General features: G+C 70.4%; 56 protein-coding genes (2 of these 56 only partly in view). 24 read left to right on the top strand and 32 right to left on the bottom strand.

Annotated features, from left to right (window positions below; genetic code table 11):
• The 3 genes in view from ABE488_RS03220 to ABE488_RS03230 are tightly spaced (at most 55 nt apart) and all read left to right on the top strand, a layout consistent with a single transcriptional unit that may run on beyond the window.
• Positions 1–1,032, top strand: the 3' portion of a protein-coding gene (locus ABE488_RS03220) for an alpha/beta hydrolase (RefSeq protein WP_346447148.1). Its footprint begins 114 nt before the window's first position; only the last 1,032 of its 1,146 coding nucleotides appear in the window; its start codon lies beyond the left edge, outside the window; it ends in the stop codon at positions 1,030–1,032.
• Positions 1,033–1,087: 55 nt separating this feature from the next.
• Complete coding sequence (locus ABE488_RS03225; RefSeq protein ID WP_346447149.1) at positions 1,088–1,657, top strand: hypothetical protein; 570 nt, start codon at positions 1,088–1,090, stop codon at positions 1,655–1,657.
• Positions 1,658–1,697: 40 nt separating this feature from the next.
• Positions 1,698–2,177 carry a GNAT family N-acetyltransferase gene (locus tag ABE488_RS03230; protein ID WP_346447150.1) on the top strand — a complete coding sequence of 160 codons (480 nt, stop codon included), beginning with the start codon at positions 1,698–1,700 and terminating at the stop codon, positions 2,175–2,177.
• Positions 2,178–2,395: 218 nt separating this feature from the next.
• Here ABE488_RS03230 and ABE488_RS03235 read toward each other — a convergent pair whose 3' ends face one another.
• From ABE488_RS03235 to ABE488_RS03280, 10 genes are all read right to left on the bottom strand, one after another.
• Positions 2,396–2,707 (bottom strand): hypothetical protein, encoded by a 312-nt coding sequence (locus ABE488_RS03235; protein ID WP_346447151.1) that lies wholly within the window; start codon positions 2,705–2,707, stop codon positions 2,396–2,398.
• The gene (locus ABE488_RS03240) at positions 2,704–3,036 is read right to left on the bottom strand and encodes a hypothetical protein (RefSeq protein ID WP_346444284.1); all 333 of its coding nucleotides are present in this window, start codon (positions 3,034–3,036) and stop codon (positions 2,704–2,706) included. The genes ABE488_RS03235 and ABE488_RS03240 overlap by 4 nt, the downstream gene beginning before the upstream one ends.
• A gap of 10 nt (positions 3,037–3,046) precedes the next feature.
• The gene (locus ABE488_RS03245) at positions 3,047–3,715 is read right to left on the bottom strand and encodes a hypothetical protein (protein WP_346447152.1); all 669 of its coding nucleotides are present in this window, start codon (positions 3,713–3,715) and stop codon (positions 3,047–3,049) included.
• A 40-nt stretch (positions 3,716–3,755) separates the two neighbouring features.
• Positions 3,756–3,920, bottom strand: coding sequence for a hypothetical protein (locus ABE488_RS03250; RefSeq protein WP_346447153.1), 165 nt, complete (start codon positions 3,918–3,920; stop codon positions 3,756–3,758).
• Positions 3,917–4,303 (bottom strand): hypothetical protein, encoded by a 387-nt coding sequence (locus ABE488_RS03255; RefSeq protein ID WP_346447154.1) that lies wholly within the window; start codon positions 4,301–4,303, stop codon positions 3,917–3,919. Before ABE488_RS03255 ends, ABE488_RS03250 begins: the two co-directional genes overlap by 4 nt.
• Positions 4,304–4,564: a hypothetical protein gene (locus ABE488_RS03260; protein WP_346447155.1), complete on the bottom strand. Its 261-nt coding sequence runs from the start codon at positions 4,562–4,564 to the stop codon at positions 4,304–4,306. It lies immediately after the preceding gene.
• Positions 4,565–4,683: 119 nt separating this feature from the next.
• The gene (locus tag ABE488_RS03265; RefSeq protein ID WP_346444278.1) at positions 4,684–5,313 is read right to left on the bottom strand and encodes a DUF2589 domain-containing protein; all 630 of its coding nucleotides are present in this window, start codon (positions 5,311–5,313) and stop codon (positions 4,684–4,686) included.
• Positions 5,314–5,334: 21 nt separating this feature from the next.
• Entirely contained in the window at positions 5,335–5,886 is a 552-nt protein-coding gene (locus tag ABE488_RS03270; RefSeq protein ID WP_346447156.1) for a DUF2589 domain-containing protein, read from the bottom strand.
• Positions 5,887–5,922: 36 nt separating this feature from the next.
• On the bottom strand, positions 5,923–6,471 hold the full coding sequence (locus ABE488_RS03275) for a glycosyl hydrolase 108 family protein (protein ID WP_346447157.1): 549 nt from the start codon (positions 6,469–6,471) through the stop codon (positions 5,923–5,925).
• 323 nt (positions 6,472–6,794) lie between these two features.
• Positions 6,795–7,469, bottom strand: coding sequence for a response regulator transcription factor (locus ABE488_RS03280; RefSeq protein WP_346444274.1), 675 nt, complete (start codon positions 7,467–7,469; stop codon positions 6,795–6,797).
• A 295-nt stretch (positions 7,470–7,764) separates the two neighbouring features.
• Between ABE488_RS03280 and ABE488_RS03285 the strand changes: the two genes are divergently transcribed.
• On the top strand, positions 7,765–8,328 hold the full coding sequence (locus ABE488_RS03285) for a winged helix-turn-helix domain-containing protein (protein WP_346447158.1): 564 nt from the start codon (positions 7,765–7,767) through the stop codon (positions 8,326–8,328).
• 44 nt (positions 8,329–8,372) lie between these two features.
• Here the strand turns inward: ABE488_RS03285 and ABE488_RS03290 are convergent, their stop codons facing one another.
• The 7 genes from ABE488_RS03290 to ABE488_RS03320 all read right to left on the bottom strand — a co-directional run bounded on the left by ABE488_RS03290 (position 8,373) and on the right by ABE488_RS03320 (position 18,097).
• A complete protein-coding gene (locus ABE488_RS03290) occupies positions 8,373–9,353 on the bottom strand; it encodes an NAD(P)H-quinone oxidoreductase (RefSeq protein ID WP_346447159.1) in 981 nt (326 codons plus the stop codon).
• Positions 9,354–9,476: 123 nt separating this feature from the next.
• On the bottom strand, positions 9,477–10,232 hold the full coding sequence (locus ABE488_RS03295) for a response regulator transcription factor (RefSeq protein WP_346447160.1): 756 nt from the start codon (positions 10,230–10,232) through the stop codon (positions 9,477–9,479).
• Positions 10,216–12,897, bottom strand: coding sequence for a sensor histidine kinase KdpD (locus ABE488_RS03300; protein WP_346447161.1), 2,682 nt, complete (start codon positions 12,895–12,897; stop codon positions 10,216–10,218). Before ABE488_RS03300 ends, ABE488_RS03295 begins: the two co-directional genes overlap by 17 nt.
• A 4-nt stretch (positions 12,898–12,901) precedes the next feature.
• Positions 12,902–13,507, bottom strand: coding sequence for a potassium-transporting ATPase subunit KdpC (gene kdpC, locus ABE488_RS03305; protein WP_346447162.1), 606 nt, complete (start codon positions 13,505–13,507; stop codon positions 12,902–12,904).
• A 10-nt stretch (positions 13,508–13,517) separates the two neighbouring features.
• Positions 13,518–15,587: a potassium-transporting ATPase subunit KdpB gene (gene kdpB / locus ABE488_RS03310; RefSeq protein ID WP_346447163.1), complete on the bottom strand. Its 2,070-nt coding sequence runs from the start codon at positions 15,585–15,587 to the stop codon at positions 13,518–13,520.
• Between the two features lie 4 nt (positions 15,588–15,591).
• Positions 15,592–17,361 (bottom strand): potassium-transporting ATPase subunit KdpA, encoded by a 1,770-nt coding sequence (locus tag ABE488_RS03315; protein WP_346447164.1) that lies wholly within the window; start codon positions 17,359–17,361, stop codon positions 15,592–15,594.
• 151 nt (positions 17,362–17,512) lie between these two features.
• Positions 17,513–18,097: a TorF family putative porin gene (locus tag ABE488_RS03320; RefSeq protein WP_346447165.1), complete on the bottom strand. Its 585-nt coding sequence runs from the start codon at positions 18,095–18,097 to the stop codon at positions 17,513–17,515.
• A gap of 196 nt (positions 18,098–18,293) precedes the next feature.
• Between ABE488_RS03320 and ABE488_RS03325 the strand changes: the two genes are divergently transcribed.
• The 9 genes from ABE488_RS03325 to cls all read left to right on the top strand — a co-directional run bounded on the left by ABE488_RS03325 (position 18,294) and on the right by cls (position 26,258).
• Complete coding sequence (locus ABE488_RS03325) at positions 18,294–18,776, top strand: H-NS histone family protein (RefSeq protein WP_346447166.1); 483 nt, start codon at positions 18,294–18,296, stop codon at positions 18,774–18,776.
• Positions 18,777–18,957: 181 nt separating this feature from the next.
• Positions 18,958–19,221, top strand: coding sequence for a helix-turn-helix transcriptional regulator (locus tag ABE488_RS03330; RefSeq protein WP_346444268.1), 264 nt, complete (start codon positions 18,958–18,960; stop codon positions 19,219–19,221).
• A 325-nt stretch (positions 19,222–19,546) separates the two neighbouring features.
• A complete protein-coding gene (locus ABE488_RS03335) occupies positions 19,547–20,260 on the top strand; it encodes a DUF3348 domain-containing protein (RefSeq protein ID WP_346447167.1) in 714 nt (237 codons plus the stop codon).
• Between the two features lie 13 nt (positions 20,261–20,273).
• Positions 20,274–22,625: a DUF802 domain-containing protein gene (locus ABE488_RS03340; protein WP_346447168.1), complete on the top strand. Its 2,352-nt coding sequence runs from the start codon at positions 20,274–20,276 to the stop codon at positions 22,623–22,625.
• Positions 22,622–23,260, top strand: a complete 639-nt coding sequence (locus tag ABE488_RS03345; protein WP_346444264.1) for an OmpA family protein — start codon at positions 22,622–22,624, stop codon at positions 23,258–23,260. The genes ABE488_RS03340 and ABE488_RS03345 overlap by 4 nt, the downstream gene beginning before the upstream one ends.
• Complete coding sequence (locus ABE488_RS03350) at positions 23,250–23,864, top strand: DUF2894 domain-containing protein (RefSeq protein WP_346447169.1); 615 nt, start codon at positions 23,250–23,252, stop codon at positions 23,862–23,864. Before ABE488_RS03345 ends, ABE488_RS03350 begins: the two co-directional genes overlap by 11 nt.
• Positions 23,865–24,178: 314 nt before the next feature.
• The gene (gene rpmB / locus ABE488_RS03355) at positions 24,179–24,415 is read left to right on the top strand and encodes a 50S ribosomal protein L28 (RefSeq protein WP_047137660.1); all 237 of its coding nucleotides are present in this window, start codon (positions 24,179–24,181) and stop codon (positions 24,413–24,415) included.
• Between the two features lie 13 nt (positions 24,416–24,428).
• The gene (rpmG, locus tag ABE488_RS03360) at positions 24,429–24,593 is read left to right on the top strand and encodes a 50S ribosomal protein L33 (protein WP_183424779.1); all 165 of its coding nucleotides are present in this window, start codon (positions 24,429–24,431) and stop codon (positions 24,591–24,593) included.
• A gap of 243 nt (positions 24,594–24,836) precedes the next feature.
• Complete coding sequence (gene cls, locus ABE488_RS03365; protein WP_346444262.1) at positions 24,837–26,258, top strand: cardiolipin synthase; 1,422 nt, start codon at positions 24,837–24,839, stop codon at positions 26,256–26,258.
• A 21-nt stretch (positions 26,259–26,279) separates the two neighbouring features.
• Here cls and ABE488_RS03370 read toward each other — a convergent pair whose 3' ends face one another.
• Entirely contained in the window at positions 26,280–26,822 is a 543-nt protein-coding gene (locus ABE488_RS03370; RefSeq protein ID WP_346444261.1) for a DUF924 family protein, read from the bottom strand.
• Between the two features lie 101 nt (positions 26,823–26,923).
• Between ABE488_RS03370 and ABE488_RS03375 the strand changes: the two genes are divergently transcribed.
• The gene (locus ABE488_RS03375) at positions 26,924–27,337 is read left to right on the top strand and encodes a hypothetical protein (RefSeq protein WP_346444260.1); all 414 of its coding nucleotides are present in this window, start codon (positions 26,924–26,926) and stop codon (positions 27,335–27,337) included.
• Positions 27,338–27,426: 89 nt separating this feature from the next.
• Here ABE488_RS03375 and ABE488_RS03380 read toward each other — a convergent pair whose 3' ends face one another.
• From ABE488_RS03380 to ABE488_RS03415, 8 genes are all read right to left on the bottom strand, one after another.
• Positions 27,427–28,077: an RES family NAD+ phosphorylase gene (locus ABE488_RS03380; RefSeq protein ID WP_346447170.1), complete on the bottom strand. Its 651-nt coding sequence runs from the start codon at positions 28,075–28,077 to the stop codon at positions 27,427–27,429.
• Between the two features lie 49 nt (positions 28,078–28,126).
• On the bottom strand, positions 28,127–28,528 hold the full coding sequence (locus tag ABE488_RS03385; protein ID WP_346444258.1) for an MbcA/ParS/Xre antitoxin family protein: 402 nt from the start codon (positions 28,526–28,528) through the stop codon (positions 28,127–28,129).
• A gap of 113 nt (positions 28,529–28,641) precedes the next feature.
• Positions 28,642–29,493 carry a TonB family protein gene (locus ABE488_RS03390; protein WP_346446063.1) on the bottom strand — a complete coding sequence of 284 codons (852 nt, stop codon included), beginning with the start codon at positions 29,491–29,493 and terminating at the stop codon, positions 28,642–28,644.
• A gap of 99 nt (positions 29,494–29,592) precedes the next feature.
• Positions 29,593–32,874 carry an ankyrin repeat domain-containing protein gene (locus ABE488_RS03395; protein ID WP_346447171.1) on the bottom strand — a complete coding sequence of 1,094 codons (3,282 nt, stop codon included), beginning with the start codon at positions 32,872–32,874 and terminating at the stop codon, positions 29,593–29,595.
• On the bottom strand, positions 32,867–33,139 hold the full coding sequence (locus ABE488_RS03400; protein ID WP_346444255.1) for a YcgL domain-containing protein: 273 nt from the start codon (positions 33,137–33,139) through the stop codon (positions 32,867–32,869). Before ABE488_RS03400 ends, ABE488_RS03395 begins: the two co-directional genes overlap by 8 nt.
• Before the next feature lie 76 nt (positions 33,140–33,215).
• The gene (cydB, locus tag ABE488_RS03405; protein WP_346444254.1) at positions 33,216–34,229 is read right to left on the bottom strand and encodes a cytochrome d ubiquinol oxidase subunit II; all 1,014 of its coding nucleotides are present in this window, start codon (positions 34,227–34,229) and stop codon (positions 33,216–33,218) included.
• Positions 34,229–35,626 carry a cytochrome ubiquinol oxidase subunit I gene (locus ABE488_RS03410; protein WP_346447172.1) on the bottom strand — a complete coding sequence of 466 codons (1,398 nt, stop codon included), beginning with the start codon at positions 35,624–35,626 and terminating at the stop codon, positions 34,229–34,231. Before ABE488_RS03410 ends, cydB begins: the two co-directional genes overlap by 1 nt.
• Positions 35,627–35,979: 353 nt before the next feature.
• Complete coding sequence (locus ABE488_RS03415) at positions 35,980–36,210, bottom strand: hypothetical protein (protein WP_346444252.1); 231 nt, start codon at positions 36,208–36,210, stop codon at positions 35,980–35,982.
• 212 nt (positions 36,211–36,422) lie between these two features.
• Here ABE488_RS03415 and ABE488_RS03420 point away from each other — a divergent pair, with 212 nt between their 5' ends.
• From ABE488_RS03420 to ABE488_RS03440, 5 genes are all read left to right on the top strand, one after another.
• The gene (locus tag ABE488_RS03420) at positions 36,423–36,668 is read left to right on the top strand and encodes a hypothetical protein (protein ID WP_346447173.1); all 246 of its coding nucleotides are present in this window, start codon (positions 36,423–36,425) and stop codon (positions 36,666–36,668) included.
• A gap of 106 nt (positions 36,669–36,774) precedes the next feature.
• The gene (locus ABE488_RS03425; protein ID WP_346447174.1) at positions 36,775–39,144 is read left to right on the top strand and encodes a S9 family peptidase; all 2,370 of its coding nucleotides are present in this window, start codon (positions 36,775–36,777) and stop codon (positions 39,142–39,144) included.
• Positions 39,141–39,629, top strand: coding sequence for a PH domain-containing protein (locus tag ABE488_RS03430; RefSeq protein ID WP_346447175.1), 489 nt, complete (start codon positions 39,141–39,143; stop codon positions 39,627–39,629). Before ABE488_RS03425 ends, ABE488_RS03430 begins: the two co-directional genes overlap by 4 nt.
• A 44-nt stretch (positions 39,630–39,673) precedes the next feature.
• Positions 39,674–40,588, top strand: coding sequence for an oxygen-dependent coproporphyrinogen oxidase (hemF, locus tag ABE488_RS03435; RefSeq protein ID WP_346444248.1), 915 nt, complete (start codon positions 39,674–39,676; stop codon positions 40,586–40,588).
• Positions 40,589–40,592: 4 nt separating this feature from the next.
• Positions 40,593–41,276 carry an RluA family pseudouridine synthase gene (locus tag ABE488_RS03440; protein ID WP_346447176.1) on the top strand — a complete coding sequence of 228 codons (684 nt, stop codon included), beginning with the start codon at positions 40,593–40,595 and terminating at the stop codon, positions 41,274–41,276.
• A 1,027-nt stretch (positions 41,277–42,303) separates the two neighbouring features.
• Here ABE488_RS03440 and polA read toward each other — a convergent pair.
• Complete coding sequence (polA, locus tag ABE488_RS03445) at positions 42,304–45,030, bottom strand: DNA polymerase I (protein WP_346447177.1); 2,727 nt, start codon at positions 45,028–45,030, stop codon at positions 42,304–42,306.
• A 223-nt stretch (positions 45,031–45,253) separates the two neighbouring features.
• Here polA and ABE488_RS03450 point away from each other — a divergent pair, with 223 nt between their 5' ends.
• The 4 genes from ABE488_RS03450 to ABE488_RS03465 all read left to right on the top strand — a co-directional run bounded on the left by ABE488_RS03450 (position 45,254) and on the right by ABE488_RS03465 (position 49,148).
• Complete coding sequence (locus ABE488_RS03450; protein WP_346447178.1) at positions 45,254–46,039, top strand: DUF3667 domain-containing protein; 786 nt, start codon at positions 45,254–45,256, stop codon at positions 46,037–46,039.
• Between the two features lie 32 nt (positions 46,040–46,071).
• Positions 46,072–47,736 (top strand): TPM domain-containing protein, encoded by a 1,665-nt coding sequence (locus tag ABE488_RS03455; protein ID WP_346444244.1) that lies wholly within the window; start codon positions 46,072–46,074, stop codon positions 47,734–47,736.
• A 70-nt stretch (positions 47,737–47,806) separates the two neighbouring features.
• On the top strand, positions 47,807–48,100 hold the full coding sequence (locus ABE488_RS03460; protein WP_346447179.1) for a DUF2782 domain-containing protein: 294 nt from the start codon (positions 47,807–47,809) through the stop codon (positions 48,098–48,100).
• A 7-nt stretch (positions 48,101–48,107) separates the two neighbouring features.
• Positions 48,108–49,148: an oxidoreductase gene (locus ABE488_RS03465; RefSeq protein ID WP_346447180.1), complete on the top strand. Its 1,041-nt coding sequence runs from the start codon at positions 48,108–48,110 to the stop codon at positions 49,146–49,148.
• A gap of 121 nt (positions 49,149–49,269) precedes the next feature.
• On the opposite strand, the gene ABE488_RS03470 is transcribed toward ABE488_RS03465, so the two are convergent.
• On the bottom strand, positions 49,270–51,339 hold the full coding sequence (locus tag ABE488_RS03470) for a S46 family peptidase (protein WP_346444241.1): 2,070 nt from the start codon (positions 51,337–51,339) through the stop codon (positions 49,270–49,272).
• A 184-nt stretch (positions 51,340–51,523) separates the two neighbouring features.
• Between ABE488_RS03470 and ABE488_RS03475 the strand changes: the two genes are divergently transcribed.
• Positions 51,524–51,769 carry a hypothetical protein gene (locus ABE488_RS03475; RefSeq protein ID WP_346444240.1) on the top strand — a complete coding sequence of 82 codons (246 nt, stop codon included), beginning with the start codon at positions 51,524–51,526 and terminating at the stop codon, positions 51,767–51,769.
• Between the two features lie 44 nt (positions 51,770–51,813).
• Here the strand turns inward: ABE488_RS03475 and ABE488_RS03480 are convergent, their stop codons facing one another.
• The 4 genes from ABE488_RS03480 to ABE488_RS03495 form a co-directional block, all read right to left on the bottom strand.
• Positions 51,814–52,260, bottom strand: a complete 447-nt coding sequence (locus tag ABE488_RS03480; RefSeq protein WP_346444239.1) for a universal stress protein — start codon at positions 52,258–52,260, stop codon at positions 51,814–51,816.
• A 102-nt stretch (positions 52,261–52,362) separates the two neighbouring features.
• Positions 52,363–54,543: a DNA helicase II gene (uvrD, locus tag ABE488_RS03485; protein ID WP_346444238.1), complete on the bottom strand. Its 2,181-nt coding sequence runs from the start codon at positions 54,541–54,543 to the stop codon at positions 52,363–52,365.
• 136 nt (positions 54,544–54,679) lie between these two features.
• On the bottom strand, positions 54,680–55,330 hold the full coding sequence (locus ABE488_RS03490; RefSeq protein ID WP_346444237.1) for a TIGR00645 family protein: 651 nt from the start codon (positions 55,328–55,330) through the stop codon (positions 54,680–54,682).
• Positions 55,331–55,710: 380 nt separating this feature from the next.
• A protein-coding gene (locus ABE488_RS03495) for a GH92 family glycosyl hydrolase (RefSeq protein WP_346447181.1) crosses the window boundary here: on the bottom strand, positions 55,711–56,078 show its 3' portion. It continues 1,981 nt past the right edge of the window; only the last 368 of its 2,349 coding nucleotides appear in the window; the start codon falls outside the window, past its right edge; it ends in the stop codon at positions 55,711–55,713.

Below are 56,078 nucleotides of genomic sequence, written 5' to 3' on the forward strand. Positions count from 1 at the left end.
ACACACGCACTCCAGTTCGATGCCGTATCCGGCGGCCCGTTGCCGCCGTACTGTCCCGCGCCGCCGCCGGCAGGCATGGACGCGCGCCAGTCCGCGGATTGGTGGCACGGCCTGGCGCCTCAGGAGCAGCAGGCCTACCAGACCTACCAGTCCGCCAGCTTGGGTGCGCTGGATGGTCTACCGGCGGAGGTCCGCCATGCGGCAAACCTCGACGTGCTGCGGGCGGATGCGGTCAACGGCACCGACCGGCAGAACGCCCAGGCCTTGCTGGACCGGATCGAGGGCAGTTGGCACGACCCGGATGCGGCGGACATCTATCTGCTCGGCTACACGCCGCCAGGGGCCGGCAATTCGCCGGACGCCCAGGTCGTCGCCAGCCTCGGCAATCCCGACACCGCGGACAACGTGGGCATCTATGTGCCCGGCACGGGCAGCGATCTTTCCAACATCGGCGGCTCGCTCGACCGTGTCGACGACTTGCGCGCGGAAGCGGACATGGTTCCGGGCGCAGGCGAGAACGCCACCATCGTCTGGCTCGGCTACGACGCGCCGGACACTGTCTGGAGCGCGCGCCGCGACGATTTTGCCGCGGACGGCGCGCAGGACTTGAGGTCCTTCACCGAAGGGCTGCGCACGTCCAGCCAGAGCCCGGGCGCGCGCGTGACCATCATCGGCCACTCCTACGGCTCGACCGTGATCGGCGACGCCGATGCGCTGGGAACCGGCGGCCTGGCGGTCGACGATGTCGTCGTCATGGGCAGCCCCGGACTCGGCGTGGGGAGCGTCGAGGACTTGCACGTCGACGACGCGCACTTCTGGTCGGGCATGGCCAACAACGACGAGATCAGGTTCACCCCCCGCTGGATCCATGGGCCCAATCCCGTGAACGCGGGCTACGGTGGCCAGCGGATCGACACCGGCGACGCCTCGGGGCATTCGCAGTACTGGAATCCAGGCGGCGAATCGCTACGCAACCAGGCGTACATCATGACCGGAAACCCCGGCATGGTCTCCACGGTGGCGCCCCGTTGACGCCTCGCGCCCGATCTTGCGCCGGCACGTTGCAAAGGCCAGCAACGACCCAGGCGTGACCCCACTGCGCGCGCACCTGCATGCTGGCGCCATCGCCAGCGTACTGCTCGCCGTGTCCGCCGGCACGGCTTGTCAGGCCGCATTCGACGGAGTACAGATGGACACCATGGAGACCAAGGACAGCCTGCAGGCGGCACGCGAGTTCGTGCCTCGGGTCGAAGCATTCCTGGAGACCCTGCCGATCGGCCGGGAGAAGTTCTCGGTACGGGTCAACCGCTGCGAAGGCACGGAAGGCGAACAGCGCAACGACCTCTACTACATCTGGGTGGGGCTGCAGGGCGTGGCCCATGCGCAAGATGCCGGTCGCATCCTCGACGACGTGCACGCTCGCTGGAACGCGGCCGGCTGGCCTGTCACGCGATACCGGCAGTTGCCCAACGGCGGCGTCAACGTCGCGGCCACCGACAGCGAGACCGGCGATGCCTATTCGCTGGATTCGGGCTTCGACAAGGGGCCGCAGTCGTACATCGTCGGTTTCTTCAATACACCCTGCTACCGCAGCGCTTCGGGCGACGTGCAGTTCGGCGAGATCCGCCAGCGCCTGGACACCGCGACGGCGCCGTAGCGGTCCGCGCGCCGGCCGCGACGCCGCCGCAGGCTGCAGGGTGGGACCGCAGGGCGCTATCATTGCGGACATGCCCCAGGCCATGCCCTTGCTACTGCGCGCCGCCCAGATCGAAGACATCGACGGCATCTTCGCGGTGCGCACGTCGGTGCGCGAGAACGCGCTGACGCTCGAGGAACTGGCCGAGCTGGGCATCACCCATGCCTCGGTCGCCCAGATGCTCGCGCAGGCGCCGTGCGCGTGGGTGGCATGCGAAGCGTCGACGATCGTGGCGTTCGCGATGATCGACGAGCAGGCGGGGTCGCTTTTCGCCGCCTTCGTGCTGCCGAGCCACGAAGGCCGCGGCATCGGCCGGGCGCTCGTCGCGCGCGCCGAGCAGGCGCTGTTCGCCCGCCATCCCGTCGCCTGGCTCGAGACGGCGCGCGAATCGCGCGCGGCAGGGTTCTACCGGCGCCTGGGATGGGGCGACGAGCGCGACGTGGGCGGCGGCGACATCCGGCTGCAGAAGCGGCGCGCCTGACGCAGCCCTCGGGACCGGGCGGCGATCCCGATCGCCCCCTCGCGACATGCGAAGCCATCGACCTGCCGGCCAGGCCGGTGTCGGCGTACTCGCCCGATGTCGGCGTGGGCTTGCCGGTATAGCCGGCCTGCAGCACGTCGCCGTCCCGGCCTTCGGTGCCCGGATCCTGTCCCAGGCCGCCAGCGGACGCCGCCAGATCGACCGCGCTGGACGCACCATCACGGCGATGGGCCGTCCGCACCCGCCCCCGGCCCATGCGCTGCCGGGTCGTGGGACGGTCGACGGTCGATACGCGTCCACTCGATCATCAGCAGCGCCATGCCGGCGTTGAGCACAAGTTCGCCCGGCCAGATCGCCGCGTAGCCGCTGGCTGTCAGCATCGCTTCGACCAGCCCGACCACGTCGACGATGGCACCGGCGGCGACCAGCGCGCAGCAGAGCTTGATCCCGCGTCCGTACACGGTCGCGGTCATCATCCACAGCGCCGCGGCCGCCAGCAGCGACGTGACGACCAGGTACGCAGGATTCATGGCGCGTCCTCCCGATCCCTGCCCACGACCCGCTCGACCAGGCGTTCGGCCATGCGATCGCCCCGGCGGTGCAGCAGCCGCTGCAGGATGGCGGTCGCCTGCAGGCCGAAACAGCCGACCAGAAACGCAATACCCGCCTGCAGATGCGCCCCGGCACCGGCGAAGAAGCGCTCGTTGAGCGCAGGTCCGACGAATACCGCCACCAGTGCCCCGCAAGTCACCCGCACCATCGCGCGATGCCGCGACGGCGTGTCGTCCAGGATCAGCGGCAGCAGCGCACCGCTGACGCCAGCGAGCACGATCCAGAGCTGGACCAGCATGCTGTTCATAGCCCCGCCCTCACTTCGGCACCAGGACGACGGCACCGCCGTTGCCGTCGCGCACGACGGGCAAGCCGCCAGACGTAGGCGCGAGCATGATCGTCCCGCCCACCAGCCGGTCGCACCGCCCGCCATTCGAATTGGCAGTGAACACGTGCCACTGCTGTCCGGGCTTGAGCGCTGCCAGCTCCAGGATGACCTGGCAGCCCCCCGCCCCATACTGGTACCACTTGCCGGACCGCTGGCCCAGCACAGCGGCGTCGAGCGCCAACTCGACCGCGCCCCCACGTGCCTCCCTGAGCATGAGCGTCTGCGCACCGGCCGCGGTCGTCGCATCGCCCGCCGGGTACAAGGTCAGCGACGCCGCGGACACGCCGCCCAGGCGCATCTCGCCGCCGTCCCGGGTCACGGTCAGCCTGCGGCCCAGCAGGCGATCGCAGGCCGCACCGCCGGCCACGGACAGGCCCACCACGTAGACGTCCGCATCGCGCTTGAGCGGCACGGTGCATGCGAGTGGCGCCCCCAAACGGAGATCGCCGCCACCGGCATCCAGTCTCAACCGAATCGCGTGCGGCATCGCCCCGTTCCAGTCGCTGCCCAGCCAGACACTGGGCTCGACTGCCTGGCCCGCGAATGCGGGCAGCATCGCGGCGAGCACCGCCGCCCATCGGATCCCCGACTTGCTCATCGTCCTGTCTCCCTGTTCGTCGGCCGCGGAATGCAGCCGATCACCCCCACGCCCACCACGTCGCCGTGGCCGCGGTCGCGGCCAGTGCCGCCGCGATCGCCGCGATCCAGGCGGTCGCGCGCCCGCGGCGCGCCATCGGCGGCAACCGCCGGGCGATGGACTGCGCCGCCTCGGGCGTCAACTCGAACTCGATGACGCGCTTCATGCCCCGGTCTCGTCGACCGGGCGACCCATCGGTAGCGGGTCGCCATCGAAGTAGATCCGCACGTCGTCGCACCCCTCGCCGTGCAACTCGATCCGGACCTGGTGGATCGCCGCCCGCTTGCGCCTGCGGCCCAGCAACCGCAGCGCGCGCACGGCGCCATCGGGATCGCGCCGCACAGTGCAGGCGAAATGCAGTTCGGCATGACCGAGACGATGCCGGCGCCAGGGTCGCAGGCGTTCGAGCGCAGCGCCGCCATGCGCGAGCCGCAGCAGCGCGTCGTGCCGACAACGCTGGAAGACTGCCTCCATGCGCACGCGCCCATCGAGCACGGCGCCACGGAAGGCCTCGACCAGCATGTCGAGCGGATAGCGCTGCGTCTTCACTCAGGTGCCCTCCATCCAGGCAGGCCTGCGCGGAAAACCCACGTGATAGCAGAGCCACTGCAGCACCACTTGGTGTTCACCGACCTGGAGGATGGTGAAGCTCTTCTCGAGCCCGATGATGCTGCCGCGCGGCGCATCGGTCAGGCAGCGGTTGAGCAGCGCACGCGCCGTCTCGACTTCCTCGTCGGTGCGCAGGCGCGTGGGGTTGTCGGTCCCCACGACGATGCGCTTGACGAACTTCACCTCGCTCAGGTCGAACATTGCGTGCTCTCGATTCGTGTTCGGTCGCCAAACACCGGAGCGCATCGCCGTCGGCGTCGCGCCTTCCATGCAGATCACTGCGAAAGCGCGCCCGCGCACGCGGCGCGGGCGCGATGCGATCAGGTCACCGGCACCGGCGCGCTGATCCTCCTCGGTGCACAGGCCGTCTGCAGGATGTCGAGCACACGCGCCAGTCCCTCGGGCAGGCCGTTGTCCTCGGCATGCACGTTGACGTGGTACTTGGCCGAGTTGTCCGACGACCGGGTGTTCTCCTTGTGGGTAGCGACCGAGCCCTGGATGCGGACCTTGGCGCTGAACACCCCCCAGCCGACCTGCATCGTTGCGTCCAGGGTCGCCGAGGCGTCGGTGCTCTCCTTGCTGGAGAACGAGGACTTCACCTCCATGTCGAAGGTGACGTCCACCGTGTTGATCGACAGGTTGGGCACCTTGACGATCGCCAGCAGCGGCACCTCCAGTTCCACTTCCTCTTCGTGGATGCCGGGGTTGGCCGGGTCGATGCTGTCCACCGGCCGCTTGAAGCGGAACGTGGCGGTGCGCGTGTCGCCGACGCCATGGGGGTCGTTCGCCGGATCGGCGGGCGGCAGAAAGCCGATGACCTTGATGAAGTCGGCGGTGGCCTGTGCGAGCCGTACCTGCGCGTCGCAGGCCGCGTTCAGCGGTCCGCCGATGAGATCGCCCATCGGCAACCCTTGGAACTGATCGGAAATGTTGACGAGTTCGTTTGCCATGTCAGTGCTCCTTGAAGTCCGCTAGACCGGAAGGTCGCCGTCCTCGGGCGGCCAGCTCTGGCCGACCGTGCGAAAGACGCCTTGGGTCTGCGCGAGATGGTTGATGAGTCTGGCGGCGCCGTCCGTCGGCTCGGAGCCCTCCACGCGCAGCACCACGTGGACGGATCCTTGTCCACCAGCGACCGCCGCGCCGGTGTCGACGTTGATACAGGGCCGGGGCCCGCTGCCGCGGCGCGTCCAGGCGCGCTCGGGCGGATCGTCGCGGGCAGGCGTCTGCTCTTCGCGCGCGGTCAATCCGCCCAGGTCGGCGTCGAAGGTGATCTCGACGTCCTTGATGCGCAGCACGTTGGTGGAGACCAGCGGCAGCAGCGGTGCCCGGTAGAGGTCCTCGTCGCCGGGCTGCGCGTCGGGATGCATCGACGGCAGCCGGATCACCACGCTCTTGGGCCGGTTGTCCTCGTCGAAGAACTCGCCCAGGTGCGCGGTCTGGTGCTGCTCGATCCGGTCCTGCGCCTCGATCACCGCGCCTGCGAGCGCTTCGATCAGGCTGTTGAGCGTCGTCTGTGTCGTCATGTTCGGAGTCCTCGTCGGCGGGCGCCGGGTGTGCGTTCAACCGGCCGCCGGATCGGCGGGAAAGGACTCGACCCGCGCCAGCCAGCCGCGCAGGAAGCGCTGCAGCGAGGGCCGTCGCGCGACCAGCGTGCGGTAGTAGTCGATGCGCCCCTTGCGATAGGCGAGATACACCGCGACCGGGTCCGCCGCCTGGAGCGCGGCAAGCGTGCCGCGGCCGAACGCCCCGTCCACCTGCAGCCGCGGCTGCGCCCCCAGATCGTTGAGCACGCGTTGCAGCAGCTTGATCGCGTTGGCGCCGGCGTTGACGTGGAAGTCGAACACGATCTCGGCCAGCGGCTGCAGCGCGATCGCGTCGCCATGCACCGTGTCCCAGTACAGTCGGCGATAGAGCACTGCAGCCTGCGCATCGGTCAGCGCACGCAACGCGTCCAGACTGGGCGCCACGCCCAGCAGGGCCTGCGCATGCCGGCGAAAGGTCGCGAAGGTGATCCCCTTGTTGGTCGCGCCGCCCGGGTCGGCCGGGTCGTTGACGTAACCGCCCTCCAAGCGCAGCAGATGGGGGAAGAAGCGTTCAAAGTCGGCCATGACATCCTCGTTGCGCAGCTGCGCTGTGCGGTGGATGCAGCCTCGCCGACGCCCTGCCCGGGGCCCATCGGCAGGATGCCGAGACCGCGACGCGCGCATGCCGACCTTGCATCACCTGCGCGCGCGAGCGTTCGGCGTTCGCGCCCGCGGCATCGGACCTGGCGCCGCCAAGGATCGGCATCGCACCGATGGTCAACGGTGCGACCGGCGACAACAGTGCCGTGCACGCGCCGTTGCGCGCGTCCGAACCCGGCACCCGCATGGCGACACACCTTCTGCCGCTTCCCTGCCCGCCAGCGCGCACGCGCACAACGCGCGTGCCGTCAGCGGGCGCCGTGCGCACCATCGGCGCCGGCCTCCTCCAGGCGACTGATCCCTTCGCGCAGCGCATAGCGGGTCAGGCCCGCGATGCCCACGACGCCGAGCTTGGCGAACACATGCTCGCGATGCGTTGCCACGGTCTTTTCGCTGATGTGCAGCCGCGCGGCGATCTGCCGCGTCGACCAGCCTTCGGCATAGAGTTGGGTGACCTCGCGCTCGCGTCCGGTCAACGGCGACGGCCCCAACGCGGCATCGCGGTTGCGGTAGGCATCGATGAATACCGCCTCCAATCCCGGACTGAGCACCATGCGGCCACCAGCCACGCCGCGCAGTGCGGCGAGCAGGACCTCGACCGGATCGCGCTTGAGCACATAGCCGCGCACACCGGCATCGAAGGCCTCCTTGACCGCGCTATGGCTGCCCGCGTGCGCCAGGCACAGCACGCGCGCCTGCGGCGTTCTCGCCAGCAGGCGGCGGGTCGCCTCGATGCCATTCATGCCCGACATCGCAGGCTCGACCACCGCGATGTCGAACGCCAGGCGCCGCGCGAGCCGCAGCATCTCCAGGCCGTCGCCGGCCACCCCTGCGATCTCGAGCTGTGGGTCGCCGGCGAGCAATGCGCGCACACCGTCGCGCACCATCGTCTGGCCGTCGGCCAGCAGGATGCGCAGCGTCATCGTGCACCTCCGCGCATCCCCTGGCCCGATCCCAACGCCTCGCGCTGTTGCGCGGTCACCTCGTTCCCATGCCGTCGCCGGATCATCGCTCCCTCCCTAGCGTCGATGACGCGGCGAGCGCCGCCTCCGGACCGAGCATCGCCAGTGCGCCGACCTAAGTCCTTCCGGAAAGCTTCCGGGCGGGCGGCTCGACGCGACAGCCATCGATGCGCGACTCGCGCCGATCGCAGGCGCGCGCGTTCCAACACGGACACGCGAAGACACCGGCATCTGTGCCGGCGCCACAGGAGGGCGAATGGCGAACAAGACCCCGGCGATCTTGGGCCGATTCCGGATGGGCGACTGGATCGTCGTTCCCGCAGAGGGCCGCCTGCTGCGCGCAGGCCATCACCGCCGCCTGGAACCCAGAACGATGACATTGCTGTGCGCGCTGGCTGCGAGCAACGGCGCGGTCCGCAGCGCCGACGCGTTACTCGATGCCTGTTGGCCCGGACAGGACCTGGGCGACAACGCGGTGCACAAGCACGTGGCGCTGCTGCGCGCCGCACTGGGCGACAGCGCCCAGGCCCCGCGCTACATCGACACATTGCACCGGCGCGGCTACCGACTGCTGGTCCCAGTGGCGCCGGTCATCGCACACGCCGGGATCGCCAGCGCGGATGCGGATGCCGCCGCACTGGTCGCGGGCACCCGTGCACTGGACGATATCCTCGACCCTGCGCCGCGGACACCGGACGCCGCCGTCGATGCCTTCGTCTTCGCGCGCCTGGCCCACGACAACCGTCGATTGCGCACGCTGTGCGCGGCATTGCTACGCCGGTGCCGCGCATCCGCGCAGCACTGGCCCCCGGCCAGCTGAGTCCACGGCGGCGCAGCGAACGACGTGCGGCTTCCTGTGCGCGCCTACGCGACCTCGAGCACCACCTTGCCGAAATGCGCGCCGGCCTCGAGGTAGGCGTGCGCGGCCGCGGCGTCGCCCAGCGGGAAGGTGCGGTCGACGACGGCGCGCACGCGCCCTTCGGCGATCCACGGCCACACCACCCGCTCGACCGCCTCGGCCAGGCGCGCCTTCTCGTCTGCACTGCGAGGACGCAGCGTCGAGCCGGTGAGGACCGCCTGCTTCTGCATCAACCGCATGACCGGCACGTCCAGCACCGCGCCGCCCAGCGCGGCGATGTAGACAATGCGGCCGCCGCGGTTGAGCGCACGCAGCGTCGCTTCGAACGTCGGTGCGCCGACCATGTCCAGCGCCACGTCGATGCCGCCGTGCGCACGCGCGAGCTCGGCGAAATCCTCGGTCCGCGTATCGACCGACACGTCGGCGCCCAGGGCGCGCGCATGCGCGGCCTTGTCCGCACCCCGGCTGCACGCAAGCACATGCGCGCCGGCCGCGCGCGCCATCTGGATCGCCGCCACACCAATGCCCGAGGTCGCGCCGTGCACCAGCAGCCATTCGCCCGCCCGCAAGGCGCCATGCTCGAACACGTTGGCGTAGACCGTGAACACCGTCTCGGGCAGCGCGGCGGCGTGAATCCAATCCAGCCCATCGGGCATCGGCAACACGTGCCGGGCATCGGCCACTGCGTGTGTCGCATAGCCGCCGCCGCCCAGTAGCGCGCAGACCCGGTCGCCCGGCCGCCATCGCCCTGCGCCGTGCACGATCTCGCCCGCCACCTCCAGGCCGAGCGTCTCCGGCGCACCGGGCGGCGGCGGGTAACTGCCGATGCGCTGGACGAGGTCCGGTCGGTTGACGCCCGCCGCACGCACCCGGATCAGCACCTGCCCCTCGCCCGGTACCGGCATGGGCAGCTCGACCGGATGCAGCGCATCCGCGTCACCCTTGCCATCGCGGATGGCGATGGCGGTCATGGTCGATTCCAGCATGGCGGTCCTCGGGTCGGGCTGTCGCGAAGCCCTGGAGGATACCGGCCCCCGCCTGACGAGCAGGTGCAGCCTGCGGGCCCTGCGCATGGCGGTCCGGCGCAGCCGGCCAGCCCGTCGAGGGCGCTATACCCCGCGGCGCTCGCCGGTGTTCGGAGCGCCCGCGTCGTCCACCGCAATGAAGCGCAACCCCACACCCGGCTCGGTCGCGATGTAGCGCGGCGCCGCCGCATCGTCGCCAAGCCTGGCGCGTAGCTTGCCCACCAGGATGCGCACGTAATGCGCATCCTCGGTGTGGCTGGGCCCCCAGATCTCGCGCAGCAGTTGCGGCTGGGTCAGCACGCGGCCGGCATTGCGCAGCAACAGCGACAGCAAGGCGTATTCCTTGCGCGACAGCGGCAGCGGCACGCCGTCCAGGCGCACCTCGCGGCGCGCCAGGTCGATATGCAGATGCCCGTCGTCGAACACCGGCGCTTCGTCCGGGCCATGCGCCTGTTGGCGCAGCAGCATGCGGATCCGTGCCATCAGTTCGGCGGTGCCGAACGGTTTGGTCACATAGTCGTTCGCGCCCGCATCGAGCGCGGCGACCTTGCCACCCTCGTCGTTGCGCACCGACAGCATCACGACCGGTACCTGCGACCAGCCGCGGATCTCGCGCAGCACCGCGTGCCCCTCCATGTCGGGCAGCCCGATGTCGAGCACCACCAGGTCGGCGCCGCTTTCGGCCAGCCGCGTCAGCGCCTGTCCGCCGTCTTCGGCCAGCGTGACGCGGTACCCCTGCGCACGCAGGCTGATGTCCAGGAACCGCCGAATCTGCGGCTCGTCGTCGACGACCAGGATGCGCGCCGGCATCGGCGCAGAAGACTCAGGCTTCGCCGGCATGGTCGGGCTCCGTGTCTGGCGGGCGCTGCAAGGGCAGCTCGATGCGGATCAGCGTGCCGGTGCCGTCGGGCCCGCGCAACGCCGAGACCGTACCGCCGTGCGCGCCCACCATGCCCTGGCAGATCGTCAGCCCAAGACCGGTGCCCTTGCAGCCGCGATCGCCTCGCTCGACGCTGTAGAACATGTCGAAGATGCGCGCGCGCTCCTCGTCGGGAATGCCGGGGCCGCGGTCGGCGACATCGATGCGCAGCACGTCCTGCGCGTCCGGCGCCGCACTGGGCAGCAGGCGCACGACCGCCGCGATCGCCTCGCCAGGGGGCGAAAAGCCGGCCGCGTTCTCCAACACGTTGAACAATGCTTGTTCGAGCAGGGCCGGATGCACCCACAGCGGCGGCAAGCCGGGCGCGAGGTCGAGCACGACACGGACGTCGGGACGATAGCGGCGCAGCCGCGCGACCGCCGAACCGACCAGCTCGTCGGCACCGATCCAGTCGCGGTTGAGCGACAAGCCATCGTGGCCCAGCCGGGTCATGTCGAGCAGGTTCTGGATGTAACGGTCCAGGCGCTCGCCCTCGAGCACGATGGTCTCCAGCAGCGCGCGCCGATCCCCCACATCCATCGCATCGCCATAGCTGGCCAGACTGCCGGCCGAGCCGATCATCGAGGCCAGGGGCGAGCGCAGGTCGTGCGACACCGAGGACAGCAGCGCGGCGCGCAAGCGCTCGGTCTCGCCGTCGACCCGCGCCCGCTCGAGCTCGCCAACCAGGCGCACCCGCGAGACGGCCTGGGCGATATCGTCGAGCATCGCCTGGGCGAGCCGGCGCTGCTCCAGCCCGGGCCGCGGAGCCTGCGCATCGAAACGCAATGCGGCGACGCCGTGGACCGTGTCGCCGTCGCGGACCGGCAGCAGCCACCAACGCAATGCCGACAACGTGTCGGTGTCGCGGCCCGCCGGCTCGCCGTGGCGACGCACCCAGTCCACCGCCGCCTGATCGAGCCCCTTGGGCAGGCCCGGGGTGGTCGAACGCTCGTCCAGTTGCAGCCACGCCTCCGCACGCAATCCGCGCACCAGCGCGTCGCGTCCGGCGGCCAGGACCTGGCCAAGGTCGGCCGCGCCGGCAAGCTCGCGCCCCAGCGTCTGCAGGCCGGTCGCATGCGCATTGGCAGCCTGCAGCGCCAGCACCTGTTGCCGCAGGCGGGAGGCCAGCCGCCCGGCCACCAGCGCCGCGATCAGGAACAGCGCCACGGTGACCACGCTGCGATGGGCGGCGATGGCGAAGGTGAAGCGCGGCTCGATGAAGAAGAAGTTGTAGCTGGCAAAGCTCAGCACGGCGGTCACCACCGCGGTCGACATGCGCGTGCGTGCAGCCACCAGCACGACCGCGAGCATGAACACCATCGACAGGTCTTCCAGGCCCAGCCAGCGCTGGGCTCCCCATCCCACCGCCACCGCGCCGAAGGTGACGCCGCCCGCCCACGCGACGCCCCGGCCTCGCGCGGTGCGATCGCCGCGGCGGACCCGGCGCGCTCGTGCCCGGGCGTCCGGCGTGCCGACGATCACCAGCTCGTAGCGCGCCCCACGCTGCAGCAGGCGCTGGGTAAGCGTGCGGTTGAACGCCCGCGCCACGGGCCGCTCGCGCGTTCGACCGAGCACAATCGACGACGCGCCGACGCCCTCGGCCTGGTCGAGTAATGCATCGGCGACGTCGTCGCCGTGCACGACATCGGTCCCAGCGCCCAGGCTGCGGGCCAGCGCAAACGCGCGGTCGAGCTCGAGCTGGCGCGTGGCATCGGGCGGCGCCCCGGACTGGACGGTGATCACCGTCCACGGCGCGTCGCGCCGCTCGGCGATGCGCCGCCCCGCGCGCACCAGGTACTCCGAGCTCCCCAACCCGTCGATCGCGACCAGAACCCGCCTTCGCAGCGGGTGCGCTGGATGCCCGCTGGCCGCCTGCGATTCGCGCAGGTCCGCATCGACGCGATCGGCTGCGACCTGCATCGCCAGTTCGCGCAGCGCGGCGAGATTGGACGGGGTGAAGAAGCCCTGCAGCGCCTGGGTCGCCTGTTCGGGCAGGTAGACCTTGCCCGCTTCCAGCCGCTCGATCAGCTCGCGCGGCGGCAGGTCCACCAGGCGGATGTCGCGCAAGCGGTCGAACACGCTGTCGGGCACGGTTTCGGTCACGCGCACGCCGGTAATCGCGTACACGACGTCGTTGAGGCTCTCCAGGTGCTGGACATTGACTGTCGTATAGACATCGATGCCGGCATCGAGCAACTCGACCACATCCTGCCAGCGCCGCTCGTGCCGACTCCCCGGCGCGTTGCGGTGCGCGAGTTCGTCGACCAGCACCAGCGACGGCCGCCGCGCGAGCGCGGCATCGACATCGAAGGCGTCGAGCCAGCGATCCCGATACGCCACGCGCCGGCGCGGCAGCACGTCCAGGCCGTCGAGCAACGCCGCGGTCTCGGCCCGGCCGTGGGTCTCCACGAACCCCACCAGGACAGCATGCCCCTGGGCGCGCAGTTCGCGCGCCCGCGCCAGCATCGCCCAGGTCTTGCCGACGCCGGGCGCAGCCCCCAGGAACACCGTCAGTCGGCCGCCGCCCTGCTCGCGGGCGGCATCGGCCAGCAAGGCATCGGCGCGAGCGTCGCGGTCGGCGGACATCGGCCTATTGTGCGCCGGTGGCCTGGGTGTGCGCCTCCAGCGCGAGATTGAGCGCGAGCACGTTCACCCGCGCCGCGCCCAACAGGCCGAACGTCGGCCCCTGGGTGTGCGCATCGACCAGCGCCTGTACCCACGCCGGGTCGAGGCCGCGCGCCGCCGCGACCCGCGCGACCTGCAGGCGCGCCGCCGCTGGCCCGATATGCGGGTCGATGCCACTGCCAGAACGGGTGATCAACGCGTCCGGCACGTCCACGGCGGCGACGCCCTCACGCGCGGCAATGGCCCGACGCGCGGCTGCGATCTCGGCCAGCAACGTCGGATTGCCTCGTGCCAGGTTGCTGCCGGCCATCGCCATCGGGTCGTAACCGGCCGCCGAAGGACGCGGCACGAACCAGCGTGCCCCCGCGAACGGCTGGCCGACCAGCGACGAGCCGACAATACGGCCGTCGCGCTCGAGCAGGCTGCCCTGGGCCTGCACCGGGAACAGCACGCGCCCAAGTCCAGTGGCGAGCAGCGCGTAGCCCAGGCCGGCGACCAACAGCGCGATCAGGGCCAGGCCCAGGGCCGGCCGCAGCACGCCGGTGGAATGCGAAGACGGAATGTCGGTCATGGCGAATCCTCTAGTGGCCGACACCGGCGGCCAGCGCCATGTCGATGAGCTTGATCGCGGCGAACGGCAGCAGGACGCCGCCCAGGCCGTAGACGAGCATGTTCCGGCGGAGCAACGCGGTCGCGCCGGACGCGCGGAAGCGCACACCGCGCAGCGCCAGGGGGATCAGCAGCGGGATGATGGCGGCGTTGAACACCAGCGCCGCGAGCACCGCATTGCGCGGGCTCGACAGCCGCATCACGTCCAGCGCCGAGAGCGCGGGCACCGACGCGGCGAACAGCGCCGGCAGGATCGCGAAGTACTTGGACACATCGTTGGCGAGCGAGAACGTCGTCAGCGCGCCCCGCGTGATCAACTGCTGCTTGCCGACCTCGACCACGCGCAGCAGCTTGGCCGGGTCGGAGTCCAGATCGACCATGTTGCCGGCCTCCTTGGCCGCCTGGGTGCCGGCGTGCATTGCCAGGCCCACGTCCGCCTGCGCCAGCGCCGGCGCATCGTTGGTGCCGTCGCCGACCATCGCCACCAGCCGGCCCTGCGCCTGCTCGGCGCGGATGCGTGCGAGCTTGTCCTCCGGACGGGCCTCGGCGATGTAGTCGTCGACGCCGGCCTCGGCCGCGATCGCAGCGGCGGTCAGCGGGTTGTCGCCGGTGATCATCACCGTGCGGATGCCCATGCCGCGCAGCTGCGCGAACTTCTCGCGGATGCCGGTCTTGACCACGTCCGACAACTCGACCACGCCGAGCACGTGCGGGCCTTCGGCGACGACCAGCGGCGTGGCGCCGCCGCGTGCGACCTGCTCGACGCGCGCACGCAGTTCCGTCGGCACCGCGCCGCCCAGCGCGGCGACATGCGCGACGATCGCATCCATCGCGCCCTTGCGGATCAGCCGGGGCGCATCACCTCCGCTCAGGTCCACCCCGCTCATGCGCGTCTGTGCAGTGAACGCGACAAAGTGCGCCTGCGCCGGGGCCTCGAGCGAGGTCCCCGGCCGCCGCGCCAGCCGCACGATCGACTTGCCCTCGGGGGTGGGATCGGCGAGCGAGGCGAGGAGCGCCGCTTCGCGCAGCGCGTCAGGATCGATTCCCGCCAGCGGATGCAGCGCGGTCGCCTGCCGATCGCCGTGGGTGATCGTGCCGGTCTTGTCGAGCAACAGCACGTCGATATCACCGGCCACCTCGACCGCCTTGCCGGACTTCGCCAACACATTCGCCGACAGCGCGCGGTTCATGCCGGCGATGCCGATCGCCGGCAGCAGCCCGCCGATGGTCGTGGGGATCAGGCACACCAACAGCGCGATCAACAGCAAGGGATCGAGCGTCGCGCCGACGAAACCGGCAATCGCCGGCAGCGTCACCACCACGACCAGGAACGTCAGCGTCATCGTCGCCAGCAGCAGGCCGAGCGCGACCTCGTTGGGCGTCTTCTGTCGATTCGCCCCCTCGACCAGCGCGATCATGCGGTCCAGGAAGCTGTGCCCGGCCTCGACCGTGACCCGCACGACGATCTCGTCGGAGAGCACCTTGGTGCCGCCGATCACGCCGCTGCGATCGGTGCCGGCCTCGCGCAGCACGGGTGCCGACTCGCCGGTGACGGCCGCCTCGTTGATCGTTGCCAGGCCGAGCACGATCTCGCCATCGGCCGGGACCAACTCGCCTTCCGACACGATCACCAGATCGCCGGGCCGAAGCGCGGATGCGGCCACATGTTCCGGCGTCTCGGTGGCCTGCGCCGAGGCCACCCGACGTGCGACCAGATCCTGGCGGGCGCGCCGCAACGACGCGGCCTGTCCACGGCCGCGCGCTTCGGCCATCGCCTCGGCGAAGTTCGCGAACAGCACGGTGATCGCCAGCAATCCGGTCACCGCCCAACCCAGGCCAGGCGACGACGCCCGGCCGGCCACGGTCAGCGCGGCGGTCATCAGCGTGCCGAGCCAGACCACGGCCATCACCGGATTGCGCAACGCGTGCTGCGGCGCGAGTTTGACGAATGCGTGGCGCGCCGCGGCGCGCAGGATGCCGGTATCGAACAGACCGGGATTGGTCCCGCGCACGGGCGCGGCGTCTTGGGAAACGGAAGTCATCGCATCAAGTCCCCGTATGGGCCGCGGCCAGTGCCAGATGCTCGGCCACCGGCCCGAGCACCAGCACCGGCATGAATTGGAGAAGCGTGAGTACGGCGACGATCGCCAGTAGCGTCAGCCCGAACGTCGGCGTCTCGATCCGCAGCGTGCCGACGCTCTCAGGTGCCGCGCGCTTGGCTGCGAGCAGCGCGGCGATGACCAGCGGGATCACCAGCGCCGGATAGCGGCCGAGCGCGAGCGCCGCGGTCGTCGTCAGGTTCCACCACAGCGACGCATCGGCCAGGCCTTCGAAGCCCGAACCATTGTTGGCAAACGCAGATGCGTACTCGTAGAACACCTGACCGATGCCGTGCGCGCCCGGGTTGGAGGTGCCTGCCAGCGACGGCATCGCCAGTGTCGTCGCGGTCAGGCCCAGCAGCACCACGGGTTGCAGCAGTACCAGGACCGCCAGCAGGCGCACCTCCGGCGCCTCGATCTTGCGGCCGAACAGCTCCGGCGTGCGGCCGGTCATCAACCCGGCCACAAACACCGCCAGCAGCAGGTAGACCAGGAACTGCTGCAGGCCGCAGCCAATGCCGCCCCAGATCGCATTGACCAGCATGTTGCCCATCGCCACCAGCCCGGTCAGCGGCGCCGCCGAGTCGTGCATCATGTTCACCGAGCCGTTGTTGACCTGCGTGGTCAGCGCCGCCCATGCCGCCGAGGCGTCGACGCCAAAGCGCACTTCCTTGCCTTCCATCAGCGCCGCCTCGACCGGAACCGGCCCATGACGCTCGGCCCAGAGCGCTGCGCCTCCCGACAGCAACGACATCGCCAGCATGCATGCGAACACCAGTCCGGCGAACCGGCGCCGGCCGGTGAACGCACCGACCATCGTCACGACCGACACCGGCAGCAATACGATCGCCAGCATCTCCAGCAGGTTGGACAGCGGCGTCGGATTCTCCAGCGGCGCAGCGCTGTTGGGCCCGTACCAGCCGCCGCCATTGCTGCCCAGCTGCTTGGCCGCAACCATCGCCGACACCGGGCCGAGCGGAATCTTCTGGCGGGTCATTTCCGCGCTCGCGTCGAGAGGCGTCGCCTCGGGTCCACCTGCCAGCGTCGAGGGCACGCCCTGTGCCGTCAGCAGCAGCGACCACAGCAGACACAGCGGCAACATGACACGCACCATCGGGCGGACGACGTCGGCCCAGTAGTTGCCGATGTCGATGTGCGCGGCCGTTCGATCACGCGCATCGCCGGGCAAAGCCGCAACAACGGGGGGCGCTGATTGCGCGCCGTTCTCGGTCTGCATCGCAAGGCGTCCACCGAACAACCCGCGCAAGGTCGCCACGACCAGCGCCAGCCCCATCATCGGCGTCACCACCTGCAGCCCGACGATCGCCGTCATCTGCGCCAGGTGCGAGAGCTGCGCCTGACCGGCGTAATGCTGCTGGTTGGTGTTGGTCAGGAACGACATCGCCGTATGCAGCGCCAGGTCCCAGCGCATGTTCGGCGCGCCGTTGGGGTTGAGCGGCAGCCACGCCTGCACCATCAACACCGCGGTCGCGAGTGCGAGCAGCACCGCGTTGCTGGCCAGGAATGCAGCTGCATACGCCTTCCAGCCCATACCGACCGAAGGGTCGACGCCGAGCAGCCGGTACAACGGCCGTTCCAAGCGCGCGAACACCCGATCGCCCGGCGCTGGCCCGCCGCGCATCACCGCCGCGAGATAGCGCCCAAGCGGCCACGCCAGCACGGCAGCCAGGGCGAGGGCAACCAGAAATTCGATCATGACGCGCATCCGTAGCGATGAAGAAGCATGTTCAGAACGACGCTTGCAGCGCCGCCTCCATTCGCGACCCGGCCCATCCGCCGAACGCACGCTGGACCGACGCACTGGTGTTGTGCATCGTCAGTCGCAACGCCAGCGGCGGGGCGAGCGTTCACACCACGCCCGCCTGGACGTGCGTGTAATCGTTGGCGCCGCTGGCCGCATGCAGCCAGTAGCGACCGACCGCAATCTCGAACCAGAGACGGTCGTCGACGGGGATCCGCATGCCCACCTGTGCATAGGTGCCCGGCGCGCCGCTGGCCAACGCATCGGACGCATGCGCCAATTGCAGCCAGGCGCGCGTGCGCCAGGTCAGCGTGGCGCCGAACTCCGTCCAGTCCAGATCGACCGCGGCACCGGGATAGCGGTAATGCGTGAGCGCGGCATCGAGCGCGAACGCGTCCGACAGCGGACCGGCCCAGCCGGCCACGAGGTCGAGCTCGTGTGAGGCAGCCGTCTGCGGCGCGAAACGTACGTCAGAGCCCCAAGCCTGGGCATAGAACCCGTGCATGCCGGCGAACTTGATGCCGGCCTGCACGGCCGGCCCCTCGTCGCTCTGGCTGGTGCCGCGCCAGACATAATCGCTGGTCAGCGTTGCACTGCCCGACAGCTCGGTGGCCGCAACACTGCCGACCGACGACACCAGCAAAGCAAGCGACAGGGCAACCCGGCGCGGGGTGACAGCACGACGATCCATGGCATCGGTCCTGGCGGACAGGCGCCGCCGATGCCGCGCAGTCTCGGTCCGGAGGCCATAAAGTCTCCATGCGGCCAGACGGGTGTCATCGTAAATTCGTCGTAAATCCGCCTCGCCGCTTGCCTGCCGAGTGCGGGAGACCGAGTCTGCTTGTGTACATTCGCGCCGCCTCGCGCGCACCGCGCATCCACACAGCGTGACCATCGACATCCCGTACCGATCTTTGCTTGACACATCACCGGCTCGGCCCGACGCTGGCAGCATGAAGATTGATATCGATGCGCTCGGCGTGCGCGAGCTCGATGCCCTGCTGGCCGCAGCCGAGAAACGCAGGGCAGTGCTGGCCAGCCGACGACCGTTGGCCGCCGTGCGCCAGGACCTGATCGCCTTCGCCGCCTCCCAGGGCTATGCGATCGAGGAACTCGTCGGCATACCGTCCGCACCGCACAGTGCCCGGACGCCTGCCAGAAAGCGCAAGCGCGCCAAGGCCGCCGTCAAGTACCGCGACCCGGACAACCGGCGCAATACCTGGTCGGGCCGTGGCCGCATGCCGCGCTGGCTGGCCGAGAAGACCAAGCGCGGCCAGAGCGCTGCGGATTTCCTGATCCCGGGGCTCGCCCGTCCGACCGCGAAGAAAAGCGCCCCGATCGGCCAGCGGACGGTGTTCAAGCAGGCCTGACGCGCACGCGCGACGGGCAAGCCACCCGCTGCCGTCGGGCCGCGCGCCTCGAGGCATGGACACGTGGCGCGTACCGAAGCGAGGGGGCGACCGAAGACCAGGCGGTCCTGACGCACCATCCCGTTTCCGGATACCGGGATTCCGGATATACGGTACTGCCACTTCCAACGAGGACATCCGGATGCCCGGCAAGTCGATCCACAAGCCCGAGTACAAGCTCCTGCTGGCCCTGCTGATCGAGATGCGCGACAAGGCCGGACTCAAGCAGGCCCAGTTGGCCGGGCAGCTGGAACGGTCGCAGTCCTACGTCAGCGATGTCGAGCGGGGCGTGCGCCGGCTCGATCTGCTGCAACTGCAGGAGTACTGCCAGGCCTGCGGCCAGGACCTGGTGGCCTTCGTCAGGAAGTTCGACAAGGCGACGCGCGCCCCGGAGGCGCGGCGCTGAGGCAGGCGCACTGCCTGGGCGGCGCCTGCAGCCAGCGCCCCAGTCGACCGCCTCGTGGCGGTCATTGCTTCGATCCAGTCGCGGTAGTGGCGCAGGCAAACATTGCACGCGACCTGGCCGTAACGTCCGGGCCATTCGCTCCGGACATCGCCCGGCACGCCCTTCCAGTCGGCCAGCCCGGAGCGCTGCCCACCCGACTGCACACCGCGAGGCCCAACCGCCCGCCGAAGCACAACCGGGGCTTTCGACGCGGCGGGCGGGCGCCGTCGAGCCGACCCCTGCGCCGCCGGGGCCTGTAAAATCGCCGTCTTTTGCGCGCCTCTCCGTGGATTACTCGCCCCGCCCCGCCCTCCAGGGTCCGACGTTCGTCCGGCTGCTGGCCCGCCTGACCGACGCCGAGGCGGCGCGGGCGGCGTTGGTGCCGGCCGATCGGCTGAGCGAGTGGATCGACTGGACGCGGGCGGTGGCGCTGTCGAAGGTGCTCGACGCACGGCCGGCGGCGGCGGACACGCCGGCCACGCCCAGCGCGCACGACCCGACCGCCGCCTGCGCGCGGGTCCGCGCGACGCTGGCGCAGGCCATCGCCAGTGCGCCCGAACTGGCGACGCCGCAGTCCGTCACGCCATCAGACCATGCCGATCCGGGCGACACCGCCAGCGACGCTGCACCCGATTTCGCACCGCTGCGCCAGCGCTGCCTGACGCTACAGCGCGCGATGCAGGCCGCCACCGGGCGACTGCGCGGGGAACTGCGCGAAGCGCTGGCCCAGCGCTCGGCGCAGGCGGCGCGGCTGGCCGAGGTGGATGCGGTCATGGAAGGCGCGCTGGCCCCGCGCGAATCCGCGTTGCTGGGCGCGGTGCCGATGCTGCTCGAAGCGCATTTCGAGCGGCTGCGCGCGGCCGCGGCCGACTCCCAGGCCACGGCGCACGGCCCCTGGCTCGATGGTTTTCGCAGGGACATGCAGGGCGTACTGAGCGCCGAACTGGATGTCCGTTTCCAACCGGTGGAAGCGCTGCTCGCCGCGCTTCGTGCCCCCTGACGCAGTCATGTCCATGTCCTCACGTACTCGCGCGCTCTCCCTTCTTCCCGCCTTGGCGTTCGCGCTGGGCCTGGCCGCGATCGCCTGGATCGCGCTGGGCTACATCGGCACCAACCCCTTGGCGCTCGCGGTGACGCTGCTGATTGGCGTGTGCTACGCGGCCGGCGCGCTCGAACTGTGGCGTTACCGCCGCGCGACAGGGACGCTGGCCGACGCCGTCGCTGGGCTGTCGACCACGCCGCCGTCGCTGGGCGACTGGCTCGACCGGCTGGACCCGTCGCTGCGCGCGGCCGTGCGCCTGCGGGTCGAAGGCGCGCGGACTGCGCTGCCGACCCCTGCGCTCACCCCATATCTGGTCGGCATGCTGGTGCTGCTGGGCATGCTCGGCACCTTGCTGGGCATGATGGCGATGCTGCGCGGCACCGGGCTGGCGCTGGAGACCGCGACCGACCTGCAGGCGATCCGCGATTCGCTGGCCGCGCCGGTCAAGGGGCTGGGCTTTGCGTTCGGCACATCGATCGCGGGAATCGCGAGTTCGGCGATGCTGGGCCTGGCATCGGCCCTGGTCCGCCGCGAGCGGTCCACGATCGTGCACGGACTCGACGCCGCGATCGCGACGACGCTGCGCCCGCATTCCCACGCCTACCGGCACGAGGAAACCCTGCGCCTGCTGCAGCGCCAGGTCGACACGATGCCGGCGCTGGTCGACCGGCTGCAGGCGATGATGGCGACGATCGAGCAGCAGGCCGGCGCGACGGACGAACGCCAGGCGGCGCAGCAGGCCGCGTTCCACGCCCGCACCGAGACCGTGTACACCCAGCTCGCCGCCTCGGTGGAGCGCTCGCTGCAGACCAGCGTGGCGCAGAGCGCGCAGGCCGCCACCGCGGCGCTGCAGCCGGTGTTCGAGACCACGATGGCGGCGCTGGCCCGCGAAACCACGGCGCTGCAGGCGCGAGTGGCCGAAGCCGTGGACCGCCAGTTGCAGGCGTTGACGCAGGGCTTCGAGGCCTCGACGCACGCCGTGGCCGCACGCTGGGACCAGGCGCTCGACGGCCAGCAGGCGGCCAGTGCAGCCCTGACCGGCGAGTTGCAGGCAGCACTGGCGGGGTTCAACGCCAGCTTCGAGCAACGCGCCAGCGGGCTGCTCGACGCGGTCGTCGCGCGCCTCGATGCCACCGCCGCGCAGGCCGCGACGCTGCACGGCACCGTCGCTGACGGCGTGGATCGCCAGTTGCAGGCGGTCACCGCCGGTCTGGCGGCCTCGACAGCCGAGGTCACCGAGCGCTGGCAGCAGGCGCTCGCCGGCCAACAGGCCGCCCAGGCCGCGCTGGTGAACGATCTGCGCGAGACGCTGGCAGGTGTCGGCGAGACCTTCGAGCAGCGCACGACGACGCTCGTGGACGGCGTCGCGACGCGACTGGAGGCAACCACCGGCCAGATCGCCGACGGGTGGCGCCAGACATTGGCGCAGCAGACCGACGCACACGATGCGCAGGCCGACCGCCACGAGCAGGCCCTGACCACGGCCGCGGCGGCGTTCGAGCGCCATTCGGCCGCCTTGCTTGAGCGCGTCGATGCGTCGCACGGCGCGTTGCAGTCCGCGCTTGCCGAGCAGGACCGCGCACGGCTGGCCGCCTGGACCGACAGCCTGGCCGCACTGGCCGGCGCGCTGCGTGAGGACTGGGCGCAGGCGGGCGCCGAGACCGCCCGCCAGCAGCAAACCATCTGCGACACGCTGGCGGCCACCGCCGACACCATCACCGCGCAGACCCGTGAGCAAGCCGGCCAGACGATCGCCGAGATCTCGCGCCTGATCGACACCGCCTCGCAGGCCCCGCGGGCCGCGGCCGAAGTGATCGCCGAACTGCGCCAGTCGCTGTCCGACAGCATGGCCCGCGACACCGCGATGCTGGAAGAACGCACCCAGATGCTGTCCACGCTCGATACGCTGTTGGGCGCGGTCAACCATGCCTCGACCGAGCAGCGGGCGGCGATCGACGCACTGGTGTCGACCTCGGCCGACCTGCTCGAGCGCGTGGGCACCCGCTTCACCGACCACGTCGAGGCCGAAACCGGCAAGCTAGGTGCGGTCGCCGACCAGGTGACCGTCGGCGCGGCCGAAGTCGCCAGCCTGGGTGAGGCCTTCGGCGCCGCCGCGCAGGTGTTCGGCGAGGCCAACGCGCAACTGGCCGAGCGCCTGGCGCGGATCGAGGACACGCTGGAGAAGGCCCTGGCGCGCAGCGACGAGCAGTTGGCCTACTACGTCGCCCAGGCACGTGAGGTCGTGGACCTGAGCGTGCTGGCGCAGCGGCAGATCGTCGAGGAGCTGCAACAACTGGGCGGCCGCCAGGCCGGCGCGGCATGAGCCTGGAGCTCGACGGCGACGAATCGAGCGCAGCCCCCGTCTGGGCCGCATTCGGCGACCTGATGTCGGTGCTGCTCGGCGCGTTCGTGCTGATCCTGGTCGGCGTGATCGGCGTGCAGTTGCAGTTGGAGATGAAGCTCGACGCCGAGATCGCGCAACGCCAGGCCGAGCAGCAGCGCCTGCAAACGCTGGAGCAGGCCCTGGCCGCACCGCTTGCGGCAGGGCGCATCACGCTGGTCGACGGCCGCATCGGCATCCGTGGCAGCGTGCTGTTCGCAGATGCTTCCGACCAGTTGCAGCCCGAGGGCCGCGACCTGCTTCGCAGCCTGGCCGGCCCGCTGGCGGAGTACCTGGCCTCACGCGACGAGATCCTGATGGTCAGCGGCTTCACCGACGACCGTGCACTGCGCGACCGCGTGCACTTCGCCGACAACTGGGACCTGTCGGCGCAGCGCGCGCTGACCGTGACCCGCGCGCTGGTCGGCGACGGCGTGCCGGCCGATTCGGTGTTCGCCGCCGCCTTCGGCGCGCAGCAGCCGGTGGCCTCGAACGCCGACGCCGAGGGCCGCGCACGCAACCGCCGGGTCGAGATGGCCCCGGTACCGCGCAACCCGGCCGCGCGCGATGGCCGCTGAGCCCCCCCTGCCCGATCCCGCGGCGCTGCACGCCCGGCTCGACGCCTGGCGCGCGCAGGGTCTGGACCGGCACCAACCGCTGCGTGTGCAGACGGTGGCGGCGCTGCTGCAACGCGCCTCGCGCCTGCACGGGGCGCCGCGCGAGGCGCTGCTGCGGCGGGCGGGCGCATGGGCCGAGCGCGTGGACCCAGCGCCCAAGGCCGCCGCGCCCGAGCCGACGGCGCCCGGTCCGCTGGGCGCGCTGACGCGCGCGATGTGCGCCGGACCCGATGCCACGCGCTACCCCGAGCTGCCCGCGCTCGATACGTTCCGGCGGCTGTGGTCGGCGGTGCGCATCGGCAGCCAGGTGCGACGTTCGCTGGCGAAGACGTCCGACGACGCCGGCCCGCTGAACTCGGCCCGTCTGGTGCACCGCTCGCTGACCCTGATGCGCCAGGTCTCGCCCGACTACCTGCAACATTTCCTGGCCTACGTGGACACGCTGTCGGGCCTGGCGCAGTTGCAGGAGGCCGGTGCCCTGCCGGGCCAGACAGCGGCGCCGACACCGGCGGGCAAGCCGCGCGCCCGGTCGAAGTCGCGCCGGCGGCAGGGCGAGGGCGGCTGAAGCACGCCCTCACGCGCCCGCACGCCAGGCGGCGCCTTCCGCATTACGCTCGTCTTCACCCGCCTTGCATCGCAGGGTCGGTTGCGGCAATATGGCCGGCTCGTTGCGTCCGGATCATGGCGACATGGTCCCGACCCGCCCGGGGAAGCGCGGTCTTCCCGGCGGCGGTGCCACGAGAGGTTTCGACTCCCGTACCGCGCGATGGCCTTGCCGTCGGGGCCGCCATCTCCCTGGCCAAGGGCGATACCGTTCGCGGAACATCCTTTCCGCAGGAGCCCGACTCACCGTCGGACTTCCCATTATCGAGGTGCACCATGTCCCGAGTCTGCCAAGTCACCGGCAAGCGCACGACGACCGGCAACAACGTCTCGCACGCGCTCAACCGTACCCGCCGCCGTTTCCTCCCGAACCTGCACGAGCGCCGGTTCTGGGTCGCCAGCGAAAACCGCTGGGTGAAGCTGCGTGTGTCCACCAAGGCCCTGCGCACCATCGACAAGAACGGTATCGACGCCGTCCTCGCCGAGCTCCGTGCCCGCGGCGAGAAGATCTGAGGAGTAACGCAACATGGCAGGCAAGCGCGACAAGATCCGTCTGATTTCCTCGGCCAACACCGGCCACTTCTACACGACGGACAAGAACAAGAAGAACACCCCCGGCAAGATGGAGATCAAGAAGTACGATCCCGTCGTCCGCAAGCACGTGGTCTACAAGGAAGGCAAGATCAAGTGACCTGACCGCGCGTTCGCCTACGCGAACGCCGTCGTGTCACCCCCGCATCCGCGGGGCCTGGAAAGCCCGCCGCAAGGCGGGCTTTCTGCGTTTCGGGGCGCATGCCCGATGGCGGTGGCCCAGGGCGTACAAGCGCTAAGTCCGTCCAAGCCGATCCGTTCAACGCCTCCATGCGCCCGACCTTGGCGTGCATCCGAGCCCAGATCTGCGCCGTGAGCACGCCGCGCCCTGCACAATCGTCCGATGGACTGGCATGCCCTGAACCTCGGACTGGCGATTCTGATCGCCGACTGGACGATCCGGATCGTCGCCCTGCTGTGGATTCCCTCGCGCACCCGTCCGGCGGCGGCGCGCAGCTGGCTGCTGTTGATCGGCTTCGTCCCGCTGGCCGGCCTGCCGCTGTACCTGCTGTTCGGCCATCCCTGGCTCTCGCGCGACCGCATCGCGCGACAGCGCCAGGCCTCGCAGGTGATCCGCGAAGAGCAACTGCCGCTGGCCGACCTGCGCTGGACACCGCCCGATGCCGGCGCCTCGGCCGAGATGGCGCCGCTGCTCGAACGGCTGGGCGATTTCATGCCCACACATGGCAATGCGGTGCAACTGATCGACGACTACGACGGTGCACTGCAAGCCTTGCTGGCCGATATCGACGGCGCGCGCACCCGCGTCCATCTGCTCTATTACCTGATGTTCGACGACGGCACCGGCGAGGCGGTGACCGAAGCGCTCGAACGCGCGGCCGCACGCGGGGTGACCTGCCGGCTGCTGCTCGATGCGGTCGGCGCCAAGCGTGGCCTGCGCCGCTATGCGCGCCGGCTGCTCGCGGCCGGGGTGCAGGTCCACGCGATGCTGCCCGGCGGGCTGCAGTGGCGCCGCAGCGGACGCATGGACCTGCGCAATCACCGCAAGGTCGCGGTGATCGACGACACCGCGGCCTATGTCGGCTCGCAGAACCTGGCCGATGCGGACTTCATCGTCAGTGCCCCCAACCGCGAACTGGTCGCGCGCGTGCAGGGCCCGGCGCTGGCGCACCTGGAGGCGGTCTTCGCCAGCGACTGGTTCATCGAGACCGGTGAGCGGCTCGCGGTCGCCCCGACCACCGCACTGCCCGATGCCGATGTCGCCGCGCAGCTGCTGCCCAGCGGGCCGGCCTATCCATTCGAGAACGCGCGCGATACCGTCAACGCGCTGATCCACCTGGCCCGGCGCCGGCTGGTGCTGACCACGCCCTACTTCGTGCCCGACGATGCCACGCTCAGCGCTCTGCGTATCGCTGCACTGTCGGGCGTGGAGGTGCAACTGATCCTCTCGGCCAGCAACAACCAGCGGCTGACCGCCTGGGCGCAGGCCTCGTACTACGGCGAACTGCTCGAAAGCGGCATCCGGATCGCGCTGTACCGGCCGCACTTCCTGCACGCCAAGCACATGAGTATCGACGACGAGATGGCACTGGTCGGCTCGATCAATCTCGACATCCGCTCGTTCGCGCTCAACGCCGAGATCGGCCTGCTGGTCTACGACCGCGACGTGGTGACGCGCATGCGCGCGATCGAGGCCGGCTACCTGGCCGACGCCACCCCGGTGACGCTGGAGGACTGGCAACGGCGCCCGGCCTGGCGTCGCAGCCTGGAAGGGATCGCCCGACTGGCCGACTCGTTCCTGTAACGACTGCGCGGCGCGTGCGCCCTAGAACCCGCCGCCGGCATCGAGCCAAGCCTGCTCCTCGGGCGTATTGGTGCGGCCCAGGACGTGGTTGCGGTGCGGGAAGCGGCCGAAGCGCGCGATGACGTCCAGATGCGCCTGCGCATACTCGCGGTAGGTCGCGATCCCGACATCGGCGAACAACTCCACCGATCGCTGCTGGTCGGCGAGATCCTCGGCGTGTTCGAACGGCAAGTACACGAAGCCACGCAGCGCATCGTCATGTTCGCGATCGAGGCCGGCGTCCACCATCGCCTGCGCGTGGTGGCGGGCCAGGGCGTCGGTCGCGAAGGCGTGCGCGCTGCCGCGGAAGATGTTGCGGGGAATCTGGTCGAGCAGGATCAGCAGCGCCAGCCCGCCCTCGGCGGTCTTGGCCCAGTGGTCGAGCTCGCGGCGGGCAGCGGCAAAATGGGCGTCGCGGAAGCGGCGCTCGCAGTCGCGGTCGAAGGCCTCGCCACCACCGAACCACTTCGCCATACCAGCCTCGCGCCAGAACGCGGTCACTATCTCGGGAGTCATCGTATCCATGGGGCGAGCCTAACGCGGCCGGGCGCGAAAAGGCGCAAAACGCTGCCAACATCACGGGCCCCGACCTATACTTTCGCCCTCTCTCATTGATGGATACCGCCATGCGTCGCATGTTCCGCCTGTTGCCCGCGCTTCTCGTCTTGTCCGCGGCCTTCCTGCTGTCGGCCTGCCAGCGCGGCGAGGCCGATCAGGCCCTGCTGCAGGCGCCGGCCGTTGGCGATCTGTACGCCGCCGAGCTCAGCGCCTTCTCCGACTACGAGTTCACCGACGACAAGCAGACTGCGATCGACCCGGCCTACGGCCTGATGAAAGTGGTGGCGGTCGAGGACGACGGCGTGGTCGTGGTGACCGAGAACGCCGCCCTGGGCACCCGCGACCGCGCCCGCTCGGACATCAAGGACCCGTCGACCGTCGTGTTCGACGACAGCGAGCGCATCTCGATCTCCAAGGCCGACCTGGCCAAGGCGTACAAGGACGACCTGATCTACGTCGTGCGCCGGCCCGCCGCCGAGTGAGCCACGCGCCATGCGAGACGAAGAAGCCCGGCGTGTGCCGGGCTTTTTTGTGCGTCGCTGCCGACCAACGGCCGTCGGCACGTCTCTGCCTAGCGACCCGGTCGGGCAGGCCCGAGCGCGAGCAGTTCGGTGCCGATCGCGACGTGGGTGATCGCCTCGCCGTCCCAGTGATAGTGCAGATGCGGGCCCTGGCGCGCCGGCGAGACCAGGTCGGGATGGAACGCGGCGATGCACTGGCCACCCGGCCGCCGCACGCTGTCGTAGACGATGCCCTCACTGCCGGCCGCGCGCAGTGCGACGGCCGCACGCTGGCTGGCGCCGTAGTGATCGGGATCGTGCAGGGCCGGCCAGCCACCGCGGATGTCGTGGAAGTCGCCGGCTACGTCCGCCAGATAGCTGCGCAACTGCAGCACACAGGGCGGCTCGCGCGTGTGCCGCAGGAAGCGGCTGCGGTGATAGACGGTCTCGGCGATCGCGGTATCGCGGTCGCGGGCGGCGTAGTAGACGCCGAACGTTCCGTCCGCGAAGCGCGAGCCGTCGCGGTTGGGATGGGTGAAGGCGGCCATGATCGCGGTGGTCCCGGGACCGGCGATCCGACGCCCTGGCGGCACCAGCTGGATCCTGCCCAGTTCCTGGCGCAGCCTCGGATTGGTCATGCCCTCGAGCTCGAACAGCGCCTCGAGGTCCTGGGGGTCGGCGATCGCGTCGAAGACGCCGACCGGCGGAAACCGGCTGGACACGATGCGATGGCTCGGCCGCCACGCGATCGGGCGGAGCGGAGGCGTCGCCTCAGTTCCAGCCGCGCTGGGCATCGAGATACTCGCGGACCACGTACAGGTCAGCGACGTGGCCGCCGAGCATCCGCTCCAGCGCCGACGTGCCGCCGAACGGCGGCGCGGTGTTGGCCCGATGCACCCAAGCATCGGCCTGCGCGTCGTCGGGGAACAGGATGTGCAGCGCCTTGTAGATGCCGAGCAGATAGCTGATCCGCTCCAGCACGTCGCCCGAGACGGCGCCTGCGCGGTCGCGCTTCCAGCGGAAATAGGTCGACCGCCCGGGGTTGCCGAGCAGCCGCCGTTCCTGATCGGCGCTCAGCCCCCAGCGCTCGGCGATGTTGAAGAACGCCTTGAGGGCCGGACCGGCGAGATCGCGACGGGTCGACGGGATCAGCGGCGCTTCGTTGACGTGCATGGCAGGCCTCCAAGTCCATGAATGGGACTTGATGCCTGTTATAGTCCCGAATGGGACTCGATGCAACCGCGTGCCGACGCCGGCGCCCGCGCGGTTCACGGTGGCGCCCTCGGTCAGCCCTCCAGCGGCGTCAGCAGCCGGAAGCGCGACTCTGTGGAATGGGCGGTGCCCGCGACAAGCGTGTCCGGACTGAAGCCCGGCGGATCGGGCAACGCCCAGGCCGGGCTGCTGCGTGGGCCGGGATGGTAGGCGCTCCACTGGCCGTAGGCCGGCACTGCCGGCGGCTGATTCCCCATGGTGAGCGCAAAATCGACCGGCACGCGAACGATCCAGTAACCGCTTTCGGGCACTTTGCCGTCATCCGGCGGCAAGAAGCGCCAGTCCTTTGCGGCCGCGAGCGCCGCCTTGGTCAATGCTTCGCGGACAGTCGCCATCTGACGTACAGTGCCCAGCGCGGTCAGGTTGACCTGCTCGGCCGCAACTTCGCCTACACCGCCGTTCGGTACCACCTGCACAAGCAGGTAGACCGTGCCTTGGCCGCCCATCATCACGCTTTGTCGGGGATAGCGAGGGGGCCGCATTTCGACCGATCGGACCCTGGCGGAGTCGGGGTTGTCGGCCGACGCCTCATCGCCGAAGTGCGCACTGCGAATCGCGATCGTCATATGGTCCTCGCCCGCAGGGGTCGCGACCACGCGCAGCCCCATCTTCGCGCGCGCCGGCACGGGCACGCCATCGACGAGCACCGGTTCGAACCGCATCTCAGGCACGAAACGCCGCAGCAAGTTCACAACGTGCGCGGGCAGCTTGTCCTCCTGATCGATCGCATGGGCCGACACCCGGCCATCGCGTTCGATGTCGACGGTCCCGGTCACCAGCATGCTGGCCTCGACCTCGCTGCGGATCTGGCGCGCGTTCTGCGCGAACACCGGCGGCAGACACAGCGCCAACAGCGCGAGCAGCACAACGACACGCCTGCGAACCATGATTGCGTCCTGCATTGATGGGCGGCCATCATGCCCCCCTGAACAGGCGGGCGCAACGCAGATACCTTCGAACGCGGCTCAGCGCTCGCGCAGGAATCGCGCCATCGACACGCCGTCCTGTGCCGACACCGGCGTGAACTCCGCCGCGACGTCGACGAAGCCACGCATCACCGCGATCTCCCGCGGCGTGCGATTGAGCGTGTCGCGCAGGTCCGGATCGGCCCCGGCGCGCAGCAGGCGCCGGGCCAGGCGCAGTTGCCCGTGCAGGCCGGTCAGGTGCAGCGGCCCGAAACCGCGCGGGTCTTGCGCGTCAAGCGACACGCCCTCATCGAGCAGGTGTTCCATCGCCGCCAGCACGACATCCTCGTCGCACGCGGTGCCGGGTTCGGCGCGCGCACCGAGCAGCAGCAACAACGGCGTCACCCCACCGGCCGCCGGCGCGTCGATCTGGGCACCGGCCAGCAGCAGCGTGTCGAACAGCGCCAGCAGGCGCGTGCGATCGCGCGAGGTGAAGCCATACAGCGCCCCGCAATGCAGCGGCGTCAATCCCTGGGCATCGGTGGCGTGGATGTCGGCGCCGGCCGTGAGCAGGCGCTCGGCCAGGTCCGGCAGGCCGAGCGCGGCGGCCAGCATCAGCACGCTGACCTCGCCGGGCAGGCGCTGGTCGAGCGGCGCCCCGGCGGCGAGCAGACGATCGACGACCGCGGCATGGCGCATGCTGACCGCCGCCGACAGCGCCGTCGCACCTGAGCTTGCCGCGCAGGTCGTGTCGGCACCGCGCGCGAGCAACAGGTCGACGACCGCCAGATGCCCGCCCCCGGCCGCGCGCAGCAGCGCGGTGCAGGCCTGCGCGTCGGGCGTGTCGATATCGAAGCCAAGATCGAGCAGCCGGCGGACGGCCTCGGCGTCGCCGGCCGAGGCCGCCTGCGGTAGATCGGTGGCCGCGAGCGCGCGACGCGGGAGCGCCCAGCCCTGCCAGTCCAGCCAATCGGCGAGGTCGCGCCGGCCGGCCGACAGCGCGACGCCCAGCGGCGTCTGTCCATCGGCGGCCCGCGCCGACGGCGATGCGCCATGCCGCACCAGCGCCTTGAGCGCGCCCTCGCGGCCGAGCGCCGCCGCCAGATGCAAGGCGGTCATGCCGCGAGAATCGCGCGCATCGGGATCGACACCCAATCCGGCCAGGCGCTCGACCAGCCGCGGCCATCCCAGCCGGACGGCCAGCGCCAGCGGCGGATCGCCCTGCGGCGACGCGGCGAACGGATCGGCGCCGCGCGCCAGTAGCTCCAGCGACAACCCTTCGAACGCGCGCGCCGCATGGTCGCCCTCGACGCAGGCGGCCAGATAGGCCGCCAGGCCGCCCGCACCGGCAGGCGACGCGCCATGGCGCAGCAATGCCTGCAGCACCGGCAGTGCGTCCGGCGCGCGGGCGAGCAGCGCGGTCAGAGGTGTCCGGCCGTCCGCATCGCGCACGTTGGGGTCGGCGCCATGGGCAAGCAGCCACTCCACCTGCTCGAGCGACGGCGGCGACGCCGGGTCGGCCAGCAGACTGCCCAGTTCGGCGGGACCGACCAGCCGCAACAGGTCGCCCAGTTGCGCCTGCCGGCCTTCGCTCAGCCCGGCGCGCAACAGCAACAGCGGCGCACGGTCGCCGGCGGTGTCGTCGCCGTCCATGTCGAGATTGACCGGCAGCGGATAGCTGGAATCGAGCAGACGGACCAGCGACCAGCGCCCGGCCTCGGCTGCACGGTCGACGGCGCGCTTGCCGTCGCCGTCGACCACATCGGCCGGGACGCCCAGCGCGAGCAGGCGCTGGACCAGCGCCGGCGACGCAGGCTCGGCCGCGCAGGCGAGCATGATCGCGTTGCGCCCGGCGATGTCGACCGCCGCAACGTCCGCGTCCGCGGCAAGCAGCGCGTCGAGCGCGGCCAGGCTGCCACCGCGTGCGGCATCGAGCAGCGGCGTGCGGCCATCGTTGTCGCGCGCACGCACGTCGGCGCCGGCCGCCAGCAGGGCCGCTAGGATCTCGACGTGGCCGTGCGAGGCAGCCACGTGCAGCGCGCTGCGACGTTGGCGATCGCGCGCATCGACCCGGCCCTTGTGGCGGATCAGCAACTGCACGCCGGCCGCATCGTCCTCGTCCCCGCCCGACGCTGCCAGCAGTGCCGGCGTGGCGCCTTCGACTTCGGGCCGGGCGCCGTGCTCAAGCAGGAATTTCGCCAACCGCCAGTTGCCCGCGGCGCAGGCCACGCCGAGCGGGGTCAGCGCCTCGTGGTTGGTGACGTCGAGCTCGGCTGACGCATCGCGCAACAGGGCGACCACGCCCGGGTCGGAACTGCGCGCGGCCAGGTGCAGCGGCGTATTGCCCTCATGGTCGGTCACGCGTGGATCGGCGCCATTGGCGAGCAGGGTCATCACCGCATCGGGGCGGCCATGCCAGCTGTCCCGCGTGGCCGCCAGCAACGGGGTCATGCCGGCATGCGCGGCGTTGACGTCGACGCCGCGCGCAATGAGTTCGCGCAGCAGCCGCAGATCCGGCAACACCGCCGCCAGCACGGCAAGGCTGCGCTGGTCCCGCGTCTCGGGCGAAGGTAACGCGCGCACGTCGGCGCCAGCCTCGATCAACGCCAACGCGCGCTCGACCCGGCCCGCGCGCGCCGCGGCATACAGCGCCACTTCGGGATCGGCGTCGACCGGCTCGTCGAACAGCGCGGCGGCCGGGTCGCCGGGCATGTCCACCACCGGCATCGGCAGCGCCTGCGGCGGAGCGAGCCGCTGCAGGCCGACGTGCAACAGCCACCACGCCAGCGCAGCGGCCACGGCCAGGCCGACCCGCACACCCGGCGCCAGCGTCGGCAGCCAGGCCGGTGCAAGTGCGATCGCGAGCGCCGCAGTCACCGCAGCGGCGACCGCGATCCCACGCGCGGCGCCGATGTCCTGGTCGGCCAGCGCCCGCCAGTGCGCGCGCAGGTCGCCGCCGTCGCGTTCGATCGCGTGCCACAACGGCCAGGTCCGCCAGACGCCGACCATCACCAGGCCGACCGCGACGCTCAGCCCGAGCGCACCCCCCAGATCGCCGCCGCGGCGCAGCGCGGCCAACGGCCAGGCCGCGAGCAGCGCGCCGGCCGCGGCCGCGCTCGCCCAGACGATCGCCAGCGCACGGACATCCGGCCAGGGCGAACCATCGGTGCCGCCACGCGCGCGCGCGGCCAGCGCGAAGGCCGGCTGCGCCAGCACGCCGGCAATCGCCGCCGGCACGCCACCCAGCAGCGTGCACGCGGCCAGTCCGAGCGCCACGGCCAGCGCGATCAAAAACCGTCGCGGCGGGGCCGTTGGCGCGTGGCGACGCAAGTGCTCAGGCATCTCCGCTCCAGTCATCGGTCAGCGGATCGGCCACCGAGCGTGGCGGCATCTGCAGGTGGAAGCCCTGCGACTGCAGGTTGCCGCGCACCTGCGCCGGGTTTTCGCGGGCAAGCCGACGCTCGGACGTCAGCGCCACCTCGAGTACGAACACCAGCGCGCCGAGCTCGGCGCGCAGCGGATCGGGCAGGACGTCGAACGCGTCCCTGGTGGCGAGGTACACGTAGGTGTCCGCCTTGCGCTGACTTTTGTAAACGTAGGCGTGCATGTGCGCAGAATCGGCGATATGCGCCGAATTGTGCGGCAAAAGGACCGCCTTGGGTATCGCGTGGCCTGCGTCGCGTTCAGTGATAACCCGCGTCGGCCTGCACCTTGCCGCGGAACACCCGGTACGACCACGCGGTGTAGCCCAGGATCAGCGGCAGCAGGACCACCAGCCCGCCCAGCACGAACATCTGCGACGACGGCGGCGATGCCGCTTCCCAGATACTCAGCGACGGCGGCACGATGTTCGGCCAGATGCCCAGCACAAGGCCCGCGAATCCCAGCACGAAGAACGCCAGCGTCAGCAGGAACGGGCGCGCATCGCGACCCTCGCGCATCGCCGCCCGCCAAAGCCAGAGCACGTTGAGCAGCGCCAGCAGCGGCACCGGCGAGAGCCACCAGAAGTTCCCGCCCTCGAACCAGCGCGCCATGATCCGCGAATCGAGGAACGGCAGCCAGGCGCTGACCAGCCCCATGAAGGCGGCCACAACCAGCACCAAGGGCCGGGTCAGCGTGCGCGCGATCGACTGCAGCCGGCCCTCTGTCTTGAGGATCAGCCAACTGCTGCCCAGCAATGCGTAGCCAAACACCACCGCCACGCCGGTCAGCATCGAGAACGGGCTGAACCAGTCGAGCGCGCCGCCGGCGTACTTGCCGGCCTCCAGCGGCATGCCCTCGACCAGCGCGCCGAGGATCACCCCTTGCGCGAACGCAGCCAGCAGCGAGCCGAGTGCGAACGCCGCCCCCCAGAACCGCTTGCCGCGCCGGGCCTTGAAGCGGAACTCGAACGCCACCCCGCGGAACACCAGGGCGATCAGCATCAGCAGCACCGGCAGGTACAGCGCCGAGAGCACGATCGCGTAGGCACGCGGGAACGCCGCCAGCAGCCCCGCGCCGCCCAGCACCAGCCAGGTCTCGTTGCCGTCCCAGATCGGGGCGGCGGTGCTCATCATGTGGTCGAGCTGCGCCTCGTCCTCGGCGAACGGCGCCAGTACCCCCAGCCCCAACACGAAGCCATCGAGCAGCACATACATCAAGACGCCGAAGCCGATCACGCCGAACCAGACCACCGGCAGCACGGTCGCAAGCTCCATCAGTCCTCCCCCACCGGGCCGTCCGCCGCCGAGATCGGCCGCATCGGCGTGCGCTCGCCGGCATCGCGATCCGGACCGTCGTCGAACGGCTGCGGCCCCTTGCGGATCATCTTCAGGATGTAGCCGCCACCCGCGCCGAACACCACCGCGTAGGCGATCGCGAACGCCGACAGCGACACGATGACGCTGGCACGATCGATGTCGCTGACCGCCTCACTGGTACGCATCAACCCTTGGATCACCCACGGCTGGCGGCCGATCTCGACCACGAACCAGCCCGCCAGCACCGCGACGAAACCGCTGGGCGCCATCAATCGCCAGGCATCGAGCAGCCAGCGCGAGCGCAGCAGGGTGCGCCGACGCCATGCCCACAGCGACACCGCCGTCAGCGCCAGCATCGCCATGCCGATGCCCACCATGACCCGGAAGGCATAGAACACCGGCGCTACCGGCGGCCGGTCTTCGGGCGGCACAGCGGTCAGCGGCGCGATGGTCCCATCCCAGCTGTGGGTCAGGATCACGCTGCCCAGGCGCGGGATGGCGATCTCGTAGTCGTTGCGCTCTTCGTCGACGTTGGGCACCGCGAACAGCACCAGCGGCACGCCCGCCCCGGACGCGCCCTCATGCCAATGCGCCTCCATCGCCGCGAGCTTCACCGGCTGGACCTCGCCCGTCTTCAGGCCATGCAGGTCGCCGGCCACGATCTGCAGCGGCACGGTGATCGCAGCGAACACGATCGAGAGCTTCAACATCCGCGTGCCCGCCTCGACATGCTCGCCGCGCCGCAGATACCACGCCGCGACGCCGCCGACGACGAAGCAGGTGGTGATGAAGGCCGCCAGCACCATGTGCGCCAGGCGGTACGGGAACGAGGGATTGAAGATGACCGCCATCCAGTCGGCGGGATGGAAGACCCCGTCGACGAGGTCGTAGCCGGCCGGCGTATGCAGCCAACTGTTGGCCGACAGGATCCAGAACGTCGAGATCAGCGTGCCCACGGCCACCAGGCAGGTCGCCAGGAAATGCAGCCGCTCCGAGACCCGCCCCCAGCCGAACAGCATCACGCCCAGGAAGCTCGCTTCCAGGAAGAACGCAGTCAGCACCTCGTAGCTGAGCAGCGGCCCGAGGATGCTGCCGGCCGCGATGCTCAGCGCCGACCAGTTGGTGCCGAACTGGAAGCTCATGACGATGCCCGACACCACTCCCATGCCGAACGACACTGCGAAGATCCGCAGCCAGAAGAAGTACAGATCCCGCCATACCGCCTCGCGCGTGCGCAGCCAGCGCCACTCCAGGAACGCCAGCCAGCTCGACAGGCCGATCGTGAAGGCGGGGAACAGCACATGGAAGGAGATCACGAATCCGAACTGGATCCGAGACAGCAGCAGCGTGTCCAACGCCGACGCTCCTTGCAACGGTCGGTGCATGAGTGTGCGCGAGCTGCCGTGAAACCGGGATGCGGCCGATCGTCGCCCCGAGCGACGGGCATGCAGCTTCGTCCGGCGCCTGCCCACGCTTCGCGCGCGTTCGCTGTTCGGCGCCATGCCCAGGCCGACATTGGGTTGCCGCCCAGATTGAGCGACCGGCGCAATCGGGCCAGGCTGGCCGCGGCGAGCGGGCCGACGCACGACCACGCTGCGTTCCCCCCCGCAGGAGAGAACGCCCGTGTCCGACCTGTCCGTCAATGCCTCCGCTCCGGGTCTCGATCCGGCAGCATCCTCGCAAAACTGGGCCGCCGACAAGGCCGAGATCATCGCCTCGCTGCCACCGTGGGGCGGTGCCCGAGGAGGTCGGCGACCTCATCCGGATCGCCGATGGTGCGAACGCGCAGCGCAAGACGATGGACGTCATCACCGACGGCGGCAAGTTCAAGAGGTTGGATAAGGATCAGGACCTGTCGGTGGACGACATCAAGTCCAGCGCGCACCCCGGCGCCGGCGGCGAGGGCTGGCTGCAGGTCACCACCCAGCAGGGCGATCACTACGCGCTTCCCGAAGCGAAGGCGCCGGGCGCATACGCGGTGGCCGAGCACCACGACCTGAATCAGGCATCGGGCAGCGAACGCATCGACGAGCGAACATCTTCACGTCGCGGGCGAAGAGCAAGGCGATCAATCGCGAGCAGTACGACTGGTTCCACCAACTGGCCAACGATGGCGTCGCGAAGGGCGACTGGGCGGTCAAGTACGACTGGGTGCGCACCACGCTGGCCGATTTCAAGGATGCCAAAGAGACCGTCGGGAACTACTGGGACCTCCGGGACGCGAAGTGGGGAGGCCGCAAGAGCCCGGAGGACGTGAGCATCTTCGAGCATCGCCGATCCGAGTTCGGTGAGTTCCGCAGTCGCTGGGAGGACAACCGGCAGCCCACCACCTCTATCTCGTATCTCGACGCCGACAAGCATAAGGAAGACATGAAGCGCGCCAAGGACGCGGCCTGATCCGGCGCTGCGCGCCCGCGCACAGGCACCATGACCTTCGCCAGAGCGGTCATGGGGCGCGCGCCGGTACACTGCGGCCTCCTTTCCGCTCCACGGATCGCTGCCGATGCGTCGTCTGCCGCTGTACTGGGTGCTCGCCTGCGCCTTCGCCACCCCGCTCGCTGCCGCGCAACCCGCGCAGCCGCTGACCCTGGACCGGATCATGGCCGATCCGGACTGGATCGGCGCGCCGGTCGAATCGGCCTGGTGGAGCTGGGACGGCAGCCGCGCCTACTACACCGCCAAGCGCGAAGGCAGCAACGTGCGCGACACCTGGGTGCAGCCGCTTGCCGGCGGCGCCTCGGTGCCGGTGGACGATGCGACGCGTGCCGACATCGACGGGCGCGATCCGCTCCTCGATGCGACCCGCACGCGCATGGCCTTCGTCCGCAATGGCGATCTGTTCGTGCGCGACCTGCGCACCGGCCAGCTGAGCCAGATCACCCGCACCGAAGCGACCGAGACGCAGGCGCAGTGGACCACCGGCGGCGGCCTCGTGTGGCGGTCGGGCGACGACTGGTACGGCTGGGACCCGCAACGCGGCACCGCGCAGCTGACCAGCCTCAAGGCCGAGGCCGACCCGGCCAAGCCGCCGCCGGCCGACGCCTTGCGCGAGCGGCAGTTGCGCATGATCGAGACCCTGCGCACCGAGCGCGAGCGCCGCGACGGCCTGCGCGCACAGAACGAGCGCTGGCGCCAGGCCGATGCCACGCGCGCGCCCGGCGCGGTGTATCTGGGCAAGGACGTGAGCATCGCCGGCAGTGCGCTGTCCCCGACCGGCGATCGACTGATCGTGGTCACCGCGCCCAAGGACGGCGACGAAGGCCGCGACGGCAAGATGCCCAAGTACGTCACCGAATCGGGCTACGAGGAATTCGAGGACGTGCGCACCCGCGTGGGTCGCAATGACCCGCTGCCGCACCGGCTGTGGCTGGTGGAACTGGCCACCGGGCGCGTGCGCGAGCTCGAGACCGGCACGCTGCCGGGCATCGGCACCGATCCGCTCGCCGATCTGCGCCGGGCCGCCGGCAAGGACCCGCTGCAGGGCAACCGCCCGGTGCGCTTGGAAATCGATGGCCGCGGCGGCGGCGGCGGCGCGATCCGCTGGAGCGACGACGGCCGCAACGTCGCGCTGTCGATCCATTCGGTCGACAACAAGGACCGCTGGCTGGCGACCGTCGACCTGGAGAACGCGACGCTGCGCAGCCGCCACCGGCTGACCGACCCGGCGTGGATCAACTGGGATTTCAACGAGTTCGGCTGGCTGCCCGACCACCGCACGCTGTGGTTCCTGTCCGAGGAATCGGGCTACTCGCATCTCTACCTGCACGACGGCACGCGCCAGCGTGCGCTGACCTCCGGCCGCTGGGAGGTCTCCTCGCCGGTGATGTCGCATGACGGCAGCCGCTTCTTCTTCCTGTGCAACCAGCAGTGGCCGGGCCGTTACGAGGTCTGCATGTCCGGCGACGGCGGCGTGCGCGAGATCACCGCCACCGGCGGCATCGAGGACTTCGTGCTCTCGCCCGACGAGACCCGCCTGCTGCTGCGCACCTCGTCGAGCTACCTGCCGCCGCAACTGGCGGTCGCCGACGTCAACGACGGCGCGGTGCGGGTGCTCACCGACACCCGCACCGCCGAGTTCAAGGCCCATGACTGGCTGCAGCCGCAGTACGTGCAGGTCCCGTCCAAGCACGGCGCCGGCACGGTCTGGGGCAAGTTCTACGGTCCGAAGGACTACGACCCGGGCCGCAAGTATCCGGTGGTGCTGTTCGTGCACGGGGCCGGCTACCTGCAGAACGTCAGCGACCGCTACCCGAACTACTTCCGCGAGCAGATGTTCCACAACATGCTCGTGCAGCAGGGCTACCTGGTCCTCGACCTCGACTTTCGCGCTTCGGCCGGCTATGGCCGCGACTGGCGCACCGCGATCTACCGGCAGATGGGCCACCCGGAGCTGGAGGACTATCTCGACGGCATCGACTGGCTGGTCGAGCACCACCAGGCCGACCGCGATCGCGTGGGCATTTACGGCGGCAGCTACGGCGGCTTCATGACATTCATGGCGCTGATGCGCGAACCGGGCCGCTTCAAGGCCGGCGCGGCGCTGCGCCCGGTCGCCGACTGGTCGCAGTACAACCATGACTACACCGCCAACATCCTCAACACGCCCGAGATCGATCCGGAGGCGTACCTCAAGTCCTCGCCGATCGAGTACGCCGACCGCCTGCAGGACCACCTGCTGATCGCCCACGGCATGATCGACGACAACGTGTTCTACAAGGACTCGGTGATGATGGCCCAGCGCCTGATCGAGCTGCGCAAGGACAAGTGGGAGCTGGCGAGCTACCCGCTCGAGCGGCACGCCTACCAGCACCCGGCCTCGTGGTACGACCAGTACCGCCGCATCTACGAGCTGTTCGAACGCACGCTCAAGTGACATCCGCGCCGCTGCCGGCGGTCGAACTGCTGCGACCGGCGCCGTGGAAACGGCTGGCACTGCTGGCCGTGTCGCTGGCGCTGGTCGGGCTGGCGGTCGCGGTGGGCGGCCGCCAGCCCGCGGTCGCCTGGTCCCTGGGCGGGGTGTTCGGGGCCTGCGCGTTGCTGGCGCTGGCCGGCCTGCTGCCCGGCGCCCACCATCTGCGGCTCGACCGCGACGGGCTCGAAGTGCGTGCGCTGTTCAGGACCACGCGCCTGGCCTGGACCGACATCGCCCGATTCGGCACCACACGGGTCGGCCTGCACCCGGTCGTCGGGCTGGACTTCGCCGCGCACGTCGATCGCGGCGCGCGGCTGCGGCGGGTCAACCGCGGCCTGAGCGGCTTCCATGGCGCCCTGCCCGATACCTATGGCCTGGGCGCCGAGGCGCTCGCGGCCCGGCTGCAGCAGTGGCACCGGGCCTACGCGTCGACCGCCGGGGATTGACCCGGATCAATGCCGACCGGGGCGACGCACCTACAATGCCCCGGATGAACGACACTTTCGAAACGGTCCGGGACTACCTCACCGGGCTGCAGGACCGCATCTGCGCCGCGATCGAGCAGGCCGACGGCCAGGCCCGGTTCGCCGAGGACCTGTGGCAACGCGCCGAAGGCGGTGGCGGCAGGACCCGCGTGCTGCGCGATGGCGCGGTGTTCGAGCAGGCCGGCATCGGCTTCTCAGACGTCAGCGGCACCCGGCTGCCGCCCTCGGCCAGCACCCACCGGCCGGAACTGGCCGGCGCGTCGTGGCGTGCCACCGGCGTGTCGCTGGTGTTCCACCCGCGCAACCCGCACCTGCCCACGACCCACGCCAACGTGCGCCACTTCCGCGCGATGCGCGACGGCGAAGTGGTGGCCTGGTGGTTCGGTGGCGGGTTCGACCTGACCCCGTTCTACCCGGTCGACGAGGACATCGCGCACTGGCACCGGACTGCGCGGGCGCTGTGCGAGCCGTTCGGCGGACAGGCGCGCTACGAGGCCCACAAGCGCTGGTGCGACCAGTACTTCTTTCTCGGCCACCGCGCCGAGACGCGTGGCGTGGGCGGGCTGTTCTTCGACGACCAACACGGCGATTTCGAGCACGAGTTCGCCTATATGCGGGCCGTCGGCGACGGCTTTCTCGATGCGTATCTGCCGATCGTCGCGCGACGCCGCGACACCCCGTACGGCGAGCGCGAGCGGGAGTTCCAGCTCTATCGCCGCGGCCGCTACGTCGAGTTCAACCTGGTCTACGATCGCGGCACGCTGTTCGGGCTGCAGTCGGGCGGACGCGCCGAATCGATCCTGATGAGCCTGCCGCCGCGCGTGCGCTGGGAGTACGGCTACACGCCCGAGGCCGACAGCGCGGAGGCGCGGCTGGCCGACTACCTGCGCCCGCGCGACTGGCTCGCCGAACTGGCCTGATCCCATGGCGACCGCAGCCCTCGACATCGCCCATCCCGACGTGGTGCCCGATTGCCTGCGCCAGCTCTACGGCGACGACTGCGTCCTGGCCTTCGACAAGCCCGCTGGGCTGCTGTCGGTGCCCGGCCGCGGGCCGGACAAGCAGGACAGCATGGCCACCCGCGCCCGCGCGCAATGGCGGGACGCCCGGGTCGTGCACCGGCTGGACATGGCGACCTCCGGCCTGATGCTGCTGGCCCGCGGCGCAGACGCCCAGCGCGCGCTGGGCGCGGCGTTCGAGCGACGCCGGGTCGAAAAGCGCTACATCGCGGTCGTCGACGGCTGGCCGGCCGAGGAGGACGGCGAGATCGACCTGCCGCTGCTGGTCGACTGGCCGGAGCGGCCCAGGCAGAAGATCGATCCGGTCGACGGCAAGCCTGCGCTGACGCGCTGGCGGGTGCTGCGCCGCGAAACCGCCGCCGACGGCGCACCGGTCGCCCGCGTGGCGCTGATGCCGGTGACCGGCCGCAGCCACCAGTTGCGCGTTCATCTGCAGGCGATCGGCCATCCGATCCTGGGCGATCCGCTGTACGCGCCCGAGCCTGCACAGCGCCGCGCCCCGCGTCTGCTGCTGCACGCCGAATCGCTCGAACTGCCCCACCCCGCCACCGGCGCACCGCTGCGCCTGCATTGCCCGACGCCGTTCTAGAAGAACAGGGGTGATCGAGGATTGCACCGGATTGAAAGACCGCTGCGTCCAGCGCATTGCGAACCGCTATCTCCGCGAGCGACGGACATGAACGGGGGTCTTCTCCAAAATCAGGAATATCTTCTTCTAATCGCGCGATCTGCAGTTCTCTCCGGAGCGCGCGTCGCGCAGGCCGGGGACTGCTCCCCGGCTCGGTCAGCCCGCTCCGCGGTCCGGCCCGGCGAAGCACGCCGGTCGTTCGTGCGGGCTGCGCGGCGTGCCGCGCAAGCAGCCCACTCTCACCCATGGCTGACTCGCCGCCGCGGACCATCCATGGCCCGCTATCGCAATCCCCGACCCGCACGACGCACTGAGGCTGACAGTGCTCGACTTCTTCCAGCGGGCGACACCGCGCCTACCGAAGTCCAGTTGCAATCGTCCGCAGCAGCGGCCTGCCAGCCGGTGGCCGCGCCGAGCGCGCCATGGGTGAGCCCGCTCTGCCTGCGCGGCATGCCGCGCGAGCGGGCGAACGCCCGGCGCGCTGCGCCGGGCCGGACCGATCCGCGCAGCGGAGCGCGCGCGCCCGAGTCAAGGCAGGGTGAGCATGGATGGCGTGCGCGGCATTGCCGCGCATCCAGGTGAACGCCACGCGTGCTTCGCGTGGCCGGACCGCGAAGCGGCCTTGACCGAGGGAAGAGCGGCTTCCGGCTGGCAGGCCGCTGCCCATCCGGAGTAAAGCGGTCGAACACGGCAGACGGACATAAAAAAGCCCCGTAGGCAGGGGGGGCCTACGGGGCTCGGGAACCGGGCTCGGGGAGAAGCCTGTTGGTTCCGGTCGATCACTCCAGGGGAAGGGAGAGATCTGCGACAGACCTTGCATCTGTCGCGAGTATGAGACCACCCGACGCATTGATGGTTCGTGAAGGCGACATTCAATTTTCGGGCAAATTCAGGCTGCATTTACCCCGCTCAATCGCGCAGTTCGCGGGGGTATCGCGGCGCGCGCGGGCAGACCCTCACCACGGCGCCCGCCCGACCTGCCGCGACGTCAGTGCGCCTGGTCCCAGTTGTCGCCGACCCCGCAATCCACCACCAGCGGCACCCGCAGTTCGGCGGCCCCGGTCATCCTCGGCACCACGCCGGCCAGCAAGGACTCGACGAAGTCCGCATCGGCCTCGAACACCAGTTCGTCGTGCACCTGCAAAATCATCTTGGCCTGCGCGGCATGGCCCGCCAGCCAGTCGTCGACGGCGACCATCGCGCGCTTGATGATGTCGGCCGCGGTGCCCTGCATCGGCGCGTTGATCGCGGCGCGCTCGGCGCCCGCGCGCTGCGAGGCGTTGCCGCGCTGGATGAAGTCCAGCGTCAGGCGGCGCCCGCACACCGTCTCGACGAAGCCGGTCTCGCGCGCCTGCTGGCGGGTTCGCTCCATGAAGTCGCGCACGCCCGGATAGCGCGAGAAGTACAGCGCGATGTAGTCCTGGGCCTCGCCGCGGCCGACGCCGAGATTGCGCGCCAGGCCGAACGCGCTCATGCCGTACATCAGCCCGAAGTTGATCGCCTTGGCGGCGCGGCGCTCGTTCGCGGTGACCTGGTCGAGCGGCCGGCCGAAGACCTCGGCCGCGGTCGCGCGGTGCACGTCGACCCCGGTCTCGAACGCGCCGATCAGGCCCGGATCCTCGGACAGGTGCGCCATGATCCGCAGCTCGATCTGCGAGTAGTCGCACGCGACCAGCCGGCGACCCGCCGGTGCGACGAAAGCACGACGGATGCGGCGGCCGTCGTCGGTGCGGATCGGAATGTTCTGCAGGTTGGGATCGGAGGACGACAACCGTCCGGTCGCCGCACCGGCCTGGTGGTAGCTGGTGTGCACACGGCCGGTGTCGGGATTGATCATCTCCGGCAACTTGTCGACATAGGTGCCGCGCAACTTGGCCAGGCTGCGGTACTCGAGGATCACCCGCGGCAGCTCGTGCTGATCGGCGATCGCCGCCAGGGCCTCTTCGTTGGCGCTGGGCTGGCCCTTGGGCGTCTTGACGACGGCCGGCAACCCCAGTTCTTCGAACAGCAGCGCGCAGACCTGTTTGGGCGAGTCGAGATTGAACGTGCGCCCGGCCAGTTCGGTCGCCTTCTGCTGCGCGGCGAGCATGCGCTTGGACAGGTCCGCGCTCTGCTGGCGCAGTTCGTCGACGTCGATGCACACGCCGTTGGCCTCGATCCGGGCCAGCACCGGCACCAGCGGCATCTCGATCTCGCGATACACCCGCGCCAGGCCCGGCTCGGCCTCGACCCGCGGCTTGAGCACCCGATGCAGACGCAGCGTGATGTCGGCATCCTCCGCGGCGTAGCGGGTCGCATCGTCGATGGCGACCTGCGAGAACGAGATCTGCTTGGCGCCTTTGCCGGCGACGTCCTCGAAGCGGATCGTGTCCATGCCCAGATGCCGCTTGGCCAGCGAGTCCATGTCGTGCCGGGCAATGCCGGCATCGAGCACAAAGCTCTCGAGCAGGGTGTCGTCCGCGTAGCCGCGCAGCGCGACCCCGTGCCGGCGCAGCACATGCAGGTCGTACTTGCCGTGCTGGCCCAGCTTGCGCCGCGTCGGGTCCTCGAGCACGGGCCGCAATGCCTCGAGCACCTGGCTGCGATCGAGCTGGGCGGGCGCGCCCGGATAGTCGTGCCCGAGCGGAATGTAGGCCGCCCGACCCGGCTCGACCGCCACGCTCAAGCCGACCAGGTTGGAACGCATCGCATCGAGCGCGTCGGTCTCGGTGTCGAACGCGAACTCCTCGGCAGCGCGCAACTGGGCGATCCAGGCCTCGAGACGCTCGGTCGTGAGCACGGTCTCGTACTCGCCCGGCGCCGACAGTGCCGGGTCGACCTCGACCGGAGGCGCCGGCGCGGTCGTCGCGGCGGCCGCGGCCGGACCGCCGCCTTCGAGCTCGCGCAGCGCCTGGGTGAAGCCGTAGCGGGCATAGAGCCCGCGCAGCGCATCGGCGGCGGGTTGGCGCAACACGAGGGTCTGGGGCCCACCGTCGAGCGGCACGTCGGTGCGGATCGTCGCCAGCGTGCGACTGAGCGGCAACTGGTCCAGCACCTCGCGCAGGTTCTCGCCGATCTTGCCCTTGATGTTGCCCGCGGCCGCGATCACGCCGTCGAGCGACTCGTACTCGGCCAGCCATTTGGCCGCGGTCTTCGGCCCGCACTTGGGCACGCCGGGGATGTTGTCGATGCTGTCGCCCATCAGCGCAAGCATGTCGACGATCTGGTCGGGGCGGACGCCGAACTTGTCATGCACCGCCGCCTCGCTGTCCATGCGGCTGCCGCTCATGGTGTTGACCAGCGTGATGCCCGGGCGCACCAGCTGCGCGAAGTCCTTGTCGCCGGTCGAAATCGTGGTCGCGATGCCGGCCTCGGCGGCCTGCACGGCGAGTGTGCCGATCACATCGTCCGCTTCGACGCCGGGCACGCGCAGGATCGGGAAGCCCAGCGCCTCGACGATGTCGCACATCGGATCGACCTGCGCGCGCAGGTCATCGGGCATCGGTGGGCGGTTGGCCTTGTAGGCGGCATAGAGATCGTCGCGGAAGGTGCGCCCCGGCGCATCGACCACAAAGGCCGCGTAGTCGGGCGCCTCCTTGAGCGTGGCGCGCAGCATGTTGACCACGCCAAACAGCGCGCCGGTCGGCTCGCCATCGGCATTGGACAGCGGTGGGAGCGCGTGGAAGGCGCGGTACAGGTACGAGGACCCGTCGATCAGAATCAGCCGTTTCGTCATCCGCAGATTCTACGGCGTCGACCGTGGGCGCCGCGTTCGACCCCATCCGCCGGGCCGGGGCGTTCACCCTCCAGACCCCGCCGGGTGCACCGACATGACGGAATCCGAACGCTGTGTCGCGATAATCGCCCCCTGCCAAGGGGGTCTGGATGTCCATCGCCTGCCATGGCCGGCCTGCGGGGCGGCCGCTCGCCCAACGTGCGCCGCGGCCGGAGGCCGCGCGGTGAGCACGTCCGATCGCGAGGGACCGCCGACGGCGGACTGGCCCGCCCGCGACGCCTGCCGCAACTGCGGCGCGGCCCGCGGTGGCGCGCCGTATTGCGGCCAGTGCGGCCAGAAGGCCGCCCATCGCCTGGGCCTGGGCGACCTGCGCCAGGAGACCTGGCAGAAGTGGCGCCTGTTCGAGTGGTCGGTCGCACGCACCGCCGGGCGCCTGCTGCTGCGTCCGGGCACCGTCGCCCGCGAATACGTCGAGGGCGCACGCAGCCGCCACGTGCATCCACTCAAGCTGCTGCTGGTGAGCGTGGCACTGTTGCTGCTGGTGCTCGACACCACGGGCTTCCTGCGCGCGGGCGACCAGACCTACCTGGGCGCGATGGCGATGATGCAGCACTACGCCAACTGGACGTTCACCCTGGGCATCTTCGCCGTCGTCGCCAGCTCGCTGCTGGTGTTCGGGCGTCGCCGCTACAACGCCGTCGAACATCTGGTGCTGGCAGCCTATGCGTACGCGGTGATCATCGGCCTGAATCTGGTCAACCAACTGCCGCTGCTGGTCATCCGCGACCCGGCGCTGGTGCTGCCCTGGCGCGAGGCCGCCAAGTGGTACATGTACGCGGTCAAGGTCGTCGTGCTGGCGCTCGCATTCCACCAGTTCTTCGAGCTCGATCTGCGCCGCGATGCCTGGCGCCTGGCCCTGGCGCTGGCGGTGTTCGTCGCCGTCGACTGGCTACTGCGCCGCGCCTACGTCCACGCCATCGTCGCGCTGCTGTACGCGCGCGCCGCCTGATCTTCCCCGACCGACTGCCAGAGGAAAGGCCCATGTCCCGACGCCCCCTGCACCGCCTGGTCCGCCCGTTGCCGGCCGCCTTGCCGCTGGCCTTGCTGCTCGCCGCCTGCGGCGAGCGCGCTGCGGCGCCCGCCGCACCCACCGCCGCGTCCGGCACAGCAGCGCCCAGCCGCGCCGAACTCGTCGAACAGCTCGCCTCGACGCTGCAGGCCTGCTCCTACGACGGCCGCCCCGAACGTCTGGACCCGACGACGCTGACCGGCACGCCGCCGGCCGATTGCCGCAGCATGGTCGAACGCGTCATGGGCTATACCGGCCTGCCGCAGAACTTCGTGGTCACCGAAGGCCCGGTCGCCAACGCCGCGGCGGTGATCCTGCTCGACGAACAGCGGGTCCCGCAGCGGGTGATCGCCTTCAACCGGGATTTTCTCGGCGAGGTCCGTGCGGCGACCAACGGCAACCCCTGGGCGCCGGTGAGCATCATGGCGCACGAGATCGGCCACCACCTGTCCGGGCACACGATCACCGGCACCGGCAGCCAGCCGCCGATCGAACTGGAGGCCGACAAGTTCAGCGGCTTCGTGCTGCAGCGCATGGGCGCCAGCCTCGCCGATGCCAAGAGCGCGATGCAGTCGCTCGGCGCCGATCACGTGACCGCGACCCATCCGGCCCGCAACGACCGGCTGGCGGCGATCCAGGATGGCTGGATGGAGGCCTGCACCCAGGCCGGGCAGACCGGCTGCCAGGCCGGTGCGGGGACCGGCACTGCGCCGCCGCAGGCGCCACCCCCGGCCCGCAGCGCCACCGTCCACCTGCCTGCGCCATCGGCGACAACAATCCCGCTCAAGTACGGCCGTTTCGTCGTCGACGAGACCGGGCGGCTCGACCCCGGGCTGCTCAAGGGCCTGGAGGCCACGCTTTACGACCTGGCACAGAAGCAGGGCATCGAGCTCGCGCTGCTGGTCGTCGACGACCTGCACGGCATGAGTGCGCAGGACTACGCCTGGACGATGCTGCGCCAGCTGCGCATCGGCAAGCTGGACCTGGGCAATGGCGGCGTGTTCGTCGTTGCGCCCAACCAGGGCACCTCGGCGGTCGCCTACGCGCCCGGCGTGGCCAAGCAACTCGAGTTCGGCAATCCGCCCAAGCAGTTCGACAGCTGGACGGCCGAGACCTGGCAGCGTTACTGCCTGGACGACGACGGCTGCGGCATCTCGACCCGGAGCCTGCTCAACATCGTCGAATCCCAGGTCCGGGTGCTCACCAGCAGCGGCCGGACCTTCCGGATCCGCTTCAATGACATCCAGGAGATCGTCGACTACACCGCCGAGCGTCAGGCCGAGCGCGCGGCCGGACGGCCGTGGGACGACGACCGCGACCAGATCATCGGCGCACTGGTGCGCTTCAGCGCAACGGTCAAGGAACTGCAGCCGGCACCGGCGCAGTTCAAGGTCAACGAGGCGATCCTCAAGGATGGCCGCTGGCGCGCCCTGGTAGTGGAAACCGAAGAAGGCAACGAGGTCACGCTGTACATGCAGCCGCAGACCGAGCAGCTGATGCCCGGTGGCCGGCTGGAGGCCGGACGGCGTTACACCTTCGTCGGCGAACTGACCACGCCCGGCCAGTTCCACAGCGGCGCGGGCGTGCAGCAGGGCAATACACAGTTGTGGCTCTTCAGCTACGACCCCTTGCAGTAGCCCGCTGGTGCGCGCACGGCGGTTGCACGCCGTGCGCGCATAATGGCGGTCCGCCCGCTGGAGATCCGCCATGTCCGCCTTTCGTACTGCTGTGCTCGCGATCGCGTTGCTGGGGTTGTCCGCCTGTGTCAGTCCGGGCGCATCGCTGCCCGACGGCATCCCGGCCGATGCCGAGCAGGTGACCCGGACCGAATCCAACGGCGACCGCATCACCGAGTTCCGCGTCGCCGGTCAGTTGCGCGCGGTGCAGGTGGTGCCCTCGCGCGGCCCGGCGTACTTCCTCTACGACCGCGACGGTGACGGCAGCATCGACAGCGACCGCGACGACGTCCCGCAGACCTACTTCAAGCTGTTCGGCTGGTAAGCCTGCGATGGGCGATGCGCTGCAGGTCGCGCTGGTCGGGTACGGCCTTGCCGGCCGGGTGTTCCACGCGCCGCTGATCGCCGCCACATCCGGCCTGCGGTTGCACACCGTGGTCTCGCGCGACCCGGCGCGCGTGCACGCCGACCATCCCGATGCGCGCGTGTGCACCGATCCGCACGAGGCATTCGCCGACCCGGCGATCGACCTGGTCGTGCTGGCCTCGCCCAACGTCACGCATGCCCCCTTGGCGATCGCCGCGCTCGCCGCCGGCCGTCACGTCGTGATCGACAAACCGATGGCGGTCGATCTGGCCGAGGCGCGGACCGTCGCCGAGGCGGCACGCGCGTCCGGTCGTGTGCTCAGCGTGTTCCACAACCGACGCTGGGATGCCGACTTCCTCGCGCTGCGCGCACTCGTCGCGGCGGGCACGCTCGGTCGCATCGCCGAGGTCCATTCGCATTTCGACCGCTTCCGGCCCGACGTGCCCGACCGCTGGCGCGACCGTGCCGGGCCGGGCGCGGGGCTTTGGCTCGATCTGGGGCCCCATCTGATCGACCAGGCCCTGCAGCTGTTCGGCCTGCCCGACGCGGTGCAGGCCGATATCGCGCTGCAGCGCACCGATGCGCAGGTCGACGACTGGTTCCATGTCGTGCTGCGCTACGGTCAGATGCGCGTCGTGCTGCACGCCGGCGCGCTGGTGCCGGGCGCCGGCCTGCGCTTCGCGGTGCACGGCACCGGCGGCAGTTGGTTCAAGCACGGGCTGGACCCGCAGGAGGCCGCGTTACGTGCCGGCCAGCGTCCGGGCGGGCCGGACTGGGGCATCGACCCCACGCCCGGCCGCCTGCTGCGCGTCGGCGAAGACGGCGCCGTCCACGAAGCGCCCTCACCCACGCCGGCCGGCGACTATCGCCATTACTACGCCGGCCTGCGTGCGGCGATCGCAGACGGCGCCCCCCCGCCGGTTGCACCGGACGAGGCGCTCGATGTCATGCGGGTGCTGCAGGCCGGCATCGACAGCGCCGCGCGCGGGCAGGTCGTGGCGCTGTAGCGACGGCGCGCTGGCTGCGGCGCGAGGCCGCGAGTCGTCGTGCACGGGGTGATCGTATCTACGGCTGAACATGCGCACGGCGCCCCGGTCTGCGAGGCGTCGTGCGTGCAGCAGCGGCCGGTTACTTGTGCAGCAGTTCGTCCACCAGCGGATCGGCGCCGTACACCGACTTCAGCGCCTCGACGATCGCGCCGCTGTGGACCGACACCGTGCGGTTGCGCGTCGGGTCGTACCAGAAGCTGCCGCCGAGCGAGTGGATATTGCCGTCGAACGCCAGGCCGACGACCTGCGCATCGCGGTTGATGACCGGGCTGCCGGAGTTGCCGCCGATGATGTCGTTGGTGCTGACGAAGTTGAAGCGCGTGTCGCCGGCGATCCGGGCCTGCGCGTCCAGCCAGCGCTGCGGCAACGCATACGGCGCCGCCCCGGTGTTGCGGGCGAACACACCGGCCATCGTCGTGAACGGCGTGATCGCCTTGCCGTTCTCTTCCCAACCGGCGATATCGCCGTACGACAGCCGCAGCGTGAACGTCGCATCCGGATAGACAGTGGTGCCGAGCTTGTCGAAGCGCACCTTGGCGATCTGCGTGGCCGCACGCGACTCGATCGCACCCACCTCCGCTTCCTGGCGCTGGCGCACCGCGCGCGCCGGCGCATCGACTGCGCGTGCGAGCCGGATGAAGGGGTCGTCGGACGCCGCGATCGCCGCGGCGCCGCCCGTCCACAATCGCTCACGCTCGGCGACATCGTCCAGCGTCGAGCCTTCGACCAGGGCTTGGGCCACCTGCGCCGGCGAGCGGTTCCCGAGTACCGACTTGACCAGCGGGTCGTCGGTGCCGAGCAGTTCGCGCAGCTTGGTCAGCGACCAGGTGAGTTTGGCGGTCTCGAACGCCGGGTAGACAGGCGCCGCGCTCAGCAGCGTCTGGCGCAGGCGTCCCTGGCCGGCGTCCTGGAACTCCGGCAGCCGTGCGTCGTTGGGCTTGGCGCGCTCGTCGGCGCCACGCACCAGCGTGCGTGCGATCGAGAACAGCCGCGAATCGAAGCCCCGTCCCTGTTCGAGCAGCATGTAGGGCACGGCGATCTGGCGCGCGGTGGCCTGCGCGGCCTCGACCTCGCGCCAGGGCGCATCATCGACGCCTTCGCGCAGGCGCACTTCCTCAGCGCGCTTGGCGGCGAACACCTGCGGGTCGAGCAGCGCCTGCAACTGCCCCCGGTAAACCTTGTAGCTGTTGTCGGTGAAGGTCAGATCCGACTGCGCCTGGCGCGCGGCTTCTTCGTCGAGCCGGCCATACTCGCCGAGCATCGCGCGGCGCTCGGCCAACCACAGCAGGGTGTTGATCAGGCTGACATCGCGCACCGTCTCCAACTGGGCCACGGTGAGCTGGCGCTGGGTGCGGCCCGGATGGCCGGTGACCATCACCAGTTCGCCGGCCTGCGCGCCTTCGGGCTTGAGCGTGAAGTGATGCTCGACCGTCGCCGGCTTGCCATCCTCGTAAGCGCGCAGCAGCGCAGCGTCGAGGTTGTAGCGCGGGAAATTGAAGTTGTCCGGGTCGCCGCCGAAGAACCCGACCGCGTACTCGGGCGAGAACACCAACCGCACGTCCGAATAGCGGTGGTAGCGGTAGAGGTGCTGCTGGCCGCCGTTGTAGAGCTCCACGACATCGCAGCGCGTGGTGTCGGCCGCATCGCCGACGCATTCCGATTCGATCCGTGCCTTCTCGGCGTTGCGCGCGTCGACATAGGCCTGGCCCTGCTTGCCCTCGGCGGCCGTGGCCACGCGCGCGCTGACGTCGGTGATCGCGCGCAGCACGTTGAGCTCCTCGGCCGGGCATTGCAGCTCGTCGCCGCGGGCGTTGGCGACGAAGCCCGCGTTCTGCAGATCGCGCTGCGGCGACGACAGGCCCTGCACACAGCCGACCACGCAATGGGCGTTGGTCAGTACCAGGCCGTCGGGCGAGACGAACGAACCCGAACAACCGCCGGCCAGGCGTACGGACGATTGCATCGCGTGGTCGACCCAGGCCTGGTCGGGCGAGAAACCGTACTGCGCCTTGAGCGCATCGCGCGGCAGATTGTCGAGCGTCCACATGCCTTCTGCGGCCTGGCCGGCCAACGGCAAGGCCAGTGCAACGAGAACGGCGGCACGCGTCCGCGACAGCAGCCGCGGCGACGATGGGGTCTGGGGCGCCATGGGCGACTCTCCGGGTTGAGGTGGCCTCGCGGGCCGGACCCGTACAGCCTAGAGCCTGCCGTGTCTGCGGCGCGAGACCCGGAGGTCATGGCCGGGCGCGGAAGTTTGCGGGCCCGGCACCTTCACGTACGATGCGGCGAGCGGATGCCGCGCTGCATCCGTCGCGTCCCGAGCGAGAGTCCGCATGAGCCGATCCGAACGTCGCCGCCCGGCCCCGCCTGATCCGGCCACCCTGCGCCAGGATCTGACGCCCGAACAGGCCGCTGCGATCGCGACCCTCGAGGCGCTGGGCTGGGAACTGCGCTTCGTGCGCCGGCCCTTGTTCCGGGAACCGGTCCCGGTCGTGTTCGAGAAGGCCGGGGGGCGCTGGCTGGTGGTCGAAGGCGACGGGCAGCTCAACGAGTCGCCGGGGTTCGCGCTGCGCGAGTAGCAGCCCGTGCGTCGGCACCGCCCGCGCAGGCACAGCGGCTCAGGTCATCGCACGATCAGCACCGGCAGCTCGCTGCGCGCCACAACCGCCTGGGTCTGGCTGCCGAGCAACAGCCGGCCCAGCCCCCGGCGTCCGTGGGAGGCCATGACCACCACGTCGATGCCGCGCGCCTGCGCGGTTTCGAGGATCGCATCGGCCGGCGGCTGCTCGGCCACGAACAGCGTCGTGGCCTCGACCCCATGCCGCGATGCGGCCTGCTTCGCGGCGGCGAGCACGTCGTCGGCACGGGCCTGGGCCGCGGCGCGGTAGTCCTTGAGGAACTCATCGAAGCCGACCAGCCCGCTGGGATCGGTCAGCGCGGTGTTCCATGGCTCGGAGACGGTGACGATGGTCAGCGACGCACCGAGGCCTGCGGCGAGCGTGGCCGCGTGCTCGACACCGCGCGCGGCGAGTTCCGATCCATCGGTGGCGACAAGGATGTTGCGGTACATGGCCTGCTCCCGGGAATGACGAGGGTCGTCCCGAATATACGCCCGGCGCCCGACGGGCCGACGCGTCCGAACGTCGCAACCCGCGCGCCCTGATGCCGTGCGCTAGGCCGGCTGCAGATTCGCGTAGGCCATCACCAACCATTTGCTGCCGGCCTCGTCGAAGTTGACCTGCACGCGCGCATGCGCGCCGTCGCCCTCGATATCGGTCACGGTACCGGCACCAAACTTCGCATGCGTCACGTTCTGGCCCAGGCGCACGCCGACCGACGGCGCCAGGCTGGCGTGGCCGTAGTCGGGGCGCTGCCGCTGCGGGAACGTCGCGCGCGTCGCCTGCACCTTCGGCCGCACTTCGTGCAGCAGCGCCGGCGGGATCTCGCGCAGGAAGCGCGACGGCACGCCGAACATGTCCTGGCCGTGCAGGCGGCGCGCCTCGGCGTAGGTCAGCACCAGCTTCTGCCGCGCGCGGGTGATGCCCACGTACGCCAGCCGGCGCTCCTCCTCCAGCCGGCCGCTCTCCTCGGCGGTGCGGGCGCTGGGAAACAGCCCTTCCTCCAGGCCGACCAGGAACACCAGCGGGAACTCCAGACCCTTGGCACTGTGCAACGTCATCAGCTGCACGCCATCCTCGCCGGCCTGCGCCTGGCCTTCCCCGGCTTCAAGCGCGGCATAGGCCAGAAACGCAACGAGTTCGGTGAGCTGGGCGCTCTCCTCGTCGTCTCCGCGCACGAAGCGCGAGGCGACCGAGACCAGTTCGTCGAGGTTCTCGACCCGCGAATCGGCACTGCCCTTCGACTCGTTGGCGTAATGCACGCGCAGGTTGGAGCGCGCGAGCACGTGATCGATCTTGTCCTTGAGCGACAACTCGGCGACCTCGCCGGCCAGCGCGTCGATCAGCTGGGCGAAGCCGGCCAGCGCATTGCGGGCGCGGCCCGCCAGACCGCCGCCCTGGGCGCAGCGCAGCGCCGATTCCCACAACGGGATCGCATGTTCGCGCGCCTGCCGGCGCACCTCGTCGAGCGTGCGCTCGCCGATGCCGCGCGGCGGCGTGTTGACCGCACGCTCGAACGCGGCGTCGTCGTCGCGATTGGCGATCAGGCGCAGGTAGGCCAGCGTGTCCTTGATCTCGGCGCGTTCGAAGAAGCGCACGCCGCCGTAGACGCGATAGGGCACCTGCTCGGCGACCAGTTGCTCTTCCATCGCGCGCGACTGCGCATTGCTGCGATAGAGCACCGCGATGTCGCCGTGGCTGCCACCGTCGCGGACCCACTGCAACGCGCGCTCGACCACGTAGCGCGCCTCGTCGATCTCGTTGTAGGCCGCGTAGAGGTCGATCGGATCGCCCTCGCCGCTGTCGGTCCACAGCTGCTTGCCGAGCCGGTCGGGGTTGTGCGCGATGACCGCGTTGGCCGCGCCCAGGATGTTGGCGCTGGAGCGGTAGTTCTGTTCGAGCCGGATCGTCTGCGCGCCCGGGTAATCGCGCAGGAAGCGCTGCACGTTCTCGACCTTCGCCCCGCGCCAGCCATAGATCGCCTGGTCGTCGTCGCCGACGATGAACACCTTGCCGGTGTCGCCCGCGAGCACGCGCACGAATGCGTATTGGATCGCGTTGGTGTCCTGGAACTCGTCGACCAGCAGATGCCCGAAGCGCTGGCGGTAGTGCGCGAGCAAGGCCGGCGTATCGCGCAGCAGTTCGTGCGCGCGCAGCAGGATCTCGGCGAAGTCGACCAGGCCGGCACGGTCGCAGCGCTCCTGGTAGAGCGCGTAGGCCTTGAGCATCACGCTCGACCATTCGTCGCCGCCATCCTGGATGTGCTGCGGCCGCTTGCCCTCATCCTTCTGCGCGTTGATCCACCAGGCGATCTGCCGCGGCGGAAAGCGCGCGTCGTCGAGCTCGAGCTGCTGGACCACGCGCTTGACCAGCCGGAGCTGGTCGTCGCTGTCGAGGATCTGGAAGCCCTCGGGCAGCTTCGCATCCTGCCAGTGCAGGCGCAGCAGGCGGTGCGCCAGGCCGTGGAACGTGCCGATCCACATGCCGCGCGCGCCATTGCGCAACTGCGCGTCCACGCGGTGGCGCATCTCGGCCGCGGCCTTGTTGGTGAAGGTCACGGCGAACACGCCGTACGCCGGCACCCCGACAACTTCGTTGAGCCAGGCGATCCGGTGCGTCAGCACGCGGGTCTTGCCGCTGCCGGCGCCGGCCAGGACGAGATAGTGCGAATCGGGCGCCGAAACAGCTTGGCGCTGGGCTGCGTTCAGCCCATCGAGCAGGTGCGAGACATCCATCCCCGCATTCTACGCCCCTCCCAAACCGGGGTCAGAGTCGATTTTTCGACGACGCGGCCGAAGGCGTGGCGGCGCTCAGAGCTCGGGGCCAGCGTCGATATCGGGCACGGAAAATCGACTCTGACCCCGGTTCTGGTCAGTGCGCGGCGTGCTCGCGGCGAGCGCTGCTGCCGGTCATCAGCTTGTCGGTGTAGGCGATGCCGATCGCCGAGAGAATGAAGCCGCCGTGGATGATCGTCTGCCACATGACGCCGGCGGTGGTGACCTTGGTGCAGGCCGGCGCGGCGAGCGACAGCCCGCCGGCGATCGCCTGGGCATGCGCGGCGGCCGCGGCGATCGCGTCGGCGGTGCCGCACACCGGCAGGCCGACCTCGCCGGCGGCGATGAAGGTCTTGAGCAAATGGATCGACGAGATGCCGATGATCGCCATCGCCAGCTTGACCTTGAGCACGCTGGCATTGACGTGACTGAGCCATTCGGGCTGGTCGGGATGGCCCTGCAGGCCCAGGCGCGAGACGAAGGTCTCGTAGCCGCCGACGATCACCATCACCAGCAGGTTGGAGATCATCACCACGTCGATCAGGCCCAGCACCAGCAGCATGATCCCCTGCTCGGTCAGCGTGGTCGCGCCGTGGACCAGGTGCCAGAGCTCCTTGACGAACAGGAACACGTAGACGCCCTGGGCGACGATCAGGCCCAGGTACAGCGGCAGCTGCAGCCAGCGCGAACCGAAGATGACGTAGGACAGGGGGTTGAGGCGGGGCGGCGCGGACAGCGGGGTCGACATGGGGGGAGCCTGCGGGAGGTGCGCGGAGCGTAGCGAGGGCCTGTGACTTTGCCAATCGTGGACCGTGCTGATGGCTGGGCACGCGTCACCTGGGCGCCGGGGCGTCGAACCGGGACGATCGCGCGGGCACGGGGGCATCGGTCGCGGCGCCCAGCGCCCTTTTCGCAACGCTCATCCGGCGATCGGGTCGCGTCACTGAGGACCCAGACGCATTGACAGCGTTGTCATGCCCTCGTACAAGGACCGGGCGGCGCGCTCAGGCGCCGCGTTCCGGATCTGGGAGGATCGAGGATGCCGAGCGAGACGGCCGTCGCCGACGTGCCGCGACAGCGCGCGGCCGCGCGGGTGCGACGCGGCTGCACGGGAAGACCGGGATCGGCTCAGCGCACCGGCGCGGTGCTCATCGAGTACGGCGCTTCGGCGTCCACGCCCGGCCAATCGCGGTTGGGGGCGGCCTGCATGGTGAAGCGCAGCTCGCCGCCGGCCAGGATCTCGTCGTGACGCAGGAATGCGCGCCGCAGCGGCTTGCCGTTGAGCGTCGCCGCGCCGATGTAGCCGTGGCCTTCCGCCAGACCGTCGGCGACGATGGTGAAGCGCTTGCCGTTGGGCAGGTCGAGCGTGGCGCGCGGCAGGAACGGCCGGCCGATCACGTACTCGCCGCTGCCCGGTGCGACCGGGTAGAAGCCCAGTGCGGTAAACAGGTACCAGGCCGACATCTGGCCCAGGTCGTCGTTGCCCGCCAGGCCGT

The organism is Luteimonas sp. TWI662 (genome assembly GCF_039673825.1).
Lineage (GTDB): Bacteria > Pseudomonadota > Gammaproteobacteria > Xanthomonadales > Xanthomonadaceae > Luteimonas.

What these genes read in the sequence shown, in the direction of transcription:
- ABE488_RS03235 (WP_346447151.1), bottom strand. Translation starts at nt 2,707, where the DNA reads ATGAATCCTGCGTACCTGGTCGTCACGTCGCTGCTGGCGGCCGCGGCG.
- ABE488_RS03240 (WP_346444284.1), bottom strand. Translation starts at nt 3,036, where the DNA reads ATGAACAGCATGCTGGTCCAGCTCTGGATCGTGCTCGCTGGCGTCAGC.
- ABE488_RS03245 (WP_346447152.1), bottom strand. Translation starts at nt 3,715, where the DNA reads ATGAGCAAGTCGGGGATCCGATGGGCGGCGGTGCTCGCCGCGATGCTG.
- ABE488_RS03250 (WP_346447153.1), bottom strand. Translation starts at nt 3,920, where the DNA reads ATGAAGCGCGTCATCGAGTTCGAGTTGACGCCCGAGGCGGCGCAGTCC.
- ABE488_RS03260 (WP_346447155.1), bottom strand. Translation starts at nt 4,564, where the DNA reads ATGTTCGACCTGAGCGAGGTGAAGTTCGTCAAGCGCATCGTCGTGGGG.
- ABE488_RS03265 (WP_346444278.1), bottom strand. Translation starts at nt 5,313, where the DNA reads ATGGCAAACGAACTCGTCAACATTTCCGATCAGTTCCAAGGGTTGCCG.
- ABE488_RS03270 (WP_346447156.1), bottom strand. Translation starts at nt 5,886, where the DNA reads ATGACGACACAGACGACGCTCAACAGCCTGATCGAAGCGCTCGCAGGC.
- ABE488_RS03275 (WP_346447157.1), bottom strand. Translation starts at nt 6,471, where the DNA reads ATGGCCGACTTTGAACGCTTCTTCCCCCATCTGCTGCGCTTGGAGGGC.
- ABE488_RS03280 (WP_346444274.1), bottom strand. Translation starts at nt 7,469, where the DNA reads ATGACGCTGCGCATCCTGCTGGCCGACGGCCAGACGATGGTGCGCGAC.
- ABE488_RS03285 (WP_346447158.1), top strand. Translation starts at nt 7,765, where the DNA reads ATGGCGAACAAGACCCCGGCGATCTTGGGCCGATTCCGGATGGGCGAC.
- ABE488_RS03290 (WP_346447159.1), bottom strand. Translation starts at nt 9,353, where the DNA reads ATGCTGGAATCGACCATGACCGCCATCGCCATCCGCGATGGCAAGGGT.
- ABE488_RS03295 (WP_346447160.1), bottom strand. Translation starts at nt 10,232, where the DNA reads ATGCCGGCGAAGCCTGAGTCTTCTGCGCCGATGCCGGCGCGCATCCTG.
- ABE488_RS03300 (WP_346447161.1), bottom strand. Translation starts at nt 12,897, where the DNA reads ATGTCCGCCGACCGCGACGCTCGCGCCGATGCCTTGCTGGCCGATGCC.
- kdpC (WP_346447162.1), bottom strand. Translation starts at nt 13,507, where the DNA reads ATGACCGACATTCCGTCTTCGCATTCCACCGGCGTGCTGCGGCCGGCC.
- kdpB (WP_346447163.1), bottom strand. Translation starts at nt 15,587, where the DNA reads ATGACTTCCGTTTCCCAAGACGCCGCGCCCGTGCGCGGGACCAATCCC.
- ABE488_RS03315 (WP_346447164.1), bottom strand. Translation starts at nt 17,361, where the DNA reads ATGATCGAATTTCTGGTTGCCCTCGCCCTGGCTGCCGTGCTGGCGTGG.
- ABE488_RS03320 (WP_346447165.1), bottom strand. Translation starts at nt 18,097, where the DNA reads ATGGATCGTCGTGCTGTCACCCCGCGCCGGGTTGCCCTGTCGCTTGCT.
- ABE488_RS03330 (WP_346444268.1), top strand. Translation starts at nt 18,958, where the DNA reads ATGCCCGGCAAGTCGATCCACAAGCCCGAGTACAAGCTCCTGCTGGCC.
- ABE488_RS03340 (WP_346447168.1), top strand. Translation starts at nt 20,274, where the DNA reads ATGTCCTCACGTACTCGCGCGCTCTCCCTTCTTCCCGCCTTGGCGTTC.
- ABE488_RS03345 (WP_346444264.1), top strand. Translation starts at nt 22,622, where the DNA reads ATGAGCCTGGAGCTCGACGGCGACGAATCGAGCGCAGCCCCCGTCTGG.
- ABE488_RS03350 (WP_346447169.1), top strand. Translation starts at nt 23,250, where the DNA reads ATGGCCGCTGAGCCCCCCCTGCCCGATCCCGCGGCGCTGCACGCCCGG.
- rpmB (WP_047137660.1), top strand. Translation starts at nt 24,179, where the DNA reads ATGTCCCGAGTCTGCCAAGTCACCGGCAAGCGCACGACGACCGGCAAC.
- rpmG (WP_183424779.1), top strand. Translation starts at nt 24,429, where the DNA reads ATGGCAGGCAAGCGCGACAAGATCCGTCTGATTTCCTCGGCCAACACC.
- cls (WP_346444262.1), top strand. Translation starts at nt 24,837, where the DNA reads ATGGACTGGCATGCCCTGAACCTCGGACTGGCGATTCTGATCGCCGAC.
- ABE488_RS03370 (WP_346444261.1), bottom strand. Translation starts at nt 26,822, where the DNA reads ATGGATACGATGACTCCCGAGATAGTGACCGCGTTCTGGCGCGAGGCT.
- ABE488_RS03375 (WP_346444260.1), top strand. Translation starts at nt 26,924, where the DNA reads ATGCGTCGCATGTTCCGCCTGTTGCCCGCGCTTCTCGTCTTGTCCGCG.
- ABE488_RS03385 (WP_346444258.1), bottom strand. Translation starts at nt 28,528, where the DNA reads ATGCACGTCAACGAAGCGCCGCTGATCCCGTCGACCCGTCGCGATCTC.
- ABE488_RS03395 (WP_346447171.1), bottom strand. Translation starts at nt 32,874, where the DNA reads ATGCCTGAGCACTTGCGTCGCCACGCGCCAACGGCCCCGCCGCGACGG.
- ABE488_RS03400 (WP_346444255.1), bottom strand. Translation starts at nt 33,139, where the DNA reads ATGCACGCCTACGTTTACAAAAGTCAGCGCAAGGCGGACACCTACGTG.
- cydB (WP_346444254.1), bottom strand. Translation starts at nt 34,229, where the DNA reads ATGGAGCTTGCGACCGTGCTGCCGGTGGTCTGGTTCGGCGTGATCGGC.
- ABE488_RS03425 (WP_346447174.1), top strand. Translation starts at nt 36,775, where the DNA reads ATGCGTCGTCTGCCGCTGTACTGGGTGCTCGCCTGCGCCTTCGCCACC.
- hemF (WP_346444248.1), top strand. Translation starts at nt 39,674, where the DNA reads ATGAACGACACTTTCGAAACGGTCCGGGACTACCTCACCGGGCTGCAG.
- ABE488_RS03440 (WP_346447176.1), top strand. Translation starts at nt 40,593, where the DNA reads ATGGCGACCGCAGCCCTCGACATCGCCCATCCCGACGTGGTGCCCGAT.
- polA (WP_346447177.1), bottom strand. Translation starts at nt 45,030, where the DNA reads ATGACGAAACGGCTGATTCTGATCGACGGGTCCTCGTACCTGTACCGC.
- ABE488_RS03455 (WP_346444244.1), top strand. Translation starts at nt 46,072, where the DNA reads ATGTCCCGACGCCCCCTGCACCGCCTGGTCCGCCCGTTGCCGGCCGCC.
- ABE488_RS03460 (WP_346447179.1), top strand. Translation starts at nt 47,807, where the DNA reads ATGTCCGCCTTTCGTACTGCTGTGCTCGCGATCGCGTTGCTGGGGTTG.
- ABE488_RS03465 (WP_346447180.1), top strand. Translation starts at nt 48,108, where the DNA reads ATGGGCGATGCGCTGCAGGTCGCGCTGGTCGGGTACGGCCTTGCCGGC.
- ABE488_RS03470 (WP_346444241.1), bottom strand. Translation starts at nt 51,339, where the DNA reads ATGGCGCCCCAGACCCCATCGTCGCCGCGGCTGCTGTCGCGGACGCGT.
- ABE488_RS03475 (WP_346444240.1), top strand. Translation starts at nt 51,524, where the DNA reads ATGAGCCGATCCGAACGTCGCCGCCCGGCCCCGCCTGATCCGGCCACC.
- ABE488_RS03480 (WP_346444239.1), bottom strand. Translation starts at nt 52,260, where the DNA reads ATGTACCGCAACATCCTTGTCGCCACCGATGGATCGGAACTCGCCGCG.
- uvrD (WP_346444238.1), bottom strand. Translation starts at nt 54,543, where the DNA reads ATGGATGTCTCGCACCTGCTCGATGGGCTGAACGCAGCCCAGCGCCAA.
- ABE488_RS03490 (WP_346444237.1), bottom strand. Translation starts at nt 55,330, where the DNA reads ATGTCGACCCCGCTGTCCGCGCCGCCCCGCCTCAACCCCCTGTCCTAC.